This is a genomic window from Rhodosalinus sp. K401 (genome assembly GCF_041365735.1).
In the GTDB taxonomy this organism is placed as follows: Bacteria; Pseudomonadota; Alphaproteobacteria; order Rhodobacterales; family Rhodobacteraceae; genus Rhodosalinus.
In genome coordinates this window covers 1-56,331 of sequence record NZ_JBGFSI010000013.1, presented here as the reverse complement: position 1 = coordinate 56,331, position 56,331 = coordinate 1, and the positions used below count along the sequence as shown (strand labels likewise).

Genomic DNA, 56,331 nt, shown 5'->3' with positions numbered 1-56,331 from the left:
GCCGCCTCGCGCCCGTCGATGCGGATGGAGACCTCCGGCCCGAAATACCCCTCCTCGTAGAGCGCCGACATGATGCGGCGGTAATCCGCCTGCGCTGCGGCGATGATGTCTTGCGGCGCGGCGTCCGGGTCCTCGGCGGCGGTCGCGGACAGCATCGCGCCGCGGATCGAGCCCCTCAGATCTTCGGCGTTGGGGGGCAGGGCCAGCCGGAAATCCAGCGCCTGCGCCGCGGACGCGAAGGCGAGCGCGGCCCCGAGGACGAGGACGCGCAAGATCGTCAGGCGGATCAGGGGCAGAGCCATCGACTCTCCGGCGTTTGGGCGGCTCGCGGCAGTGTTGCCGCCGCGCCGGGGTTTCGCAAGGTCGCAGAAGGGACGAAGCCTGCCGCGCGTGGTCTCCGGCGCCCGGTCAGGAAAGGCGGGCGACGACGTAGTCCGAAATTTCGCCCAGAATGTCGCGGAATTCGTGCGGCGGCACTGCACCCAGCGCCTCCCGGGCACGCGCGGCCCATGCCATCGCCTCGTCGCGGGTGGCGGCGAGCGTGCCGTGGCGGTCCATGAGCTCGAGCGCGTGGTCGAGATCGCCGTCGCGCTGGTCGCCCGTCTCGATCACGCGGGTCCAGAAGGCGCGCTCCTCGGCGTCGGCCCGGGCGACGGCCTTGATGATCGGCAGCGTCAGCTTCCGCTCGCGGAAGTCGTCGCCCACGTTCTTGCCGGTCGCCGTGGCGTCGCCGCGAAAATCGAGAAGATCGTCGGCGATCTGGAAGGCGATGCCCAGCGCGTCTCCGTAGGCGAAAAGCGCGCGCCGCACGTCCTCGGGTGCGTCCGCGATCACCCCGCCCGCCTCGGTCGCCGCCGAGAAGAGCGCGGCGGTCTTGCCGCGGACGACCTGGAGATAGGTCTCCTCGGTGGTGGCCAGGTTCCGCGCCGCCTGAAGCTGCAGCACCTCGCCCTCGGCGATGGTGGCCGCGGCGTTTGACAGGATGTCGAGCACCTCGAGCGAGCCGGTTTCCACCATCAGCTGGAACGCCCGCGCGAACAGGTAATCGCCCACCAGCACAGAGGACTTGTTGTCCCAGAGCAGGTTGGCGGTGGGCCGGCCGCGGCGCTGGCGGCTTTCGTCGACCACGTCGTCGTGCAGCAGCGTCGCGGTGTGGATGAACTCCACCGTGGCAGCAAGCCGCAGGTGGTGCGCGCCCGTGTAGCCGCACAGCCGCGCGGCGGCGAGCACCAGCATCGGGCGCAGCCGCTTGCCGCCGGCTTCCACCAGGTGGGCTGTCACCTCCGGGATGCGCGGCGCGTGGCGCGAGGCCATCCGCTCGCGGATCAGCGTGTTGACCCGGTCGAGATCTTCCGCAAGCAGGGCGGCGAGCCGGTCCTGAGGCTTTCGCGCGGTGCTGTCCAGGCTCATCACACCCCCGTAACAAGGCTCGACATCGGCGCGGCCCCGTCCTTATCTGCGTCCCATGAGAGAGCTTATCCGCACCAACGACCTGGCGCTCATCGCTTACGTGCAGGCGCTTCTCAGGGGCGAGGATATAGAGTTCTTCGAGTTGGACGTAAACATGAGCGTGCTCGAAGGCTCCATCGGCATCCTGCCGCGCCGGATCATGGTGCGACAGGAGGATCTTTTCGTCGCGCGCGCGCTCCTGCGGGATGCGGACGTGCCGCTGGATGGCTGAGGCCGACGCGCAGACGACGCAGGACGCGTTCCTGGGCGGCCGGCTCACGATCCGGCAACCCGCGCGGGGCTATCGCGCCGGGCTGGATCCGGTGCTTCTGGCCGCCGCCGTCCCGGCCCGTGCGGGCGAACATGTGCTCGAGCTCGGGTGCGGGGTGGGCGTGGCCTCCCTCTGCCTCGGGACGCGGGTCGCGGGGCTGTCGCTGACGGGGCTGGAGCTTCAGCCGGCCTATGCCGCGCTCGCCCTCGAGAATGGCGCGCAGAACGGCATTCCGTTCGAGGTGATCGGGGGCGACGTCGCGGCGGTGCCCGCGACGCTTCGGGCCCGGCTCTTCGATCACGTCATCGCCAACCCGCCATGGTTCCCGCGGGGCGCGTCGGTTCCGGCGGCCGACACCGGCCGCGAGACCGCGCTGGGCGAGGGCGTGCCGCTCGAGGCATGGATCGCGGCCGCGGCGCGGCGGCTGCGTCCGCGCGGCCGCCTCACGCTGATCCACCGCGCGGAGCGGCTGCCCGATATCCTGTCCGCCCTGGCCGGCCGCCTGGGAAGCGTCGAGGTCCTGCCGCTCGCGCCGCGCGCGGGACGGCCCGCGCAGCTGGTCCTGCTACGGGCGCGCAAGGGCGGGCGCGCGCCCTTCCGCCTGCACGCGCCGGTGGCCCTGCACGAGGGCGACCGTCACCCGGGCGACGGGGAGCATTACACGCCCCCGATCCGTGCCGTGCTGCGCGACGGCGCGGCGCTGCCTTTTCCGGCGGACGATGGAAAAGGTTGACGTAACGGCAACCTATTTCGCAGCTGCGGCGTGACAGGTCGCGCGATTCGTGGTGCACTCAATCTCCAACCAAGCGTGAAGGAGGATCTCATGAGCTTGTCGGCGCATGTTCAGGAACTGAAGAGAAAGCACCAGGCCCTTTCCGACGCGGTAGAGCAGGCTCAACGCGCCCCCAGCACGTCCGGCGAACAGATCGCGGAGCTGAAAAAGAAGAAGCTGCGCCTGAAAGAAGAGATCACCCGCCTGTCGGGCCAGCCCGCCGAGTGAAGGCGGGTCCGGGGCGGGCACGATGCGCCGCCCCGTGAAGCCCGCCCCGTAGAGCGCCACGAAGCCCGCGGAGAATGCGGGGACGATGCATGCGACCGATCTGAAGGTTCTCCGCAAGCCGGCCAGCCTGCGGACGAAAACGGGGGTTCTGACGACGGATGGGCCGGTGACGCGCGGATCGCCATCCGGCGCATGACAGAGGCCCGAAGGTCATCCCGTGCGCCATCTCGTTGGGCGTCGCCGTCTCCTTCCGGCCTCGACCGTTACAGAGGTCCGGATCCGGTTTCGGCGGTTCTCCGCCAAGCGGGACTGAAAGCTCCCGAAGATGCGAGAAAGGGATGATCGCGCCGAACTGCCGGCGCGATCATAAACCTTCTGTAAGGGCGCATGGAGGATAGGCCCATGGCTGATTTGCGCGGCGGCGCGCGTCAGACGAGGTACTGCGCGCCGTTCGCCGTAATCGTGGACCCGTTGATGAAGGAGGCGTCTTCCGAGACGAGGAAGCCCACGCAGCGGGCGATCTCCTCGGGCTCGCCAAGGCGCCCGGCCGGGATCATGCCGATGATCGCCTCGCGCACCTTGTCGGGCACCGCCATCACCATCTCGGTCGCGATATAGCCCGGGCAGATCGCGTTGGCGGTGATGCCCTTGGCCGCCCCTTCCTGGGCGAGGCTCTTGATGATCCCGAGATCGCCCGCCTTGGTCGCCGCGTAGTTCACCTGCCCGAACTGGCCCTTCTGGCCGTTGATCGAACTGATGACCACGATGCGCCCGAAGCCGCGCTCGCGCATGCCGGGCCAGACCGGGTGGATGGTGTTGAAGACGCCGCTGAGGTTGGTGTCGATCACCTCTTTCCACTGTTCGGGCGTCATCTTGTGGAAGGGGGCGTCGCGGGTGATGCCCGCGTTGGCCACGATGATGTCCACCGGCCCATGCGCGGACTCCACCCGGGCGATGCCCTCTTTCGAGGCCTCGTAATCGGCGACGTTCCACTTGTAAGTCTTGATGCCCGTTTCCTCGGTGAACCTGGCGGCCGCGTCGTCGTTGCCGGCGTAGCTTGCCGCGACGTCGTAGCCCGCGGCCTTCAGGTCCTTGCTGATCGCCGCGCCGATGCCGCGCGTTCCGCCGGTGACGAGTGCAACTCTTGCCATGATGTCCCTCCAGTTCTGGCAGTCGTTTCGGTAACTTGGTTATCCATTCGCCGGCACTGACGCAACATTGTTGCGCCCCTGATTGGCCTCGCGCCACGAAAAAGGGGCGCCGGAGCGCCCCTTTCCGTTGGATTTCCGGCCGGTTATCCGCGCTCCACGCACATCGCGACGCCCATGCCGCCACCGATGCAGAGCGTGGCGAGACCTTTCTTCGCGTCCCGCCGCTGCATCTCGTGGAGCAGCGTGTTCAGGATGCGCGCGCCCGAGGCGCCGATCGGGTGGCCGATGGCGATGGCGCCGCCGTTCACGTTCACGATCTCGGGATCCCAGCCCATGTCCTTGTTCACCGCGCAGGCCTGCGCGGCGAAGGCCTCGTTCGCCTCCACGAGGTCGAGGTCGTCGACCTTCCAGCCGGCCTTCTCGAGCGCCCGGCGCGAGGCGGGGATCGGGCCCGATCCCATGATGCTCGGGTCCACGCCGGCGGTCGCGTAGGAGACGATGCGCGCCAGCGGCTCGATGCCGCGACGCTCGGCCTCCTCCGCGCTCATCAGAAGCACCGCAGCCGCGCCGTCGTTGATCCCGCTGGCGTTGGCCGCCGTCACGCTGCCGTCCTTGGTGAAGGCGGGGCGCAGCTTCTGCATGCCCTCGATCGTGGCGCCGTGGCGGATGTATTCGTCCTTGTCCACCACCGTCTCGCCCTTGCGGTGGGTGACGGTGACCGGCACCACCTCGTCGTCGAACTTGCCCGCCTTCTGCGCGGCCTCGGCCTTGTTCTGGGAGGCGAGGGCGAACTCGTCCTGCATCTCGCGGCTGATCTGCCATTTCTGGGCGACGTTCTCGGCGGTCTGGCCCATGTGGTAGCCGTTGAAGGCGTCCCAGAGGCCGTCGCGGATCATCGTGTCGATGTAGCTCATGTCGCCCATCTTGTGGCCGTTGCGCAGATGTGCGGCGTGGGTCGACAGCGACATGCTCTCCTGTCCGCCGGCAAGCACGATCCCGGCATCGCCGAGCTGGATATGCTGCGCGCCGAGCGCGACCGCGCGCAGGCCCGAGCCGCAGACCTGGTTGATGCCCCAGGCCGGGGCCTCGATCGGGAAGCCCGCGTTCACATGCGCCTGGCGCGCGGGGTTCTGACCCTGTGCGGCGGTCAGCACCTGCCCGAGGATGGTTTCCGAGACCTCGTCCTTCGCGACGCCGGCGCGCTCGGCCACCGCCTCCAGAACGATCCGGCCGAGTTCGTGCGCGGGCAGGGTGGAGAGGGAGCCGTTGAAACTGCCCACTGGGGTTCGTGCGGCAGATGCGATTACGACGTTGGTCATGCGTGTCCTCCTGGATCGGGCGTTGAGAGGGGCGCCGTGCGCGCGAGCGAGTCGCGCGACCGTCACTCCCGGTCTTACCGGAGGTCAATAAAGCATCCGTCCCCACGCCTCAACGGGCGGGTGCGGCGCTCAGCCGGCGCGGCGCGTTCCCTTGCGCGCCGCCCAGGGCGGCTGTGCCGTCGGTGCCGCGAAGAAGTGCCCCTGCAGGCAATCGACACCGATCTCGGCCAGGACGCGGGCGTCGGCGGCCTGTTCCACGCGCTCTGCCACGGTGAACATGTCGAGCTGGCGGGCCAGTTCCACGATGCCCCGCGTCAGCACCTGGTTGTCGGCATCGCGGTGGATGTCGCGGACATACTGCCCGTCGATCTTCAGGATATCGAAGGTGAAGGCCCGGAAATGCCGCAGCACGATGCTGCCGGAGCCGAACCCGTCCAGCGCGAAGGACACGCCGCGGCGCTGCATCGCGCCCATGAAGGCGATGACGACCTCCGGCATGAGCATCGCGCCGGCCTCGGCGATCTCGAGGATGAGGCGTTCCGCGATGCCGCGGTCGCGCGTCAGCCCGCGCTCGAGCGTGCGCGTCCAGCGCCGGTAGCCGATGGAGCGTGCGGACATGTTGATCGACAGGCGAAGCTCCGGCTGCTGTGCAAGGGTGCGCAACCCCCGCTCCAGCGCGAGGCAGTCGAGTTCGCGGCCCGTTTCGGTCTCTTCGACCGCGGCGATGAAGTCCTTGGCGGGGATCACGCGCCCGGTCTCGTCGAGCACGCGCACGAGACCCTCCCAGAAGGCCGTGCGCGACTGGTCCGCGGCGGTCACGACCGGCTGGAACGCCAGGAGGACGTTGCGGTGACGCACGGCCTCGGCCACCATGTCGAGCGCGCGGGCGTCGCGCGCGGCCACCGCCTCGGCGAGCGGGTTGGAGGCCGCGCCCTCGGCGCCGCGCTCGTTCTCTGCGATCCGGGTCCCGCCTCGACGCGCCATCGGCACCTCCGTTCGTTGCAGTGCTGGGGTCGTCCGGGCATCCTGCACGCGGATGGCTTAACGGTTCGTCTATGGCGGCGGCGCAGGCATGCCTTTCCGGCGGTGCGGGGCGGGGCGCGCAGCCCCGTTGACACGGCCTTTTCAGCGTGTATACCCGCGCCCTCATTGGTGTTGGTGGCCCCCGCAAGGGGATGCCTGTCGGGCAGCCGGACACTCCGGCGCAGATCCAGAGGACAACGCCCTTCGCAACCGCGCCCCGAGGGGCGCATCGGAAGGAGATCAGACGGTGACCAAACGCACCTCTGCCAAGTACAAGATCGACCGCCGCATGGGCGAAAACATCTGGGGCCGCCCGAAAAGCCCCGTGAACCGCCGCGAATACGGACCCGGCCAGCACGGCCAGCGCCGCAAGGGCAAGATGTCCGACTTCGGCCTCCAGCTGCGCGCGAAGCAGAAGCTCAAGGGCTATTACGGCGACATGACCGAAAAGCAGTTCCGCCGCATCTACGGCGAGGCGGAGCGCGTTCGCGGCGATACCGGCGAGATCCTGATCGGCCTGCTGGAGCGTCGCCTCGACGCCGTGGTCTACCGCGCCAAGTTCGTGGCCACCGTTTTCGCCGCGCGCCAGTTCGTGAACCACGGCCATGTGATGGTGAACGGCAAGCGGGTGAACATCCCCTCCTTCCGCGTGAACGAGGGCGACGTGATCGAGGTGCGCGAGAAGTCCAAGCAGCTGGCCTCCGTGCTCGAGGCGATCCAGCTGCCCGAGCGCGACGTGCCCGACTATCTCGACGTCGACACCAGCAAGATGACCGCGACCTTCGTGCGAACGCCGGGCCTGTCGGACGTGCCCTACCCGGTGCAGATGGAGCCGAACCTCGTCATCGAATACTACGCCCAGAACTGATCGGCGGCCACGGTACGGAAGATGTGCGGGACCGTCCTTCGGGGCGGTCCCTTGCGTGTCCGGCGCCCCTTCGCCACGGCGCGGTTTCGCGGCTTTCGCAGGCCCGGCGTGGCGTATATAGGGGACTTCCGAGGAGCCATGCCATGAGCCAGATCACGCCGCAGCCCGGAATTCTGGAGATCGCGCCCTACAAGGGCGGCGAGTCGCGCATCGAGGGCGTGGCCGACGCGATCAAGCTCAGCTCGAACGAGAACCCCTTCGGTCCGCCGCCCGCGGCGGTCGAGGCGGCGCGCGCGGCGGCGGCGCGGATGCACCGCTACCCGCCGACCGACCACGCCGCCCTGCGCGAGGCCATCGCCGAGACACACGGCCTCGAGGCGGCCCGGATCACCTGCGGCGTGGGCAGCGACGAGATCATCTCGCTCCTCTGCCAGTGCTATGCCGGGCCCGGGACGGAGGTGATCCACACCGAGCACGGCTTTTCCATGTACCGGATCTCGGCGCTCGCCGCGGGGGCCACGCCGGTCGAGGTGCCCGAGCGCGCGCGGCACACCGACGTCGACGCGATTCTCGCGGCGGTGACGCCCGCCACGCGCCTCGTCTTCGTCGCCAACCCCAACAATCCCACCGGCACGATGATCCCCGAGGCCGAGATGACCCGCCTCGCCGAAGGCCTGCCCGGCCACGTGCTTCTGGTGCTCGACGGGGCCTACGCCGAATACGTGGACGGTTTCGACGGCGGCGCGGCGCTCGTGGACGCGCGCGAGAACGTGGTGATGACGCGCACCTTCTCGAAACTCTATGGCCTCGGCGGGCTGCGTGTGGGCTGGGGCTATGCGCCCGAGGCCATCACAGAGGTGCTGAACCGCGTGCGCGGCCCGTTCAACCTGTCCACGATCGCCCTCGCCGCGGCGCAGGCCGCGGTGCGCGACCGCCCCTTCGTGGAGCGCTGCGCGGCCGACAACGCGCGGCTGCGCGACTGGCTTCGCGGCGCGCTCGAGGCGCACGGCGTGGCCTGCGACCCGAGCCACGCCAATTTCGTGCTCGCGCGGTTCGCCGACGCGGCCGAGGCGGACGCCTGCGATGCCTTCCTCCGCCAGGAGGGTCTGATCGTGCGCAGGGTGGCGGGTTACGGGCTTCCCGAGTGCCTGCGCATCACCGTGGGCGACGAGAGTGCCTGCCGGCGCGTGGCCCACGCCATCGGCCGTTTCAAGGCGGAGGCGGCATGAGCCGACCGCCGGTCTATGACCGGGTCGCGCTGATCGGCCTGGGGCTCATCGCCTCGTCCATGTTCTGGGCGATGCGGCGCGAGGGTCTGGCGCGGGAGGTCGTGGGAACCGCGCGCTCCGCCGCCACGCGGGAGACCGCCCGCGAGATCGGGCTCTGCGACCGTGTCGTGGACTCGATCCCCGAGGCCGTGGCGGGCGCCGACCTCGTCGTTCTCGCCGTGCCGGTGGGCGCCATGGGCGCGGTCGCTGCGGAGATGGCGCCGCATCTGAAGGCGGGCAGCACCGTCACCGACGTGGGCTCGGTCAAGCGCGCGGTGATCGAGGCCGTCGCGCCCCATCTGCCCGAGGGCGTGCATTTCGTGCCCGCCCATCCGCTCGCCGGCACCGAGCATTCCGGCCCGCGCTCCGGCTTCGCGGCGCTCTTCCGCAACCGGTGGTGCCTGCTGGTGCCGCCGCCCGGGACGGACCCGGAAGCGGTCGCGCGGCTCAGGGCGCTCTGGGAGGGGATGGGATCGAGCGTCGAGGAAATGGACGCCGATCACCACGATCTCGTCCTCGCCGTCACGAGCCACGCGCCGCACCTCATCGCCTACACGATGGTGGGCGTGGCCGACGACCTGCGCCGGGTGACCGACAGCGAGGTGATCAAGTATTCCGCGGCCGGCTTCCGGGACTTCACCCGGATCGCCGCCTCGGACCCGACCATGTGGCGGGACGTGTTCCTCACCAACAAGGACGCGACGCTCGAGATCCTCGGACGTTTCACCGAGGAGCTCTTCGCGCTCCAGCGCGCGATCCGCACGGGCGACGGGGCGCATCTGCACGACTACTTCAGCCGCACCCGCGCGATCCGGCGCGGCATCATCGAGGCCGGGCAGGACACCGACGCGCCGGATTTCGGCCGGGTGCAGACCGAGACGTGAGGGGCTGGGCGGCATCGCTCGCCGTCGCTTTGGCCCTCGCGGGGGCTTCGTCCCTCGCCGCTCCCGAAACCTCGCCGCGCCCCGAGGCGCGGACCGCGCCGCTGGCCGAGGCCGGCACGGCGCGGGCGCTCCCGCGCGGCGTCGCAGCACCCGGCGCGCCCCGCCTGTCGTTGCGTCCCGCGGCGCGGCCCGACCTGGTGACGCGCCGCGCCGTCGCCCGGCGCGCGGCGCTCGCTCGCGGCGCCGTCTGCGGCGACCCGGCGCTGCAGGGAGAGCCGGCGGGACGGATCGCGGGGCGCATCGCGGGATGCGGGCTCGACGGCGCGGTGCAGGTCCGCGCGGTATCCGGCGTCCGGCTCAGCCAGCCCTCGATCATGGATTGCACGACGGCGCGGATGCTGAAGCAGTGGGTGGAGCGCGGCATGAAACCCGCGCTCGGCAGCCGCGGCGGCGGCGTCACCGAGATCGTGGTCCTCGCCCATTACGCCTGCCGGACCCGCAACAACCGCCCCGGCGCTCGGCTTTCGGAACACGCCAAGGGCCGGGCCATCGACATCGCGGGCTTCCGCCTGCGCGACGGCGGCATGGTCACCGTGCTCGAGGGCTGGGGGCGCGGACGCGACGGCCGGGCGCTCGCCGCCATGCATCGCGCCGCCTGCGGGCCGTTCGGCACCGTGCTCGGCCCGAACTCGGATCGCTACCACCGCAACCATTTCCACTTCGACACGGCGCGGCACCGGGGCGGAGCCTACTGCCGTTAGGGGTTGTCGCAAGGCCCAAGCGCGGTCAGGGTGCGTGCGTGCGCCCATATCGCGCATATCCTTGGGAGGAGTGACCCATGACCAACTGGATTCTCTGGCTCATCATCGGGCTGATCGTTCTCGTCGGGGGCATCGCCGCGCTCATGAACCCCTTCGCGGCGACCTTCACGGCAGAGCAGATCGCGGCCTGGGTCTTCATCTTCGGCGGCGTCCTGCAACTCGTCGCGATCTTCCAGGTCGAGGGCTGGGGCCGGCGGATCTGGGCGATCCTGCTCGGCGCCGCGTTCCTCTGGCTCGGGATTTCGCTTCTGACGAACCCGCTCGCGGGCATCCTGTCGCTCACCATCGTGGCGGCGATCATGTTCCTCGTCAGCGGTGTGGCGAAGCTCTTCCTGGCCTTCTCGGCGCGGGGGTCGGGCTATTTCTGGGCGATCCTGCTCTCCGGCGCGATCTCCGTCGTGCTGGCGCTGATGATCTTCTCGAACTTCCCGCAATCCGCGGCCGTGGTGCTGGGCGTGCTGCTCGCGGTGGAGCTCATCACCACCGGCGCGACGCTCGTGGCCTTCGCCTTCTTCCTGCGGAACAACAAGGACGCGCTGCTGTCCGGCGACTGGGGCGAGGGCGGCGACGCCACCTGAGCCCGGTCCGCAACCGCGCGCCCGTCCGCGACGGGCCGCGCGACGCGACGCTCAGCCGTCCTGCTGCTTGCGCTCGCGCAGTTGCTTGAAGACGTAGATCGGCAGCAGGATCGTGGCGATCAGGCTTCCGAGCCAGACCAGAAGCGTGGCCGCCAGCCAGTTCGCGATCCCGCCGATCTCCATCCCCGGCATGATCGAGGCGGTGATGAAGAGAACGATGAAGATCGTGACCAGCGCGATGCCCCCCATGAGTTGGGGGAAGTTCTTGAACGTGATCTTGGTGATGAGCGGGCTCAGCACCGCCTGCACGGCCGAGAAGAGCGCCACCGCCACAACGAAGGACAGCGGGTCGATGCGAAACCCGTCCAGCAGGAGCGTCGCGACGAAAAGGCCGACGGCGTTGGCGACGAGGTAGGCCGCGGTGGAAATCAGCAAACGGATCATTGGGTCCTCTCGGCTTTTGGGTGGCCCGATTGGATGACGCTAGCGCAGTTGCGCTGGGCCGTGAACCCTGCAAGGCCGCGCTCCGGCACGGCCAGGAGCTTTTTCTTGACGCAAGGGCACCGCTGTCATACGCGGCCGTGACCGCCACGCCCTGACGGAGACCCCGATGTGCCGACGTATCGCCGCGCTCGCCCTTTCCATGATGATCGCGGCGCCGGTCGCGGCACAGCAGTCCGCGCCACCGCCGGCCGTCGTGGTGGCGCCGGCCGCGATGACGGAACTCGCCGAAACCGTGCGATTCAACGGCCGCCTCGACGCGGCGCAGCGGGTGGGGCTCGTGCCGCGCGTCTCGGGCGTGCTGCTCGACGTGGCCTTCGGGCCCGGCGACCGCGTGCAGGACGGGCAACTCCTCTTCCGCATCGAGCCGGACCTCTACCAAACGGCCGTGAGGGAGGCCGAGGGCGCGCTGCTTGCCGCCGAGGCACAGCGCGAGCTCGCCCGCATAGAGCGTGACCGCCAGACCGAGCTCGTGGGGCGGCAGTCGGCGGCGCAGTCGGCGCTCGACAACGCCGAGGCGGCGCTCGGCCGCGCAGAGGGCGACGTGCTGCGCCTCGAGGCGGCGCTGGAGCGCGCGCGGCTCAACCTCTCCTACACCGAGATGCGCGCGCCCTTCTCCGGACGGATCGGATCCTCGGCGATGGATGAAGGGGCGCTCGTCGGCCCCGAGACCGGGCCGCTCGCCACGCTGACGCGGCTCGATCCGATCCATGCCGAGTTCGCGGTGCCGACCGCGACGCTCCGCGACTATCTGGAGCGCGTCGAGGCGGGACAGGCCGCACGCGAGGCCGCCGTGACGCTGGAACTCGCCAATGGTAGCACCTACCCCGAACCGGGCGACATCACCTTCGTGGACAGCGCGGTGAACGCGGGCACCGACAGCGTGACGCTCCGGGCGCGCTTCGCCAATCCCCGGGGCCGGCTTCTCGACGATGAACTCGTGCGGGTGACGCTTTCGGCCACGGCGCCCGAGGGCGTTCTGGCCGTGCCGCAGCAGGCGGTGCAGCGCGACGTTCAGGGCGCCTTCGTCCTCGTCGTGGGCGAGGGCGAGACGGTGGAGCAGCGCCGGGTGGAGGCCGGCCGCACGGCCCAGGGCCTCACGGTGATCGAGGCCGGGCTCGAGCCGGGCGAGCGCGTCGTCACCGAGGGCGTCAACAAGGTGCGCCCGGGCATGGTGGTGGACGCCGCGCCGGCCGGGGACGGCTGAGATGATCGCCGACACCTTCATCCGCCGCCCGCGCCTTGCCGGGGTGATCTCGATCGTCTTGTTCCTCGCCGGGCTCCTCGCCCTTCAGCGGATGCCGGTGGAGCAGTTTCCCGACATCGTGCCGCCGCAGGTGGCGGTGGTCGCTGCCTATCCGGGCGCGGGGGCCGAGGTGGTGGAGCAGACCGTCGCGCAGGTGATCGAGGACCAGGTCATCGGCGTGGACGACATGATCTACATGAAGTCCACGTCCGGCGCGGACGGCAGCTATATCCTCAGCATAAGCTTCGAGGTGGGCACCGATGCCGATCTCGCAACCATCAACGTGCAGAACCGCGTCGCGCTGGCCGAGCCCCTCCTGCCACCCGAGGTGCGCCAGACCGGCGTTCGCGTGGCCAAGAAGTCCTCCTCGCTCCTGATGGGCGTGGCGCTCTACGCGGAGAGCGAGGCGGTCACCGGCGGCGACCTGACGAACTACGCCCGGATCAACCTGCTCGACCGGCTGAAGCGTGTGCCCGGCGTGGGCGATGCCTCGGTCTTCGCGGCCAACCAGTTCGCCATGCGGATCGACCTCGACGTCGATCGCCTCGCCGCGCTGGGGCTTGCGCCGTCGGACGTGACCGCCGCACTCAGAAGCCAGAACGTGCAGGCCGCCATCGGCCGCGTCGGCGGCCAGCCCGTGACGGAGGATCCCGGCCTGCAGCTCAACGTTTCGGCGCGCGGCCGGCTGGAAAGCCCCGAGGCGTTCGGCGAGATCATCCTGCGCAGCGGCGCGGACGGAAGCGTCGTGCGCGTGCGCGACGTGGCCGAGGTCACGCTGGGCGAGCGCAGCTCCGACGTGGGCACGAGCTTCAACGGTGTGCCGGCCACGCTCGTCGGCATCTACCTCGCCCCGGGGGCGAACGCCATCGCCGCGGCGGACGGCGTCAAGGCGGCGCTCGAGGACGCGGCGCCGACCCTGCCCCAGGGCATGGGGATCGAGGTGGTCTCGGACACGTCCACCTTCGTCAAGGAAAGCATCACGGAGGTCGAGCACACCCTGGTCGAGGCCTTCGTGCTCGTGGTGCTCGTCGTCTTCGTCTTCCTCGGCTCGCTGCGCGCCACCATCGTGCCGGTCGTCGCCGTGCCCGTGGCGCTCGTGGGCACCTTCGCGGTGATGCTCGCCATGGGCTTCACCATCAACACCGTCTCGCTTCTGGCGCTCGTCCTCGCCATCGGGATCGTGGTGGACGACGCGATCGTGGTGGTGGAGGCGGTGGAGGCCAAGATGGCCGAGAACCCGGGCATGACGCCGGCCGAGGCGGCCTCCGCCGCCATGGGCGAGATCACCGGCGCCATCGTGGCCATCACGCTCGTGCTGCTGTCGGTCTTCGTGCCGGTGGCCTTCATCCCCGGCATCTCGGGCCAGCTCTTCCAGCAGTTCGCGGTGGCGGTTTCCGTCTCGATGGTGATTTCGGCGATCAACGCGCTCACGCTCTCGCCCGCGCTCTGCGCCATCGTTCTGAAGCCGCATCACGGGCCGCGCAAGGGTGTGATGGGCTGGATCTCCAGCCGTATCGACGGCGCGCGGGACGGCTACACGCGCGTCGCGGGCGCGCTCGCGCGGCGCGCGATCCTCGGGGTCGCGCTCCTCGTCCTCGCGGCGGTGGCGACCGGCGGGCTCTTCCGCGCGGTGCCCACCGGCTTCCTGCCCTCCGAGGACCAGGGCTCCTTCATCGTCGAGACGCGCCTGCCCGAGGCGGCGTCCCTCAATCGCACGGTCGCCGCGCAAAGCGGGGTCGAGGAGATGCTGATGGGGCTGCCCGGCGTCGAGAGCGTGACCTCGGTCACCGGTTTCTCGATCCTCGACGGCATCTCGAAATCCAACGCGGCCTTCGCCCTGGTGACGATGCTGCCCTTCGAGGAACGCACCACCGCGGAGACATCGGTCTTCAACGCCATCCGCGAGGCCACGAGGCGCGGCGCGGCGATCCGCGAGGCGCAGGTGATCGCGTTCAACCTGCCGCCCATCGCCGGGCTCGGCAGCGGGGCGGGCTTCGAGTTCCAGCTTCTCGACACACAGGGGCAGAGCGCGGAAGACCTCGCCGCCACGGCCCGCGGGCTCGCCTTCGCCGCCAACCAGGACCCGCGGCTCGCCGGCGTCTACACCACCTTCTCGGCGGACAGCCCGCAGCTCTTCCTCGACATCGACCGCGAGCGGCTCTACGCGCTCGGCGTGCCGCTCTCGGAGGTGTTCGCGGCGCTGCAGCCGACGCTCGGCTCGGCCTACATCAACGACTTCAACCTCTTCGGCCGGTCCTGGCAGGTGCGGATGAGCGCGCGGCCCGAGGACCGCAACGCGGTTTCCGACATCGCGCGAATCCACGTGCGCTCCGCGACCGGCGAGATGGTGCCCGTGGGCGCCTTCGCCGAGGTCGATTACATCGTCGGCCCCATGTCGCTGCAGCGCTACAACAACCAGCGCTCGGCGACGATCAGCGGCAACCCGGCGTCCGGCGTCTCCTCGGGCGAGGCGCTCGCCGCGATCGAGGAGGTGGCCCTGGCGTCGATGCCGGCCGGGTACGACTATGAATGGACCGGCACCGCGCTGCAGGAGAAGCAGGCCGCCGGCCAGACCACGGCGATCCTCGCGATGGCGTTGCTTTTCGCCTATCTCTTCCTTGTCGCGCTTTACGAAAGCTGGACGATCCCGGTGCCGGTCCTTCTGTCCGTCACCTTCGGCGTGGCGGGCGCGATGCTGGCGCTCCTGCTCACCGGCTTGCCCTTCAACATCTACGCGCAGATCGGCCTCGTCGTGCTGATCGCGCTCGCCGCGAAGAACGCGATCCTGATCGTGGAGTTCGCCAAGGCGCGGCGCGAGCAGGGCGACAGCATCGTCGACGCCGCGATCGGCGGCGCCCATGCCCGCTTCCGCGCGGTGATGATGACGAGCTTCGCCTTCATCGCGGGCCTGATCCCTCTCGTCACGGCGGAAGGCGCCTCGATGCTGAGCCGCCGCGCGGTGGGCACGGGGGTCGCGGGCGGGATGCTCGCGGCGGCGGTTGTCGGCATCTTCGCGATCCCGGCGCTTTACGTCGTGTTCCAGTCGCTCCGGGAACGGCTGAAGGGGCGGGCCGGGGCCGGGCCGGACCTCGTCCATTCCGCCGCCGGGGACGACGACGGCGCGACGAAGACCTAGCGGCCCATGGCGGCGTCGAGGAAGGCGCCGCCGCGGGCGAGCGCGTCCGCGGTCGCCTCCGCGTCGTAGCCGAGCGTGCTGAGCGGCGCCTTCTCCTGCTGGTCGAAGCCGTGGGTGACGCCGGAATAGACGTGCGTTTCCACCGGCAATCCGCGCCGCGCCTCGCGCCGGGCCACGGTCAGGCAGTCCTCCTCGTTGGCGATGGCATCGTTCTTCGCGAGCAGGAACAGCGCCGGGACCTCGCTCCGCCAGCCGCGCCGGCTCGCGCGGCTCAGCTGCCCGCAATAGGGATAGAGCAGGAGCGCCGCCCCGATGCCGTCGAGCGGGTCGGCGGCAAGGCTTTCCGGCCACTCCGTCAGGATGTGCGGCACCTCGCCGTGGTCCGCCATGGAGAGGAACTCCAGGATCGCCCAGCCGCCATGGGAAGCGCCGACGAGCGCGATCCGGTCCCCGTCCACGAAGGGCATGGCGCGCACGTCGTCGATGGCCACCGCGATGTCCCCCGCGCGCTCCGCGCCGTTGAGGAGCTGGCCCGCGCAGATCAGTCGCCAGAGCTGGAACTCGGTGAAGCCCCGCGGCGTGTGGCTGTCCACCACGACCGAGGCCCAGCCGCGCGCCTTGAGCGCCTCCGCCCAGCGCGGAAGATTGTCGCGCGGCCCGTCGCAGCCTGACAGAAGAAGCGCGGTGGGGAACGGCCCTTCGCCCTCGGGGCGTGTCACCGTGTAATGCGGCTTGAGAAGCGCCGACAGCGTCTCCGGCGTGTCGCGCGGAACGGTCAGCCCCGTGTAGCGTCCCACCGTGTTCCCCGCGACCACCACAAGGACCAGGGCCACCGTGCCACCGATCACCATCCACCACATCGCACGCCGCCCCGGCCAGCCGAACCTCATGGCCGGACCTTGCCACAGCACGGCGCCCGCGTCTTGATGAAAGGCGACACGAAAAAACGGGAGGAGACATGGCACGGCAAAGGCCGCTGATATGGCTTGCAGGCGGCGTCGCCGGCGCGTTCGCCGACGCGCGCGTGCGGGCGCTTCTGGCGCTTACCGGGACGCTGATCGCCCTGGCGGCGCTGTTCTACCGCTGGGTCGAAGGCTGGGGATGGCTCGACGCGCTCTTCTTCTCGGTGGTGACGATCTCCACCGTGGGCTACGGCGAACTCGTGCCCGCGACCGCGGCGGGGAAGGTCTTCACCATGATCTACATCTTCCTCGGGATCGGGCTCTTCGTGGCGGCGGCCGGCGCGCTTGGCGATCACCTGATTCGGAAATCCCGCGCAGAGACGGGCGAGGCCGCCGATCCGCCCGGGGAGGCGTCGCAGGATTGACACGTCGGGCCGCTACGCCTTCAGTCGGAGGCTGAGACCTGGCGGGAGCGGATCCATGAGCGAGACGGTGGACGCGGGCGAAGCGCCCGACTGGCGACGGCGTCACTGGGTGCCGACGGGCCTCGGCATCCTCTTCGCCGCGATCTTCTTCGTCGCCTCGCTGACGCCCTCGCTCATCCCGCGCGACCCGGTGATGCAGGGTGCGCTCAGCGGTATTTCAGCGGCGGTCGGCTATGGCGTCGGCAGCCTTCTCGTCTGGGTCTGGCGGATCATGCTCCTGCCGCTTCCGGGCCCGTCCGGCGAGCGGGCGGTGCGGAGCCTCCTCGTGCTCGTGGCGCTCGGCCTCTGCGGCTGGGGCCTCTGGAACGCGGCGGAGTGGCAGAACGCCACGCGCGCCGTGATGCAGCTCGAGCCGGTCTCGACGGCGCATCCGATCCTCGTCGGGGGGATCGCCCTCGCGATCTTCCTCGTCCTCTGGGCCGCGGGCAGCGGGTTCATGTTGCTCGCGCGGCGGACGGGCGGAGCGCTCGGCCGCGTCCTGCCGGGGCGCGTCGGGCCCGTGCTCGGCGTGCTGGTGGCCGTCTTCGTCTCCTGGACGGTCGTGAACGGGGTGCTGGTGCGCAAGGGGCTCGCGCTGGCCGACGATGCGTTCGCCGCGGGCGAGCAGGTTTTCGACCCGGCCACGGAGCAGCCCATGGACCCGATGATGACGGGCAGCGCGGCGTCGCTGATCGGCTGGGACGAGCTCGGCAACCGGGGCCGCGACTTCATCTCGCGCACGCCTTCGGCCGAGGAGATCGCGGACTATTGGGGAGAGGGTGCCAAGCGCCCCGTGCGCGTCTACGTGGGCCGCGTCTCGGCGGACACCGCGCGGGAGCGCGCGGAACTGGCGCTTGAGGAGCTCATCCGCACCGGCGGCTTCGAGCGCGAGCTTCTGATCATCACGACGCCCGTCGGCACGGGCTGGATGGATCCGGGCGCCCACGACACGATCGACTTCATGTGGGGCGGCGACACCGCGCAGGTCGGCGCGCAGTATTCCTACCTGACCTCGGTGCTCTCGATCCTGACGAACGTCGAATACGGGCTCGACCAGGCGCGGGCCCTCTTCGACGTGATCTACGGCCACTGGCTGACGCTGCCCGAGGAGGAGCGGCCGCATCTCTACATCCACGGGCTGAGCCAGGGCGCGCTCAACAGCCAGGCGGAGTTCCCGCTCTTCGACGTGCTCGACGCGCCGCCCAAGGGCGCGATGTGGGCCGGCTCCCCCTTCGTGAGCCCGCTCTGGAGCTACGTCCGCAGCAACCGCAACCCGGACAGCCCGGCCTGGCGGCCGACCTTCGGCAACGGCTCCATGATCCGCGTCACCAACCAGGCGAACACGCTGGACAGCGCGCCCGCGCCCTGGGGGCCGATCCGCTTCGTGTTCCTGAGCTACGGCAGCGATCCCATCGTCAACTTCGATTTCGCCACGCTCTGGCGCCGGCCCGCCTGGCTCGAGGAGCCGCGCGCGCCCGACGTCTCCCCCGAGATGCGGTGGTTCCCGCTCGTCACGGCGTTCCAGGTCGGCCTCGACATGACGATCGCGCTTGCGATCGAGGGCTACGGGCATTTCTACGTGGCCGAGGACTACATCGACGCCTGGGCCGCGCTCACCGATCCGCCGGGGTGGAGCGAGGCGCGGGCCGAGGAGCTGAAGGCGATCTTCGAGGCGCGCCCGCCGCCCTGGTGAGCGGGTGCGGGGCTCATGCGCGCTCCAGCCGGTCGAGGGTGCCGCGGATGTCCTCGGGCGTCGTGAGCGGGTTGATCGTGCAGAGCCGGAGCACGCTGCGCCCGCCGAGCGTCGTCGTCGTGACGCAGGCGAACCCCTCCTCCGAGACCGCCCGCGCCCGGCGCTCGTGCTCGGCGCCGTCGGCGCCCCGGAGCGCGAAGCAGGTGATGCCGAGTTCGGCCGGCGTCACCACCTCCCAGCGGTCCGCGCGGGCGCGCAACTCGGCCTCGGCGATTTCGGCAAGGCGCAGCCCGTCCGTCACCGCCGCGCGGAAGCGCGCCGCGCCGTAGGTGCGCAGCGACATCCAGAGCTTGAGCGCGCGGGAGCGGCGGCTGAGCTCGAGGCTGCGATTGCCGAAGTTCACGGCGCCCGTGCCCTGCTGCACGTCGCGCAGGTATTCCGGGCTCATCGCGAAGGCGCGTTCGAGCGCGCCGGGGCGGGTGACGAGGCAGGCGCCCACGTCGTAGGGCTGGAAGAGCCATTTGTGCGGGTCGAGCACGAGGGAATCCGCGCGCTCCATCCCCGCGAGCGCGGCGCGGCCCTCGGGCGTGAGCGCGGCAGGCGCGCCGTAGGCGCCGTCCACATGCAGCCAGAGCCCCTCTTGCGCCGCGATGTCGGCGATCTTGTCCAGCGGGTCCGCCGCGCCGGTGTTCGTGGATCCCGCCGTGGCGATCACCATGGCGGGACGCCGGCCCTCGGCGCGGTCCGAGGCCAGGGCGGCGGCCAGCCGCGCAGGGTCCATGCGCCAGCGCGCATCGGCCGGAAGCGTGCGGATGTCGTCCTCCGCCCAGCCCAGGGCGCGCAGGTCACGCGGCAGGGAGGCGTGGGTCTGGTCGGTGAGGTAGGCCACGCCCGGCCCCGTTTCCGCGCGCGCCGCCCCGAAGGCCGTGAGATTGGCGAGCGAGCCGCCCGAAAGCAGCACGCCTTCCGTCCGACGCGGCATGCCCAGGAGCTCCGCCAGCCAGTCCACCACCACGAGTTCCACGGTGGCCGGGCCCGATCCCCCGCCCCAGCTTGCCGCGATGGTGTTGAACCCGGTGCCCATCCATTCGCCCAGGATGGCCGCGAAGGAGGCGGGCCCGGGCACGCGCGCAAAATAGCGCGGGTGATCGCCATGCTGCTGATGCGCGAGAGCCACCTCTGCCATGAGGTCGAGCGAGGCGTCGGGGTCCATCGGCGCTTCCGGCAGCGGCCCGCCAAGTGCTGCGCGCAGCTCGTCCGGCGCGCCCGTGCGGATCGCGGGCTCCGCGTTGCGGCGCATGGCCCGATCGACGACCATGTCCACGACCTTGTAGCCGAGCCGGCGCATCTCGTCGGCGTCGAGGCCGAGCGTGTCGGGCGGGACGGCGAAGGGGTCTTCGGCGCGGTCTTTCATCGGGTGTCCTCCTGGCGCCTTGATCCCCCGGATCGGGCGCGCGTGCAATGGCTCAGCGCCGGCCGAGGAGGCGCGGCAGAACCAGCGGTGTGAGATACATCGGCACCTGGTAGCAGCCCACGAAAAGCAGGATCTGCCCCGTGGTCTCCGGCGGCAGCGCGGCCAGGAAGAGCGCGAGATTGCGGCAGGAGGCCGCGATGGCGAGCGCCGCGGCCTCCCCGCGCGGAAGCGCCGCGCCGCCGAGGACGAAAACGCCGCGCGCAAGCCCGAGGTTGAGCGCGAAGGCGAGCGCGAGGTTCCCGGCCAGCGCGGCCGTGGCGCCCAGGATGGCGGGCCCGACCGCCGACATGAGGGCGATCACCACCACCGCCATGGCGATCGCCATGGCCCCGTCGAGCGCGGGTATCGCCTCGGGGCGCGCGAGGGCCGGGATGAGCCGCCGCGCCAGGGCCGCCGCCCCGACCGCGGCGCCGATCACCGCAAGAAGCCGCAGCGCCCCGGCCGCGACAGCGAGCGGATCGGGAAACACCGGGAGAAGCGCGAAGACCGGTGCCGCCGTGAACGGCAGGAGCGCGGTGCCGAGGGCGAGCTGGCGCAGCGCCGCGCCGGGCTCCGCGCCGCTCATCACCGCAAGGCCCGGCACGCCGGTGATGGGCGCGGCGGCCAGCACCAGCACCGCGCCGATCGCGGCCGGCCTGTCCAGCCATCCCAGCGCGGCCAGGACGGCCCCGGCGGCGAGCGGCAGGGCCGTCTGCAGCACCAGCGTACGCAGGACCGCCCGCCGCAGCCCCGCCCGCGGGGGCAGCGCCGCCGCCGGCCCGGTGCGCAGCGCGGCGACGAAGAGCGTGGCCGCGATCAGGGGCACGATGGCGGGGATCATCGCCCCGGCGAGGTCCGGCAGGGCGATGCCCGCCGCCAGCCCCGCGAGCAAAAGCCAGCGCCCCTGCCGCCCGGCCCGCGCCAGCAGGCCCGTCAAAGCGTGGTGGCGGCCCGGGCGGCCTGATCGTAGCTGCCCGAGATCGCGCGCAGGAGCGCGGCGAGCCGCGACATCTCCGCCGGATCGAGGCCCGAGGCGGCGATGCCCTCGACGAGAAGTGCCTCGCGCACCTCGGCGTAGCGCGTGCAGAGCGCCGTGCCCGCCTCGGTGATCCGGACGGTCTTCTCCTTGCCCTCGCGCCCAGTTTCGACGACCCCGCGCTCGTTCAGCTTGCGCACGGCGTAGGAGACGAGATGCGTGTCCTCCAAATGCAGGACGAGGCGGATGTCGGCGAGCGTCTTGGCGCGGTCGCGGTGGTTGACGAGATGCAGGATCAGCACCTCGAGCGGCGCCATGCCGGGCGCGCCGGCCGCCGTCATGCAGCGCGTGATCCAGCGCTGGAAGGCGTGGTTCGCCATGGTCAGGGCGAACTCCACCTCCGAAAGCTCCGGCACCTTCGAGTTGGCCAGGTGGGCCGAGCTCACCACCGGCCCGACCATCGGTCTGTCGCCCGGGCCGGTCATCGCGACAGCATCGTGCCCGGCAGCCAGAGCGCGATCTCGGGGAAGACCGCGAGGATGGCCACGGCGAGCACCAGAAGCAGGAAGAAGGGCAGCGCGTAGCGCGCCACGGTGAAGATGTCCCGCCCCGTGATCGTCTGGATGACGAAGAGGTTGAAGCCCACGGGCGGGGTGATCTGGCTCATCTCGACGACGAGGACGAGGAAGATGCCGAACCAGATCGGGTCGATCCCCGCGGCCGTCACCATGGGCAGGATGATCGAGACGGTCAGGACCACGATGGAGATGCCGTCGAGGAACATGCCCATGACGATGAAGAACAGGGTGAGGATGGCGAGGAGCGCGAAGGGCGAAAGACCCATCTCGCCGATCCAGGCGGCGAGCTGGCGCGGGATGCCCGTGTAGCCCATCGCCACCGTGAGGAAGGCCGCGCCCGCGAGGATGAACGAGATCATGCAGGTCGTGACCGTGGCGGCGCGAAGCGAGTCGCCGAGCCCGGTCAGCGACAAAGCGCCCGTCGCCCAGGAGAGGATCAGCGCGCCGGCCACGCCGATCACAGCGGCCTCCGTGGGGCTTGCGATGCCGGCGTAGATGGACCCGATCACCGCCACGATGAGCCCGATCACCGGCAGAAGCCGGGCGGCGGCGCGCATCGCCTCGCGCCGGTCGGTGGGCGGCTCCTCGGCGGGCATCCGCGCGCGGTTCAGGAGCGACCAGAGCATGATGTAGCCGCCGAAGAGCCCGGCCAGCATCAGCCCCGGCAGCACGCCCGCGAGAAAGAGCCGCGCGATGGACTGCTCGGTCGCCGCGCCATAGACGATCAGGATGATAGAGGGCGGGATCAGGAAGCCGAAGGTGCCCGAGCCCGCGAGCGTGCCGATCGCCATCCGGTCGTCGTAGCCGCGCGCCCTGAGTTCGGGCAGCGACATGCGCCCGATGGTGGCGGTGGTCGCGGCCGAGGAGCCGGAGACCGCCGCGAAGAGCGCGCAGCCCAGCACGTTGACGTGCAGCAGACGCCCGGGCAGCCGCGCGGTGAAGGGCGCGAGGCCGGAGAACATGTCCGAGGAGAGCCGCGATCGCACCAGGATCTCGCCCATCCAGATGAACATCGGCAGCGCCGTGAGATCCCAGACGGACAGCCCGCCCCAGACCTTGGTGGCGAAGACAAGCTCCGGAGGCGCCGGCGCGGCCGCGACCATGGCGACCAGCCCCACGAGGATGAGCGCGAACCCCACCCAGAGCCCGGCGGCCAGCGCGCCGAAGAGCACCGCCACGAGGAGCGGCGAGAGAAGCGCGATCTCCATCAGCGCGCCTCCTCGGTGCGCAGCTCGGCCGCGTCATGGGCGGGCGTGCCGCCGCGCAGCAGGGTGGCCATCGCATCGAGAAGCGCGACCGTGAAAAGCGCGAGGCCCAGCGTCATCACTGCCTGCGGAATGGCCAGGGGAATGGCGATGACGCCATAGCTGACGGAGTCGAAGCGGAGGCTGTCCAGCGTCTGAAGAAGGCTCGACCAGCTGGCGAAAGCCCCGAGTGCCACGGCGAGCCCGGCCACCGCCGCGCCGAGCCAGCGCGCCGCAGCGAGCGGCAGGGACCGGATCACCAGCTTCACCCGCACATGCCCGCCCGCCTGCAGCGTTCCGGCGAGCCCGAGGAAGACGGCCGCCACGAAGAGGTAGGCGCCGAACTCCGCGAGCGAGGGAATGGTGAAGCCGGGCGGCGGCATTTCCAGCGCGCGCGCCGCGCGGTCGACGAGCCGCCCGAGGATCTGCAGCAGGACGAGCGCCGCGATCAGCGCGAAAGAGAGGGCGGCGAGCCACAGCGCCCCGTCGTAAAGGCGGTCGAGCATCCGGCGCATCCGGCGTCTCCGGCTGAAAGGGGGAAAGGGCGGCGGGGCCGGGATCCCGGCCCCGCCGATAGGCGGATCACATGCCCGACTGGTAGGCCTCGATGACCTGCCGGCCCTCGTCGCCGGCCTCGTCCAGCCATTCGGCCGTCATCGTCTCGCCGACCTCGGCGAGCTCTGCGGCCAGCTCGTCGGAGGGCGGGGAGACCGTCATGCCGTTCTCCTCCAGCGTGGCGATCTTCTCCTCGGTTTCGGCGGCCGACATCTCCCAGCCGCGGCTCTCGGCGGTGGCGGCGGCGTCGAGAAGCGCCGCGCGCTGGTCCTCGGGCAGGGCCTCGAACGCGCGGGTGTTCACGATCACCATGTTCTTGGGCAGCCAGGCCTGCGTGTCGGTGTAATGCGAGGTGAAATCCCACGCCTGGCTCGAGACGCCGGTGGAGGGCGAGGTGATCATCGCGTCGACCCGGCCGGTGGCGAAAGCGGTGGGGATGTCGCCGGCCTCCACCTGGGTGGGCACCGCGCCCATGAGTTGCGCCAGCCGCTCGGTCGCGGCGTTGTAGGCGCGGAACGACGCGCCCTCGAGATCCGCGGCGGATGCCAGCGGTTCCTGGCTGTAAAGGCTCTGGCCCGGCCACGGCACCGCGAAGAGCAGCGTAAGCCCCTGCGCCGCGAGCTTCTCCTCGACGAGCGGGCGGGACGCCTCCCAGAGCGCCTCGGCCTCCTCGTAGCTCGAGGCCAGGAAGGGGATCGAATCGACCGCGAAGACCGGGTCCTCGTTGGCCAGCCGCGACATCAGCACCTCGCCGATGGGCGCAAGGCCCCGGCGCACCGAGTCCTTGATCTCCGGGTGGGCGTAGAGCGAGCCCGCCGAGTGCACGGTGATCTCCACCGCGCCGTCGGTGGCCGCGGCCACGTCCTCGGCGAACTGCGTGATGTTCTGGGTGTGGAACACGCTGTCGCCGTAGGGCGTGGGCATGTCCCAGTTGGCGGCGGCGGCGGGCAACGCGAAGGCCGCGCCCGCGACGGCGCCGGTCAGGCTGCGGAAGGCGAGAAAGGTCATTGCGGTCATCCCTGTCTGGATCGGTTTCTTTTCTGCGCGGGCCCGGCGCGCGGCCGGCCCCGACTGCCATGAAGGTTGACTAGACGTTATCAATTTGTCAACGATTTGTCATCGAATGATCGATGACGGGAGTGACGGTGATGGCGGACGCGGCGAACGGGCGGTGGGATTTCTGGATCGACCGCGGCGGCACCTTCACCGACGTGATCGGCCGCGCGCCGGACGGCAGGCTCACGGCCCTGAAGCTTCTGTCGGAGAACCCCGGCGTCTACGCCGACGCGGCGATCGAGGGTATCCGCCGGCTGCTCGGCGCGGAGCCCGGCGCGATCCCGCCCGAGCGCGTCGGCACGGTGCGGATGGGCACGACGGTCGCCACCAACGCGCTTCTCGAGCGCAAGGGCGACCGGACGCTCCTTCTGGTGACCGAGGGATTCCGCGACGCGCTTCGAATCGCCTACCAGGACCGGCCGGACATCTTCGCCAAGGAGATCGTCCTGCCCGAGATGCTCTACGAGCGCGTGGTGGAGGTGCCGGAACGCGTGCGCGCCGACGGCACGGTGGAGCGCGCCCTCGATCTGCCCGCCGCCCGCGCCGCGCTGGAGGCCGCGAAGGCCGACGGCATCGACGCCGTGGCCATCGTCCTCATGCATGCCTGGACCGCGCCCGACCACGAACTCGCGCTGGCCGAGGCGGCGCGGGAGGCCGGATTCGGGCAGGTCTCCGTCAGCCACGAGGTCTCGCCGCTCATCAAGTTCGTGGGCCGGGGCGACACGACGGTCGTGGACGCCTACCTGACGCCGATCCTCTCGCGCTACGTCGAGAAGGTGGCCGCCGCGCTGGGCGCCACGCCCCCCGACGCCGAAGGGCCGACGCTCCAGTTCATGATGTCCTCGGGCGGGCTCACGGCCGCGGACCGCTTCAAGGGGCGCGACGCGATCCTCTCCGGCCCCGCGGGCGGCGTCGTCGGCATGGCGCGCACCGGCCAGATCGCCGGCGAGGACCGTGTGATCGGCTTCGACATGGGCGGCACCTCCACCGACGTCGCCCATTTCGACGGCGCCTTCGAGCGCGCCTTCGAGACGCAGGTGGCCGGCGTCCGGATGCGGGCGCCCATGCTCCGCGTGCACACGGTGGCCGCCGGGGGCGGCTCGATCCTGCACGCCGACCCTGGGCGTTTCCGCGTCGGGCCGGATTCGGCAGGCGCCGACCCGGGCCCCGCCTGCTACCGCCGCGGCGGGCCGCTCACCGTCACGGACGCCAACGTGATGCTCGGCAAGCTGAACCCGGACTACTTCCCGGCGATCTTCGGGCCCGACCAGGACCAGCCGCTCGACCGCGCGACCGTGGCGGAAAAATTCGCCGAGATCGCCGAGGCCGAGGGCAAGACGGCGGAAGAGGTCGCGGAAGGCTTCCTGCGCATCGCGGTGGAGAACATGGCGGGGGCCATCAAGAAGATCAGCGTGCAGCGGGGCTACGACGTCACGCGCTATCTTCTGAACGCCTTCGGCGGCGCGGGCGGGCAGCACGCCTGCCTCGTGGCCGACGCGCTGGGGATGACGAAGGTGCTCGTCCATCCGCTGTCGGGGCTTCTCTCGGCCTACGGCATCGGGCTCGCCCGCGTGACCGAGGCGCGCCAGCGGGGCCTCGAGACGGAGCTCGGGGACGCCCGGAAGAGCGAGGTGGAAACGGCCCTCGCCGAGCTTTCCGAAGAGGTGCGGGAGGCGCTCGCCGCGCAGGGCGTGCCGGGCGACGGGATCGAACTCGTGCCGCGGCTGCATCTGCGCTATGCGGGCACCGACACCGCCTTGCCCGTGGGGTGGACGGGCGACGTCGCCGCGGCGCGACAGGCCTTCGAGGCCGCGCACGAGGCCGAGTTCGGCTTCACCGACCCCGACGCGGCGCTCGTGATAGAGGCGGCCGAGATAGAGGGCCTTGCCGCCGAGCCCGCCGCCGACCCCGAGCCACGCGGCGAGACGGTCGAGGGAGAGGCCGATGCCGAGGACGAGGTGGAGCTCTTCACCGGGGGGCAGGCGCACGGCGCGCGTGTCGTCCGCCGCGAGGCGCTGGCCCCCGGCCGCACCGTGACCGGCCCCGCGCTCATCATCGAACCGAACCAGACCGTGGTGGTCGAGCCCGGCTGGCGCGCCGAGGTGACGGCGCGCGATCACATCCTGATGCGCCGCGTGGAGGCCGCGGCACGGACGCGCGCGATCGGCACGGAGGCCGACCCGGTGTTGCTGGAGGTCTTCAACAACCTCTTCATGAACATCGCAGAGCAGATGGGCGTCGCGCTTCAGAAGACGGCGCGCTCCGTCAACATCAAGGAGCGGCTGGATTTCTCCTGCGCGGTGTTCGACGCCGACGGCGCGCTGGTGGCCAACGCCCCGCACATGCCGGTGCATCTCGGCTCCATGGACCGCTCAGTGGAGACGGTGATCCGCCTCAACGCGGGCGAGGTTCGGCCGGGCGATGTCTTCGCGCTGAACGCGCCCTACAACGGCGGGACTCATCTGCCGGATATCACGGTGGTCACGCCCGTCTTCGACGACGAGGAGCAGGAGATCCTCTTCTGGGTTGCCTCGCGCGGGCATCACGCGGATGTGGGCGGCGTGGCGCCGGGATCGATGACGCCACTGGCCACCACGGTGGACGAGGAGGGCGTGCTCATCGACAATTTCCGGCTCGTGGAGGCCGGCCGCTTCCGCGATGCGGAGGTCCGCGAGGTGCTGACCGATCACGCCTGGCCCGCGCGCAACCCCGATCAGAACGTCGCCGACCTGAAGGCGCAGGTCGCCGCGAACGCCCGCGGCGCGGCGGAGCTGCGGCACATGATCGACCAGTTCGGGCTGGAGGTCGTGCAGGCCTACATGGACCATGTGCAAGACAACGCGGCGGCCGAGGTGGCCCGCGTGATCGGGCGGCTTTCGGACGGCGAATACGAGTATCCCACCGACACCGGCCAGGTGATCCGCGTGAAGATCACCGTCGATCGCGACCGGGGGGAGGCGACGGTGGACTTCACCGGAACCTCGGAGGCGCAGGCCAACAACTTCAACGCGCCCGAGCCGGTGACGCGGGCCGCGGTGCTCTATGTCTTCCGCGTGATGGTCGAGGCGCCGATCCCAATGAACGCGGGCTGCCTGCGCCCCGTGAAGATCGTCATCCCCGAGGGCTCCATGCTCTCGCCCCGCTATCCGGCCGCGGTGGTCGCCGGCAATGTCGAGACCAGTCAGCATGTCACCAACGCGCTCTTCGGCGCGCTCGGCGCGATGGCCAACAGCCAGGGGACGATGAACAACCTCACCTTCGGCAACGACCGGCACCAGTATTACGAGACCATCTGCTCGGGCAGCCCGGCGGGCTTGCGCAACGACGGCACGGGTTTCGCGGGCACCTCGGGGGTGCATGTCCACATGACGAACTCGCGCCTGACCGACCCCGAGATCCTCGAACTGCGCTATCCCGTGCTGCTGGAGCGGTTCGAAATCGACGAAGCCTCCGGCGGGGACGGGCGCTGGCGCGCGGGCGACGGCACCACCCGGCGTATCCGCTTCCTCGAGGCGATGGAACTCGCGATCCTGTCCTCGCACCGGGACCGCCCGCCGCAAGGCCTCGAAGGCGGCGCGGCCGGCCGGGTCGGACGCACCGAGATCCATCGCGCCGACGGAGGGACGGACGCGTTGCGCGCCGCCGACCAGACCGAGGTGGCCGAAGGCGACGCGGTGGTGATCGTCACGCCCACCGCCGGCGGATACGGCGCGGCCTGATCCGGAACGGCGTGCGCGGCCCCGGTGGCCGCGCCGTCGCGCCCCGCCCTCAGCGCCCCGTGATGCCGTAGACGAAAAGGCCCACGCGCTCGTGCACCGCGCGCCCGAGAAGATCGAGCTGGCGCGTGAAATCCCATGACAGCAGTCGCGGGCGCGGCGATGCGCGCTGATCGACGGGCCAAGCGGTCATCTCGGGCCAGCCCGCGCGCTCGAAACTGCGCATCGCGCGGGGCATGTGCCAGGCCGATGTCACCAGCACCCAGCGCGCGTCCGGCGCGGGCGCGGCGAGCGCGAGGCTCATCCCGGCGTTCTCGGCGGTGTTGCGAGAGGCGGTCTCGAGCAGGATCCGGCCGGGCTCGATTCCGTGGCGCAGGAAGAAGGCGCGCGCGACGCCGGCCTGCGCGTCGCTCAGCTCGCCGAGGTCGCGCAGCGCGCCGCTGCCGCCCGTGAACATCAGCCGCGCCTCGGGGAAGCGCCGGGCCAGCACGACCGCCTCGGCGAAACGCTCGCCGCCCTCGTTCGTCTGGGGCAATCCGGTGAGCCGGGTCAGATGGGCCAGCTCGGCCCCGCCCAGCACGACGATCCCGTCCACCCCGGCCAGCGTGGGCGCGGGCGGGTAGCGGGCCTCGAGCGGGCGCAGTGTCCAGTGCCCCACCGGCAGCACCGCGATGGCAAGCGCGAAGGCCAGCGTGAACGCACCCCAGATCCGCGCGGCCCCGGTTCGCCCCAGAGCCGCGGCCCCGAAGGTCAGCGCGATGCCGAGGATCAGGATCGTGTCGGGCCGGATGAGCGCCCAGCCGATCTTCGAGACGACGAAGAAGAGGGTACCCACCGGATCGCCCGCTCAGACGTCGTAATACGCGCGATACCACGCGACGAAACGCGCGAGACCGTCGGCGAGATCGGTCCGGGGGGCATAGCCGGTCAGGCTTCGCAGCAGCGACGCGTCCGCCCAGGTGGCCGGCACGTCGCCGGGCTGCATGTCCATGAAGTTGCGCTCGGCCGTCACGCCGAGCGCGAATTCCAGCGCGTCGATCATGTCGGTGAGCTTCACGCTGGTGGAGTTGCCGATGTTCACGATGCGATGGGGCGCCACCGGAGAGAGGCTGTCGCCCGGCGCGATGGCCGCCGGGCTCGGGGGCCTTTCGGGTGGCACGTCCATCAGCAGCCGGATGCCGCGCACGAGATCGTCCACATAGGTGAAGTCGCGCCACATCTCGCCATGATTGTAGACGTCGATCGGGCAGCCCTCGAGCATGGCGCGGGTGAACTTGAAATAGGCCATGTCCGGCCGGCCCCACGGCCCGTAGACGGTGAAGAAGCGGAACATGGTGGTTGGGATGTTCCACAGATGGGCATAGGCGTGGCCCATGCTTTCCGTGGCCTTCTTCGTCGCCGCGTAGAGCGTGAGCTGGGTGTCGGCCTTCTGCGTCTCGGCATAGGGCACCTCGGTGCTCGCGCCGTAGACCGACGAGGTGGAGGCCATCATCAGGTGGCGCACCCCATGCCGCCGCGCGGCCTCCATCACGTTGAAGGTGCCGGTAAGGTTCGCGTCCACGTAGGCGCGGGGGTTCTCGAGGCTGTAGCGCACGCCTGCCTGCGCGGCGAGATGCACGATGATATCCGGCGCGAAGGCGTCCACCGCGGCATCGAGCGCGGCGCGGTCCTCAAGCATCGTCTCGGTGGCGGTGAAGCCCTCCATGGCCGAGAGGATCTCGTGGCGCCGGCGCTTCAGCGCGACGTCGTAGTAATCGGTCATCCCGTCCAGCCCGTGGACGATCACCCCTTCTTCCAGCAGCAGCCGGGCGAGATGGAAGCCGATGAAGCCGGCGGTGCCGGTGACGAGGACGCGCATCGCCGAAATTCCCTGCCCGTTGACCGTTGCGGGCTTAGCCCAGAGGACGGGATGCGGCAACAGGTGCGTTCAGCCCTCGACCCCGGCCATGAGCGCCGCGCCGAAGGTGCCGGCCACGCAGGCGCCGCTGTGCGGGGCCTGCGCCGCGAGCCGCGCGAAGCGGCGCTGCGCGGGCGCGGCGCTCTGCGCCTCCATCGTCACGGCGGCGCGTCGCAGCATCTCGGCGAAGGGGTCGTGGCCGTCGCGGGCGGGGCGGTAGCGCAGCCGCGTCTCGTCGGCGGTGGCCTCGTAGATCGTCTCGCCCTCCTTGATCGTCGCGGCGACGGTGAGCCGGTCCAGCGTTTCGGGATCGACGGCGGTGGGATCCTCCGAAAGGATGACGAGATCGGCCAGCTTGCCCGGCGCGATGGAGCCTTTCCGGTCCTCCTCGAAATGCTTGTAGGCTGGCCAGATCGTGATCGCCTTGAGCGCCGTCGTCACGTCCACCCGATGGTCCGGGCCGATGATGTCGCCCGAACGCGAGCGGCGCGTCACCGTGGCGTCGAGGATGCGCATGGAATCCGGGAAGGCCACCGGCGCGTCGTGGTGCGAGGAGAACATCATCCCGCGCTGGCGCACCCAGCCCGTGGGCGAGATGTTGTCGGCCGCGGCCGGGCCGACCGTGTGCTCGCGGTGCCAGTCCCCCCAGTAGAAGGGGTGCATCGGGAAGAGCGAGGGGAACACGCCGAGGCGGTTGAAGGAATCCACCTGGTCCTCGCGCAGGAACTGGCCGTGGATCAGCACCGGCCGGCGGTCGCCCGTCCCGTACGCCTCGGTCGCGATCTCGATCGCGGCGATGAGGATGTCGCTCGCGCCCTCGCCGTTGGAGTGGGTGAGGATCTGGATCCCGTTCGCGAAGGCCCAGTCGATCGCGTCGAACACCTGGTCGTCGCTGGGCGCCGTGTCGCCGCGGTATCCCGCCCGCAGATGCGAGGGCGGGCGGTAGCAGGGCCTGTCGCGGCAGGCGGTGAAGCCCTGGGGCGAGCCGTCGATGGTCAGCTTCGCGCCGCCCACCCGCACGCGGTCGGTGTAGTCCGCCGAGGCGGTCCGGGCGATGAAATCGCGGTCCATCAGCACGTCGGGATAGACCACCACGTCGATGTCGATCCCCTCTTCGGTCGCCACATGCCGGATCATGCGCGTGGTGGACGGGCTCGCCCGGCCCTCCTGCGCGGTGGTGTCGCCGTGGCTCGCCGAGAGCTCCGCGCCCGCCCGGAAAATCGCGCGGCCGCTGTCCTCGTCGAGATCGCGCACGAGCGAGAGCAGCACGCCGAAGAAGGCGACCTCCTCCAGCACGCCGTTCGGGTCCTCGCCGCCCTCGTGGCGCCGGATCACGCCGCCCGCCGGGTCCGGGCGTGTCGGCGATGATGCCGGCGATTCCCAGCGCGGCGGAGTTCACGGTGGCGCTGTGCCCGGACTGGTGGATCACGATCCCCGGCAGCTCGGTCGAGACGGCGTCGAGCTCGTCGCGGGTGGGGTGGCGCTGTTGGGCGAACTGCGCGTCGTCGTAGCCGAAACCGATGATTAGGCCGGCGCGATCCACCCGACCCGGGTTTCTCCCCGCCCATTCCGCCAGCACCGCCTGCATCGCGGCGATGTCGTTCACCTCCCCGTCGGGCGCGGGCAGCATGTTGGCGGACAGCGCCTGGACCCCGACCATGAAGACATGGCCGTGGGCGTCCACGAAGCCCGGGGATGAGCGCGCCCGGCGAGATCGACCATATCGGTTTCCGGGCCACGGTGGCGCATCACCTCCGCCTCCGTCCCCACGGCGAGGATATCGCCGTCGCGCACCGCGATGGCCTCGGCGCGGGGCCGGTCGTCCTGCATGGTGAGAACGGGGCCGCCGTGGAAGATTCGATCCGCCGCCTCTTGGGCGAAGGCGGGGGTAGCAATCATGAGCGGGGCGGAGAAAAGGAGCGGCGCGCGGTGGATCATGGTGGCCTCGTTCCGTTTGTGGCACGAGCCCCCGCGGCTACCGCGCTTAGTTTACCTAACGGCATGTATCCTGCAATTGAATCTCTCGCGCCGACGTCCCAAAGAGGTCGCGCCGCCGGGCGGCCCGGCACGAGGGCCGCCAACGACAACCCGAAGGAGCCTTGCCGCATGTCCGCCTTTCCGCCCGAACTGCTTTCAGAGGTCCGCGCGCGCTTCGCCCATGTGGAGGAATGCCCCTTCACCGGACCGCGCGTCTTTTTCGAGAACGCGGGCGGCGCGCTCACGTTGAAATCGGTGGCCGAGACCTCCGCGCGGTTCGCCGCGATCCCGGACAACCAGGGGCGCGACAACCCGGCCTCGGCGGAACTCATGCGCGTGATCGCGACGGCGCGGGCGGACATGATGCGGCTTCTGAACGCGCCCGGGGGGCAGATCGTCGTCGGCGAAAGCGGGACGGAGATGCTGTTCCGCATGATCCGCACCGCCTGCATGGCCGCGCCCGGCGGCGGGCAGGTGCTGGGCAGCACGCTCGAGCACCCGGCCTCGCGGAGCGCGGCGGCGCACTGGGCCGGGCACGCCGGGCTGGCACATGTTCTCGTGCCGCACGACGACGCCACGGGGACCGTGGGGCCCGAGGCCTACCGCGCCGCGCTCACGCCGGAAACGCATGTGGCGACGATCGTGCATACCTCGCCCGTCACCGGCATGGGCGTGGACATCGCGGGCGTCGCCGCCGCGATCAGGCAGGTCGCGCCGGACTGCGTGATCGTGGTCGACGGCATCCAGCACGCCGCCCATGGCGCCATCGACCTCTCCGAGGCGGGCGTCGACGGGTATGCGATCTCGCCCTACAAGATGTTCTCGCGGCACGGCTACGGCGTGGCGTGGCTCTCCGACCGGCTGGCGGCGCTGCCGCATGAATGCCTCGTCGGCGGCCCGGCGGAGCAGTGGGAGCTCGGCACCCGCGACACCGGCGCCTACGCCACGTTGTCGGACGTGGTCGGCTATCTCGACTGGCTGGGCGGGCAGGTGTCGGGCGAAACCGGGCCGCGCGCCCGGCTGGAAGCGGCCGCGGGGGCGATCCACGCCCATGAGCGCGCGCTCACCGACGCGATGCTCTTCGGCGCGGACAACCTGCCGGGCCTCGACGCGATGGAGCAGGTGCGGATCGTGGGCGGCGCGCAGAACCCGGCGCGGGAGGGGCTCGTCTGCTTCTGGGTGGAGGGCAAGCCCTCGGCCGAGGTCGTCTCGGCGCTGGGCGCGGAAGGCATCCGCGTGCACATCCGCAAGGACGACCATTATTCCGGCAACATCCTCGGTCCGCTCGGCCAGGCCGACTGCATCCGCGTCTCGATGTGTCACTACAACAGCGTGGCCGAGGTGGCGCGCTTCCTGTCGGCGATGCAGTCCATCGCCGCCTGAGGCCGGAACGGAAAACGCCCGGCGGTGCTGGCCGCCGGGCGTGGTTTCGGATCGGTCGGAACCGGTCTCAGGCGATCAGGCCATCCACCAGCGCTGGCTCGCCTTGCCGCCGTCGAGCTCCCAGTTCGCCGCGACCGCCTCGCCATAGGCCAGATCGTTCGAGACGCCCATGATGTAGTTGGCGAACATCGGCACCAGCGCGCCGCCGTCGTCGTGGATCAGGCGCTGCGCCTCGAAATAGAGCTCGGCGCGCTTCTGCTGGTCGAGCTCGGCGCGGGCCTCGTCCACGATGCCGTTGAAGGTCTGCGCGGCCTCGGTGGTGCGCCAGTCGGTGTCGTTCCACTCGGTGTCTTCGACGTAGGCCGAGGAGAACATCCAGTCCGCCGTCGGCCGGCCGCCCCAGTAGCAGGCGCACCATGCCTTCTTGTTCCAGACGTTCGACCAGTAGCCGTCCGAGGGTTCGCGCACGACCTCGACGGTGATCCCCGCCTCCGCGGCCGAGGCGGCAACGAGCTGCGCCGCGTCCACCGCGCCGGCGAAGGCCGCGTCCGAGGCCGAGAGCTGGATCGGCCCGCTGTGGCCCGACTTCTTGTAGTGGAAGGCCGCCTGATCGGGATCGAACTCGCGCTGGTTCAGCCCCTCGGCGTGGAAGGGCACCGCCGGCGACAGCGGGTGGTCGTTGCCCACCCTGCCGTAGCCCATCAGGATCTTGTCGACCAGTTCCTGCCGCTTCACCGACAGCTTCAGAGCCATCCGCAGGTCGTAGTTGTCGAAGGGCGCCATGGTGACCCGCATCGGGAAGGTGTAGTGCAGGTAGCCCGTCTTCTCGAGGATCGAGATGTTGGGCGCGCGGCCCAGGAGGTTCGCCGTCTTCGGGTCGACCCGGTCGATCAGGTGGACCGAGCCGTTCATGAGCGCGTTCTGGCGCGCGGTGGGATCGACGATCGACAGGATCTCGACCGTGTCGAACCAGGCCGCGTCCTCGACGTGATAGTCGTCGTTGCGCCGGCCGATCACGCGCACGCCGGGCTCGAAAGTCTCGATCTTGTAGGGCCCGGTGCCGATGGCCGCGGTGGGATCGATCGCGCCGTCCTGCGACGGCATGATCAGCAGGTGGTAGTCCGACAGGATGAACGGGAAGTCCGCGTTGCCCGACGCCAGGGTGACGACGAGCGTGTCGCCCTCGGACGTCATTTCGATCACGTCCGCCAGCAGGCCCTTGGCGGCCGACTTCGTGTCTTCGCCGCGGTGGTGGTTGAGCGAGGCGATCACGTCCTCGACCGTCAGCGTCTTGCCGTTGTGGAAGGTCACGCCCTGCTTGATCGGGAAGCGCCAGGTCGCGGCGTCGGGCGTGGCTTCCCACCCTTCGACGAGATCGCCGCGCAGCGTGCCGTCCGGCGCCACCTCGGTCAGCGAGTTGCCCCAGAGATAGCCAAGGTTCAGCATGAACCCGTTCTCGTAGGTCGCCGGGTCGAGGCTGTCGGTGGTCGAGCCGTGGCCCATCCCGATCTTGAGGTCGCCGCCGCGCTTGGGCGTCATCGCCATCGCCGTGTCGGCCATGCCGACAGCGGCGGGCAGCACCACGCCGGCGGCCATCAGCGACGAGATGAACTCCCGCCGCGAAAGGCGTCCCCGGCGCAGGCGCGCGCGTTGCAGTTCGATGAAACGGTCCTTCATGTGTCGTCTCCCTGGATATTGTCTTTAGAAATATTCTTCGCGGATGCCGAGGTTGGCAGGGACGCGTTGCTCGGATAGCATAGCAAGGCCCCGCAGCCGAGAGAACCCGTTTCGAAGCGGCGCGGCGCGGGGCGCGGGTTGGCAGACAGGGGAATATCGGCCCATGCATCCGGTCTTGCGGACGGTCCTTCAGCGCCTTGCGCTGGGCCTGCTCACGCTCTTCATCGTGTCGATCGTCATCTTCGCGTCGGTGCAGATGCTGCCCGGGGACTTCGCCGAGGCGGTGCTCGGCCAGGCGGCGACCTCGGAGACCGTGGCGGCCTTCCGCCGGGAACTCGGCCTCGACCAGCCGCCGGTGATCCGGTATTTCGACTGGGTCGGCGCGCTCGCGCAGGGCGATCTCGGCACGTCGTTCTCGGGGCGCGCGTCCTCTGGCGTCGACCGCTCCCGCGACGTGGCCGATCTGGTGGGTCCGCGGCTGGCCAACACGCTTTTCCTGGCGGGCATGACGGCGCTGATCGCGGTGCCGCTCGCGCTCTTTCTCGGCATCACCGCGGCGCTCAAGCGCAACAGCCTCTACGACAAGACGGTAAGCACCGCGACGCTGACCACGATCTCCTTTCCGGAGTTCTTCGTGGCCTACATCCTCATCCTGCTGCTCAGCACGCTCTGGCCCGTCTTCCCGAGCCTCGCCGACGTGGGCCGCGACATGCCGCTCTGGGACCGCGTCTACACCGCCGCGCTGCCCGCGCTGACGCTGACGCTGGTGATCGTGGCGCACATGATGCGCATGACGCGGGCGGCGATCATCAACCTGCTCGCCAGCCCCTACATCGAGATGGCGCGCCTCAAGGGGGAGCCGCCGCGCCGCGTCATCCTGCGCCACGCGCTGCCCAACGCCTGGGCGCCCATCGCCGCGGTGATCGCGTTCAACCTCGCCTATCTCGTGGTCGGCGTGGTCGTGGTGGAGGTGGTCTTCGTCTACCCGGGCATCGGCCAGCTCATGGTGGATGCGGTGAGCTCGCGCGACATCCCGGTGGTGCAGGCCTGCGCGCTGATCTTCGCGGCGACCTACATCCTTCTCAATCTCATCGCCGACATCATCGGCATCGTCACCAACCCGAGGCTCCTGCACGCCAAATGACCGACCAGACCGAAAGCTACTCGGCGGCAGGCGAGGTCGCTCAGCTCCGCACCCGCCGCTCGCGCCGGGAACGGATGTGGATCGAGCTCCGCAAGGCCCCCCCGACGGCCCTTCTGGGCCTCGGCATCATCCTGATCTACGCGTTCGTGGCGATCTTCGCGCCGTGGCTCGCCCCTTATGGCGAGGCGGAAGTTCTGGCACAGTCCTACGCGCCCTGGAGCGCGGAGCATCCGCTGGGCACGGACCAGATCGGGCGCGACATCCTCACCCGGCTGATCTACGGGGCGCGCAACACCATCGGCATCGCCTTCATCACGACGCTTCTGGCGTTCGCGATCGGCGTGTCGCTGGGTCTGATCGCCGCGATCAACCGCTCCTGGCTCGACCAGGTCATCAGCCGCGGCGTGGACGTGCTCATGGCGATTCCGTCGCTCATCTTCGCGCTGATGCTGCTGTCGATCTTCGGCTCCTCGGCGCTGTCGCTCATCCTCATCATCGCGGTGCTCGATTCCACCCGCGTCTTCCGGCTGGCGCGCTCGGTCGCCGTGGGCGTGGCGGTCATGGACTACGTGGAGGCGGCGCGGCTCCGGGGCGAGGGCCTCGCCTGGGTGATGCGCCGCGAGATCCTGCCCAACATCATGCCGCCGCTGGTGGCCGAGTTCGGGTTGCGGTTCTGCTTCGTGTTCCTGACCATCGCGGCGCTCTCCTTCCTCGGCGTCGGCATTCAGCCGCCCACCGCCGACTGGGGCACGATGGTGCGCGAGACGGCGAACCTCATCCAGTTCGCGCGCTTCGATCTGAAGGCTGGGCTCACCCCGCTGATGCCGGCGGCGGCGATCGCGCTGCTGACGGTGGCGGTCAACTTCGTGGTGGACTGGTTCCTTCACAAGACAAGCGGGTTGCGCGATGAACACTGAGCTTTCCGACACGACGTACGCCAAGGCCACGCCCGCGCCCGACCGGGATGGCGCGCCGCTGCTGGAGATCCGCGGCCTGAAGATCGAGGGCTTCGCGGACGAGAAATGGAACCCGATCATCAAGGGCGTGGACCTGACGCTGCATCGCGGCGAGGTGCTTGGCCTCATCGGCGAATCGGGTGCGGGCAAGTCCACCCTCGGCCTCGCCGCCATGGGGTTCGCGCGCTCCGGCGTGCGCTTCGCGGGTGGCTCGGTGCGCTTCGACGGCATGGACCTGCTGGCGATGCCGGAACGCAGGCGCCGCAAGCTCTGGGGCACGCGGATCACCTATGTCGCGCAGTCCGCCGCCGCCTCCTTCAACCCCGCGCACCGGCTGATCGAGCAGACCGTGGCGGCAGCGGTGCGCGAGGGCCTCAAGACCGAAGCCGAGGCCATCGCCGACGCCAAGGCGCTTTATGCCCAGCTTCAGCTTCCCGAGCCCGACAGGATCGGGGACCGCTACCCGCACCAGGTGTCGGGGGGGCAGCTTCAGCGGGTGATGACGGCCATGGCGATGTCGGGCCGTCCCGACCTCATCGTGTTCGACGAGCCGACCACCGCGCTCGACGTGACGACGCAGGTCGAGGTGCTGATGTCCATGCGCAGGATCGTGGACGAGTTCGACACCGCCGCGATCTACATCACCCACGACCTCGCCGTCGTCGCGCAGATGGCCGACCGCATCAAGGTGCTGCGCTACGGCGAGGAGGTGGAGGAGGCGCCCACCCGCGAGATGCTGGAGCACCCGAAGGAAGCTTACACCCGAAGCCTCTGGTCGGTGCGGAGCCTTCGGAAGCCCGCCGAACCGTCCGAGGACGTGGTCCTGTCGATCCAGGGCGTGGACGCGGCCTACGGCAACATGGTGCAGGTGCTGCACGACATCAGCGTCGACCTGCCGCGCGGCCGCACCGTGGCGCTGGTGGGCGAATCGGGCTCGGGCAAGTCCACCACGGCGAAGGTCGTCACCGGGCTGCTGCCGCCCTCGAAGGGCGAGATCCTGTTCGAGGGCGAGGCGCTGCCGCCGGAACTCAAGCAGCGCAACAAGGAGCAGCTGCGCCGCATCCAGATGATCTACCAGATGGCCGACACCGCGATGAACCCGCGCCAGACCGTGGGCGAGATCATCGGCCGGCCGCTGACCTTCTACCACGGGCTGAAGGGCCAGGCCCTCGAGCGTCGCGTGGTGGAGCTGCTCGAGCAGATCGAACTCGACGCGGGGTTCTACGACCGGCTTCCCGGCGAACTCTCCGGCGGGCAGAAGCAACGCATCTGCATCGCCCGCGCGCTGGCCGCCGAGCCGGAGATCATCATCTGCGACGAGGTTACCTCGGCGCTCGACCAGATCGTGCAGGAGGGGATCCTGAAGCTCTTGATGCGGCTTCAGAAGGAGCGGGGCATCTCGTATCTGTTCATCACGCACGATATCGCGACCGTGGAGGCGATATCGGACGAGATCGTCGTGATGTATCAGGGCCGCGTGGTCGAGCAGGGCCTGAAGGACCGCATCCTGTCGCCCCCGCATGCCGAGTACACCGAACTCCTGCTCTCGTCGGTGCCCGAGATGGATCCGGACTGGCTCACCCATCTCCTCGAAGAGCGCGGGCAGGACGAGACGGCGGCGGGCGCCTGACCCGCCGCAACGCTATTCGGCCGGCGCGGGTTGCGGGGCGGGCCGCGGCCTTGCGGTGTTCCCGGCGCCGGGCGTCGCGGGGCGGACCCTTTTGAGCCGCAGGGCGTTCATCAGAACGAAGACAGACGACAGCGCCATGGCCCCCGCCGCGAGCGCGGGCGACAGCAGAAGGCCGGTGGCGGGATAGAGCACCCCTGCCGCGACCGGAATGAGCGCGGTGTTGTAGCCGAACGCCCAGAAGAGGTTCTGGGCGATGTTGCGCATCGTCCGCCGGGACATGTCGAAGGCGGTGGCGACACCGCCCAGGTCGCCCGACATCAGCACGACGTCGGCGCTTTCGATGGCGACGTCGGTGCCGGTGCCGATGGCGATGCCCACGTCGGCATGGGCCAGCGCGGGCGCGTCGTTGATCCCGTCGCCCACGAAGGCCACGCGGCGCCCGCCGGCGCGCAGCCCGTCGATCGCGTCGATCTTGCCGCCGGGCAGCACGCCGGCCACGATCCGGTCGATGCCGGTTTCGCGGGCGATGGCCTCGGCGGTCTCCTGCTTGTCCCCGGTGATCATGGCGACCTCGAGGCCCTGCGCGCGCAGCGCGGCGATGGCCGCGGCGCTCGTCGGCTTCACCGGGTCGGCCACGGCCAGAACGCCGGCGAGCCGTCCGTCGACGGCCGCGAAGAGAGCGGTCCGCCCGCGTTCGGCCAGCCTTTTCTCCTCCGCTTCGAGGGGGCGGGTGTCGATGCCGTCCCGCGCCATCAGCCGGTCGGCGCCCACCAGAACGTCGCGGCCGTCGACCCGGGCGCGGATGCCGTGGCCCGCGATGGCCTCGAAACCCTCGGCGTCGGCGAGGCGCAGCCCCTCGGCCCGCGCGGCCCTGAGGATCGCGTCGGCCACCGGATGCTCCGACCCGGCCTCCGCCGCCGCCACGAGGGCCAGCACCTCCGCGCGCATCGCGCCCTCGGCCGGGATCAGGTCGGTCAGCTCGGGCCGCCCCTCGGTGATGGTTCCGGTCTTGTCGAGGGCGACCACCTTCGCGCCGCCCAGCGTCTCGAGCGCGTCGCCCTTGCGGAAGAAGACGCCGAGTTCCGCCGAGCGGCCGGTGGCGACCATGATCGAGGTCGGCGTGGCCAGCCCCATGGCGCAGGGGCAGGCGATGATGAGGACCGAGACCCCCGCCACCAACGCCATCGTGACCGCCGGCGCGGGGCCGAAGATCAGCCACGCGGCGACCGTGACCGCCGCCGCCGCCATCACGGCCGGGACGAACCAGAGCGTGACGCGGTCCACGAGGCGCTGTACCGGAAGGCGGGCGGATTGCGCCTCTTCCACCATGCGGACGATCTGCGACAGCGTCGTGTCGTCGCCCACCCGCGTCGCGCGGAAACGGAAGCTGCCGGTGCCGTTCACCGTACCGCCGGTGACGGTGTCGCCCGGGCCCTTGCCGACGGGCTCCGGCTCGCCGGTGATCATGCTTTCGTCGACGCGCGCCCCGCCCTCCGTCACCTCGCCATCGGTGGCGATGCGCTCGCCGGGGCGCACCACCAGGATCTCGCCCGCGCGGATCCGTTCGACGGGCACTTCCTCCACCTCGCCGTCGCGCAAGACGCGGGCGGTGCGCGGCTGAAGCCCCAGAAGCCGCTCGATCGCCGCGCCGGCGCGGCCCTTGGCGCGCGCCTCGAGGTAGCGGCCCGCCAGGATGAGAGTGACGATGACCGCCGCCGCCTCGTAATAGACCGCGCGCACGCCTTCGGGCAGAAGCCCGGGTGCGAAGGTGGCGACGACGGAATAGAGGTAGGCCGCCGACGTGCCCAGCGCGACGAGGCTGTCCATGTCGGGCGCCCCGCGCATGAGGGCGGGAAAGCCGCGCCGGTAGAAGCCGCGCCCCGGCCCTGCGAGCACGAGCGTCACGAGCGCGAACTGCAAAAGCCAGCTGGCCTGGTGGCCGATCGTCTGGCCGATGAAATGGTGGATCGCGGGGATCGCGTGGCCGCCCATCTCGATCAGGAAGACCGGCAGCGTGAGCGCCGCGGCCAGGATCGCACGGCGCCCGGTCTGGTACGCCTCCGCGTCGCGGCGGGCGCCCCGGCTTTCGCGCGCCTCGGCGTCCTCGGGCGTGGCGTCGTATCCCGCCTCGGCCACCGCGCGCACGAGATCGTCGGCGGATGCCGCGCCCTCGAGCATCGTGACGGTCGCGGTCCCGGCGGCAAGGTTCACGCGCGCCTCCAGCACGGCGGGCACGGCCGCGAGCGCGCGTTCCACCCGCCCCACGCAGGACGCGCAGGACATGTCGTCCACGGTGAGAGTCCGCGTCTCGGTGCGGGCGGGATAGCCCGCGGCTTCGAGCGCGTCGGCCGCGGCCGCAGCGGTGGCCGGATCGGCGACCGACAGCCGTGCCTGACCGGTGGCGAAATTCACGTTGACGTCCGACAGGCCCGGCACGGCCTCGAGCGCGCGCTGCGCCCGGCCCGCGCAGGAGGCGCAGTTCATGCCATCGATCGACAGTGTCAGCGCTTCGGTGCTCGTCATGGTGCCCTCTTCCGGCTTCGTCTTCGAGCCATAGATGGGGCTTCCAGTGACTGGAATGTCAACGGGCCCGCGGTGGGCGCGGACGACACGGGAAGGACGGCAGGCGCCTGGCGGACCGCGCGGGCCCCGGCTCAGAGCACCGTGTCGAGGGCGCGGCCGAGCTTTTTCACGATCTCGCCCACGTGGTCGTCCTCGATGATGAAGGGCGGGGCGAGCAGGACGTGGTCCCCGCGGCGGCCGTCGATGGTGCCGCCCATCGGGTAGCAGATCAGACCGGCATCGAAGGCCGCCGCCTTGAGCTTGCGGTGAAGGCCGAAGTCGGGGTCGAACGGTTCCTTCGTCTCGCGGTCCCGCACGAACTCCATCCCCAGGAAAAGCCCGCGGCCCCGGATATCGCCCACGTTCGGATGCTGGCCGAAGGCGGCCTCGAGCGCATCGCGCAGCCTGCCGCCCATCGTGCCCGCGCGCTCGGCCAGCCCGCCTTCGGTGAGTTTCGTCACCACCACGTCGGCCGCGGCGCAGGCGGTGGGGTGGCCGTTGTAGGTGTGACCGTGCTGGAAGAAGCCGGAGCCCGCGACGATCGCGTCGTAGATCGCGCCGGTGCAGAGCGCCGCCCCGATCGGCTGGTAGCCCGCGCCGAGCCCCTTCGCGATGGTCACGATATCGGGCGCGATCCCTTCCTGCGCGCAGGCGAAGAGGCTGCCCGTGCGGCCCATGCCGCACATCACCTCGTCGAGGATCAGCAGAACGCCGTGGCGGTCGCAGATCTCCCGGATGCGGGCGAAATAGCCCGGCACAGGGGGCACCGCGCCGGCCGTGGCGCCCACCACGGGCTCGGCGACGAAGGCCGCCACCGTCTCGGGGCCGAGGCGCAGGATTTCCGCCTCGAGCTCGTCGGCCACGCGCAGGCCGTAGGCCTCCAGGCTCTCGTCGTCGCGCCGGTCGCGGTAGGCGTAGCAGGGCGCGATATGGCTCGTTTCCACCAGCATCGGCGCGAAGGGCGCGCGCCGCCATGCGTTGCCGCCCGTGGCGAGCGCGCCGAGCGTGTTGCCGTGATAGCTTTGCCGGCGCGCGATGACGCGGTGGCGTTCGGGCTGGCCGATCTCGAGGAAATACTGTCGCGCGAGTTTCAGCGCCGCCTCCACGGCCTCGGAGCCGCCGGAGACGAGATACACCCGATCGAGACCCGGCGGCGCATGGGCCGCGAGCCGGTCCGCGAGTGCCTCGGCGGGCTCGGAGGTGAAGAAGCCGGTATGGGCGAAGGCCAGCGTCTCGGACTGGCGGCGGATCGCCTCGGCCACGTCACGGTCGCCGTGGCCAAGGCAGGAGACCGCCGCGCCGCCCGAGCCGTCGAGATAGGCCTTGCCCGTGCTGTCGTAGATGTAGACGCCCTCGCCGCGGACGGCGGTGGGCGGCAGGGAGCGGGGCGCGCGCGGAAAGATGTGGGACACTGGATCGGGCCGCTTTTGACTATGCCATGCAAGGGAGAAGCGAAACACATGCGTCACATGTTGACAAGACGTGAAACGAAATGGAACAAATCCGGGCGTGACGGTTTGCAGGGGGAGCGGACGCGTGCAGGAGCCTCTCGATGCGCGGCTTGCCGGATCCTACGCCGCGCTCAGCGCGACGCTGAAACAGGCGGCGGACTACGTCATCGACAATCCCGTGGCGGCGACCTCGCGGAGCCTGCGCGCGGTCGCGCAGGACAGCGGCGTGTCGCCCGCCGCCTTCTCGCGCATGGCGCGCGCGGTGGGCTACGACAGCTTCGAGGCGCTGCGCGAGGAGATGCGCGGCACGCTCGACCGCCGGATGAGCCGTTTCTCGGAACGCGCGGGCCTCATGTGCGACGCCCGCGCCGGTGGCGCCGCGGCGTTCTTCGAAAGCCACATGGAGGCCTGTTCCGCCAATATCCGCAGGCTCGGCGAGACGCTCGCGCCCGCCCGGCTCGAAGCCGCGGCGGAGGTGCTGCACGGCGCGCGCCGCGTCGTCCTGGTGGGCGCGCTGGGCTCCTCGGGCGTCGTCGAGCATGTCGCCTACATGGCGCAGTTCCTGTCGCCCGGCTGGACGCTCGCGGCGCGGGCGGGCGGGTCGATGGGCGCGGCGCTTGCCGGGCTGGGGCCGCAGGACGCGGTGCTCGTCGTGACCAAGCCGCCTTGCGCCACGGCCTCGCTGCGCGCCGCCGCGCTCGCCCGCGAGCAGGGCGCGGCGGTCATCGTCGTGACCGACACCCACGCCTGTCCGGCCTTGCCGCACGCCACGCATTCGTTCATCGTGCCGGGGCAGGGGCCGAATTTCTTCACCTCCTACACGTCGACGCTTTTCTTGCTGGAGGCGATCATGGGGCTCGTGGCCCGACGGGGCGGCGCGGAGGCGCGTCGCCGGATCGAGGAGGTCGAAGCGCGCAACCGCCGTCTGGACGAAGTCCAAGACGGCTGAGCGCACCCCGAAAGACGACATCAACCAAGAGGGAGACTGTGATGTTCCACAAAGCCAGACTCACCATCGCCGGGGCGGTCGCCGCGGCACTGATGGCCCCCGCGGCCTTCGCGCAGGATTTCATCACCATCGGCACCGGCGGCGTGACCGGCGTCTACTACCCGACCGGGGGCGCCATCTGCCGGCTCGTGAACAAGGACCGGCGCGAGCACGGCATCCGCTGCTCGGTGGAGTCCACCGGCGGCTCGATCTACAACATCAACACGATCCGCGCGGGCGAGCTGGAATTCGGCGTCGCGCAGTCGGACTGGCAGTATCACGCCTACAACGGCTCCTCCCGCTTCGAGGAGCAGGGCCCGTTCGAGGACCTGCGCGCGGTCTTCTCCGTGCACCCCGAACCCTTCACCGTGGTGGCGCGCGCCGACGCGGGCGTCACGACCTTCGAGGACCTCAAGGGCAAGCGCGTCAACATCGGCAACCCGGGCTCCGGCCAGCGCGGCACCATGGAAGTCGTGATGGAGGCGATGGGCTGGACCACCGATGATTTCGAGCTCGCCACCGAACTGAAGGCGGCCGAACAGTCCGCCGCGCTCTGCGACAACCAGATCGACGCGATGGTCTACACCGTGGGTCACCCCTCGGGGTCTATCCAGGAAGCCACCACGGCCTGCGACTCGGTGCTGGTGCAGGTCGACAACGAGACGATCCGCGAGCTCGTCGCCGAGCGTCCCTACTACCGCATGGCGACCATCCCGGGCGGCATGTATCGCGGCAATGACGCGGACGTCACGACCTTCGGCGTCGGCGCCACCTTCGTGACCTCCGCCGACGTGTCGGAAGAGGCCGTCTATACCGTAGTCAAGGCCGTGTTCGAGAACTTCGGCGACTTCACCGGCCTGCATCCCGCCTTCTCCGTGCTCAAGAAGGAGGAGATGGTGAAGGACGGTCTGTCGGCGCCCCTTCATGCCGGGGCCGAGAAGTACTACCGCGAGGCCGGCCTGATCGAGTGACGGCGCTGCGGCAGGGCGCGGGCCCGTCCCGCGCCCTGCCGATCCGAACGACAAGAGCGGGGCACGCGCGCCCGCCAGCAGGGGGATGCACGGATGAGCCAGAGGGAAGAGGCCCGCGGCCCGCTCACCGAGGAGGAACTTCAGGACCTCGTGGCCTCCAGCGACGCGGGCGCCCGGAACCCGGGTGGCGCCGTGGCGCTGCTGATCGCCGCGGTCGCGCTCAGCTGGTCCGTCTTCCAGGTGCTGCTGGCCTCGCCGCTCGCCAACTACGTCCTTCCGGGCGACATCATCAACAATTCGCGCCAGATCCACCTGGCCTTCGCGATCTTCCTCGCCTTCCTGGCCTATCCCGCCTTCCGCTCCAGTCCGCGCCGTTACGTGCCGATCCACGACTGGATCATGGCCTCCGTCGGCGCCTTCACGGCGCTTTACGGGTATTTCTTCTACGAGAAGGTGGTGCAGTCCGGCGGGCTTGCCGACGACACGGACAAGTGGTTCGCGCTCGTCGGGCTTCTGCTGCTCTTCGAGGGCGCGCGGCGCGCCCTGGGCCCCGCGATGGCGATCATCGCCACGATCTTCCTGGCCTATGTCTTCTTCGGGGCCTCCGCCTGGGTGCCCGAGGTGATCCGCTGGAAGGGCGCGTCGCTGCAGAAGGCGATGAGCCACATGTGGATCACGTCGGAAGGCGTGTTCGGCATCGCGCTCGGCGTCTCCACGAAGTTCGTGTTCCTCTTCGTGCTCTTCGGCGCGCTGCTGGAGAAGGCGGGCGCGGGCAACTACTTCATCAAGATGGCCTTCGGCGCGCTGGGCCACCTGCGCGGCGGGCCGGCCAAGGCCGCGGTCGTGGGATCTGCGGCCACCGGGCTCATCTCCGGCTCGTCCATCGCCAACGTGGTCACCACCGGCACCTTCACCATCCCGCTGATGAAGCGCGTGGGCTTCACCAGCGAGAAGGCCGGCGCGGTCGAGGTCGCGAGTTCCGTGAACGGCCAGATCATGCCGCCCGTCATGGGCGCCGCGGCCTTCCTGATGGTGGAATATGTGGGCATCTCCTACGTGGAGGTGATCACCCACGCCTTCCTGCCCGCGGCGATCAGCTACATCGCGCTCGTCTACATCGTGCATCTGGAGGCGGTGAAGCAGAACATGCCCACGCTCGGCGACCGGGTGGTCTCGCTCGGGCGCACGATCGGCGGCATGGCCGCGTTCTTCGCCGGGTTCGCGGCGCTCTGCTACGGCGTGCAATTCCCGGTGCGCTGGATCACCGCTCTCGTGCCCGAGGGCGCGGGCTGGGTCCTGTCGGCCCTTCTGTTCCTCGCCTACCTGGCGCTTCTGTGGCTCGCCGCCCAGAGCCCCGACCTCGAGCCCGACGATCCGAATTCGGAGGACGTGCGGCTGCCGGTCGTGGGCGAGATCTACAAGTCGGGCCTCTATTACCTGCTGCCCATCGTCGTGCTCGTCTATTTCCTGATGATCGAGCAGAAATCGCCGGGGCTTTCGGCCTTCTGGGCGACCATGCTCCTCTTCGTCATCCTGCTGACGCAGCGCCCTCTCAAGGCGGTGTTCCGCGGTGAAAGCGATCTGGCCGACCGCCTGAAGTGGGGCGTGCTGGACCTTCTCCAGGGGCTCATCGACGGCGCGCGCAACATGATCGGCATCGGCCTCGCCACCGCGACGGCGGGCGTCATCGTGGGGACCGTGACGCTCACCGGCGTGGGGCAGGTGATGTCCGAGCTGGTGGAGTTCCTTTCGGGCGGCAATCTCGTGCTGATGCTGGTGATGGTGGCGCTTCTGTCGCTCGTGCTCGGCATGGGGCTGCCCACCACCGCCAACTACATCGTGGTAAGCTCGCTCATGGCGGGCGTGGTGGTCGAGCTTGGCGCGCAGTCGGGGCTCATCGTGCCGCTGATCGCGGTGCATCTCTTCGTCTTCTACTTCGGGATCATGGCGGACGTAACGCCGCCCGTGGGGCTGGCGAGCTTCGCGGCGGCCGCCGTGTCGGGCGGGGACGCGATCCGCACCGGCTTCACCGCTTTCTTCTACTCGCTCCGCACCGTGGCGTTGCCCTTCTTCTTCATCTTCAACACCGATCTTCTGCTGATCGACGTGACCCTCGTGCAGGGGATCGTGACGGCGATCGTCGCCACGGTCGCCATCCTCGTCTTCACGGCGGGCACCATGGGCTGGTTCCTCACGAAGAACCGCATCTATGAAAGCGTGGCGCTGATCCTCATCGCCTTCGCGCTCTTCCGGCCGGATTTCTTCATGGACCGCATCCAGCCGCCCTTCCGCATGCTGGATCCCGCCAATCTCGCGCAGGCGGTCGAGGAGGCCGATCCGGGCGAAGAACTCCGCATCGTCGTTTCGGGCCCGGACTTCGACACCGGCGAGATCACCGAGACGACGCTTGTCCTGCCGGTGGCGCGCGACGCGCCGGGCGAGGACCTCCTCGCCGAGGCGGGCCTCGCGCTCGTGCCGCTGGAGGACGGCCGCGTGAGCTTCGAGGAGCCGATGTTCGGCACGCCCTACGCGCAGACCTTCCTGGACTTCGATTTCTACGCCGATCGGCCGATGACGATCGACAGCGTCAAGGCGCCGGCCGACCAGATGCCCAAGGAACTCATGTTCATCCCCGCGCTCGTGCTGCTCGCCTTCCTGGCGCTTCTGCAGCGCGCGCGCATGACCCGCCAGGAGGTCCCCGCATGACCGGCCCCGTTCTCTGCGCCGTCGACATCAGCAACGAAAACCGCGACCGCCACGTGCTGGAGGTGGCGGCGCGCCTCGCGGAGATGGAGGGCGCGCAGCTCGACGTCATCACGGTGGTGCCCGATTACGGCATGAGCGTGGTCGGCAGCTATTTCGACAAGTCGCATCACGACAAGGCGGTGCAGGAAGCGCGCCGCAGGCTCGACGCGCTTGCCGAGGCCGCGCTCGGCGCGGAGGCCAACAAGAAGGTCCGCCACATCGTGGCCACCGGGAACGCCTACCAGGAAATCCTTCACGTGGCGGAGACCGACGGCGCCAGCCTGATCGTGGTGGGCGCACACAAGCCGGATTTCCGGGATTACCTTCTGGGCCCCCACGCGGCGCGCATCGTCCGCCACGCAGGCTGCTCGGTGCACGTGGTGCGGTGATGCCGTCCGCGTTCCGCCCGCCTGCGCGCGCGGCGGGAGGTCCGATGCGGCCATGCCGTCGCGCGCGACGTTACCCCGAACGCGCCGGGCGCGCGGCCTCCGGGACGATCTCGCCGCCATCCGCCAGAGCATGACGAGGCGCGCGCGGGCCGGTGCGCGGCGTCACGATCAGGCGGGCAGGGTCCGAGAGTTTCACGACATCAAGCGGGCAGCCGTAGACCTGCTCCAGAAGTTCGGGCCGGAGAACCTCGCCGGCCGCCCCTTCGCCCGCGACGCGGCCCTCCTGAAGCAGCGTGACGCGATCGGCGAACATGGCCGTCAGCGTCAGGTCGTGCATCACCGCGATCACGCCGCCGCCCGCGCGGGCGTAATCGCGGGCCAGCTCCATCACCTGGAGCTGGTGCGCGATGTCGAGGCTCGCCACCGGCTCGTCGAGGAACAGCCAACGGGGGCCCTCGGGGCCCACCGGCTCCCAGACCTGGGCGAGCACGCGGGCGAGCTGGGCGCGGGCCTGCTCGCCGCCCGAGAGTTCCTGGTAGTGCCGGCCCTCGTAGCCTGCAAGGTCCACCCGCGCGAGCGCCGCGCGGGCGCGCGCGGTGGCGCCCGCGCCCGCCTGGCCGCCCGCCTCGGCGCCGAGGCGCACCACCTCGAGCACCGTGAAGGGAAAGGCCAGCCGCGTGAACTGCGCGAGGACCCCGCGCCGCCGGGCGATCTGCCAGGGGCGGAGCTTTCGCGGGTCCTCGCCTTCGAGCAAGAGCCGCCCCTCCGCGGCGATCTCGCCGGTGAGCGCGCGCATCAGGGTGGTCTTGCCCGAGCCGTTCGGCCCGACGATCGCGGTCAGCGCGCCGGGCATGGCGCGGAAGTCGAGGCCGTCGAGAACCCGGCGGCGGCCCAGCGTGACCGTGAGGCGGGAGGCGTCGATCATGCGCGCCTCACAGGTCCAGCACGCCGCGCCGGCGCAGGAGGATCCAGAGGAAGACCGGCGCGCCCAGAAGCGCGGTGATGATCCCGATCGGCAGTTCGGCCGGCGCGATGACCGTGCGCGACAGCATGTCGGCGCCCACCAGCAGGCTCGCGCCCAGAAGCGCCGCGTTGGGCAGAAGGCGGCGGTGGTCCGGCCCCGTGGCGAGGCGCAGGAGATGCGGCACGACGATGCCCACGAACCCGATCCCGCCCGAGACGGCCACCGCCGCGCCCGTCGCCGCGGCGACCGAGAGGATGGCGAGGTTCTTCATCCGCTGCACCGGCACGCCCATGTGCGCCGCGGCCGCCTCGCCGAGCGCGAGACCGTTGAGCCCGCGCGCGAGCCAGAGCGTCCCGGCCATCGCGGCCAGCATGATCGGTGCGGCCACGGCCAGCTTCGGCCAGGCCGCGCCGGCGAGGGAGCCGAGGCCCCAGAAGGTGAGATCGCGCAACTGCTGGTCGTTGGCGACGTAGACCAGAAGGCCCGTCGCCGCGCCGGCGAGCGCGCCGAGCGCGATCCCCGCCAGCAGCATCGTGGCCACCGAGGTCTGCCCCGCGCGGGTGGAGACGCGGTAAAGGACCATGGTCGCGGCCCATCCGCCGAGGAACGCGGCGACCGGCACGGTATAGATGCCGGTGGCCGCGGCGATCGCCGGCGGCAGCACGCCCCCCAGCACGATGGCCGAGACCGCCCCCAGCCCGGCGCCGGCGCCCACGCCGACGAGCCCCGGATCGGCCAGCGGGTTGCGGAAGAGCCCCTGCATCACCGCGCCGGAGACCGCGAGCGCCGCGCCCACCAGGAGCCCCGTGATGAGGCGCGGCAGGCGGATCTCGAAGATCACGATCCTTTCCTGCAGCGTCAGGCCCTCGCCCGAGAGGGTGCGGGCCAGGGCGTCGGTCAGCGACACGCCCGCCGCCCCCGTGGCGAGCGACGCCCAGCTCGTCAGAAGGGCCAGCGCGACGAGCCCCCATGTGGCGCGCCGCGCGAGCAGGCTGCGGTCGCCCGCGGCAGGAGGCGCGCCCTCGGCGATGGCGACCATGGCTCAGCTCTCGTTCGGGTAGAGCGCGGCGTGGAGATCGGCGACGGCCTCGGCCGTGCGCGGGCCGAACCCGAGGAGATAGAGCCCGTCCATCTCGACCAGCCGGCCGTCGCGTCCGGCGGGCGTGGCGGCGAGGGCCGGGTGCGACAGAACCCCGGCGCCGCCATGGCCCGCGCGGCCCTCCATCATCAGCACCACGTCGGGCGCCGCGGCGAGCACCGCCTCGTCGGTGAGCGGCTTGTAGCCCTCGAAGCCCGTGACCGCGTTCTCGCCCCCCGCGAGGCGGATCATGGACTCGGCCGCCGTGCCGCTGCCCGACGCCATGAGCCGTCCGCCCTCGGCCGACAGCAGGAAGAGCACGCGTGCCGGCTCGCCGATGTCTTCCGAGCGTTCTCGGATCGCGCGCATGTCCGCGCGGATCGCCGCGGCGAGCGCCGCCGCCCTGTCGTCAAGGCCGAGGGCCGCACCCACCGCCTCGACCTTCCGGGCGACGCCCTCCGCGTCGGTGGCGTCGGGGATCGTGACGAACGGGATTTCAGCCGCGGCCAGAAGATCGACCGTCTCGGGCGGGCCGGCGCCTTCCTCCGCGAGGATGAGGTCCGGCGCGACCGACAGCACGCCCTCCGGCGAGAGCCGCCGGACATAGCCAACGTCGGGCAGGGCTTCGGCGTCGGGCGGCCAGGTCGACGTCGTGTCGCGCGCGACCAGGCGGTCGCCCGCGCCGAGGGCAAAGACAGTCTCGGTGACCGAGCCGCCCACCGCGACGACGCGCTCCGCCGCGGCGGCGCCGAGCTGGAGGCAGAGGAGGGCGAACGCGGCGGCGAGGCCGGTGGGTCGGATGGTCATGCCGTCGCCTCCGCGGTCTCGGCCGGGGCGAGCTCGGCGGCCATGGCGTTCCAGGCCACGGGCTCGGCTTCCTTGCGCTTGCCGAAGCATTGCAGGATGAGCCGCCCCTCCTCGTCGAAGGCTTCGACCGAGATCGCGGGCCCGCGCTGCGTGGGTTTCCACACGCGCCAGACCTCGGCGACGTGATCCGCCCGCAGATGCAGGTTGAAGCGCGGGTCCATGACGTTCTGCCACGGCCCCATCGGGGTCAGCGTGTGGATCGTTCCGGCGTGGATCTGGATGCAGCCCGGATTGCCCACGAAGAGCATGATCTCGATGCCCTCGGCGGCAGAGCGCTCCAGCATCGCGGTGACGGCCTCGGCGGCGAGCGGCTCGGCATAGGGTGCGCCGGCCGCGCGGTAGGCGCCCAGGCGGTTCATCTTGAGCTTGGAGACGAGGCGCAGGAACTGGTGGGTATCGGTCATCCGCTCCCACTCCTTGCGCAGGATGTCGATCCTGTCCTCGCGGATCCACGCGCCCTCCGGCGGCGTGCGCGGCGCGGCGTCGAACTCGCGGCTTTCGTCGCCCGTGGCGAGCGTGGCGACGAGGCGATCGAAGGCCGCGACGTCCGAGGCGGGTTTCAGGTGCACCTTGTGGACCGCGTCGCCGGCGGCGTCGAAGACCTGCAGGCTGCGCCGGAGGCCGGCCTCCGTCTCCTCGGTCACCGCGAAGGCGTGGGCCCAGTGCTTGGGGAACGTGCGCAGGTCGATCTCGGGGCCGAGCACCATCGTCGCGTGCTCGCCGGGATGATACTCCAGATAGCTGCCCACCCGCTCATGCACCGCGCTCTCGTTGCGGGTGAGCGCCATGACCTCGCCAAGCTCCGTCACGGCGGGCATCAGCGCGTTCGGGTGCGCCGCGATCCGGGTCGCCGCGCGGCCGGTCTCGGCCGCGACGAGGGCGGCCTCGGGCACGCCGAGCGCCGCCGCGAGATCGCGGGCGCGCAGTTTCGGCCGCTCGGCGCGCGCCGCGAGGATGGCATCGGGGGAAATACGGGATGTTTCGCTCATGGGTCCGCCCTTTCTCGTCGTCCGGGCCTGCTCTGGCGGCGGCTCGAGGGCGCGGACTTCTCTTGACTGTTTCTGTCGGGATTCGTAAAGCTGCATTCCCGACACATCAAGTCAGAATTGCACGACGCGGTCACGCCAGCCCGACGCCAGCCCGACCCGCACCTGGAAAAAGGAAGGGAAAGGATGAGAACGGGCAAAGTGCGCCTGCTCTGGGGCGCCGCCGCGACGGCGCTGGCCGCGGGGCTCGGGGGGCAGGTCTCGGCGCAGGAGACGGAGGGCGGTTTCACGCCGCTCGGGCGACTGGTTCTCGGCGCCGGCACGGAGAAGGTGGCGATCGATACGCCGCAGGCGGTGACGGTGCTGGAACAGGAGGACATCGACCGCGAACAGGCGACGACCGTGGGCGAGCTCTTCGACACGGTGCCGGGGGTCGAGACCGGCGGCTCCGGCCGCCTTCTGGGCGAGGCGTTCAACATCCGGGGCATCGGCAACACCGAACAGACCGCGAGCCAGTCACGAATCATCGTCACCGTGGACGGTGCGCCGAAGTTCTTCGAGCAGTATCGCACCGGGTCCTTCTTCGGCGACCCGGCGCTCTACAAGCGGGTGGAGATCCTGCGCGGGCCCGCCTCCTCCACGCTCTACGGCTCCGGGGCCATCGGGGGCGTGATCAACTTCACCACCAAGGATGCTTCGGACTTCCTCGCGCCGGGGGAGACGGGGGCGCTCAGGTTCCGGGCGGGCTACGGCTCGAACGGGAACGCCTGGCGGGGCGGGCTGATCTACGCCGCGCGGCCCGACGAGAACGCCGAGTTGCTCTTCGCGCTCAACCGCGGCACGTCGGACGACGTGGAAGACGGCGACGGCACCACGCTGGACGGCACCGCCTATGAACGCTGGTCCGGGCTGGTGAAGGGCACCTTCCACTTCGGGCAGAACGACGACCAGTCGCTGCGCCTGTCGTGGTCGCGCACCGACGGCGATCTGGCCGACACGGTTGTGGCGCAGACGGGCGGCCCCGCCGTGGCGGGCTTCGGCACGGCCGACATCCGCAGCCTCGACGACACGGTGACGCTGTCGTGGGATCACCAAGGTGCAGGCAACCCATGGCTCGACCTCGACGTGACGTTGTCGTGGTCGAACACCGAGGTGGAGAAGCGCGACTTCTCCGCTGGTTTCCTCTGCGCGCCGGGCATCTTCCTTGTCCTTTGCGATAACGACGCCGCCTACGAGACCCTTTCGCTCAAGGCCGAGAACACCATCGAGTTCGGCAGCGGCGCGTGGGAGAACTACCTGACCTTCGGCACGCAGCTCTCGCAGCAGGAGCGCACGGCGTCTTCTTCCCTGGGCGCATTGCCCTTCCATCCCCAGGGAACGGACAGCCGCGCCGCGATCTACGCGCAGGGCGAATTCATCTGGAACGACCGGCTGACCCTCATCCCGGGGGTTCGGCTGGAAAAGGCGTTCCAGGATCCCGGCGCCGCCGCCGAGGCGGCGGGCGCGCGCGCGACGGAGGAGCTCGCCGTCTCGCCGAAGCTCGCCGTCATGTACGAGCTGAACGACGCGTGGTCCGTCTTCGGATCGCTCGCGCGCACCGAGCGGCTGCCGACGCTGGACGAGCTCTATTCAAGCGAAGGAGAAGTGCAGCGCGGGCCCCTCTTCTTCGGCCCGCGCACGCCGAGCCTCAACCTCGACCCCGAGATCGCCACCACGGTCGAGATCGGCCTCGCATACGAAGGCTTCGACGTGCTGAGCGAGGGCGACAGCCTGCAGCTCAAGGCGACGGCCTTCAACAATTCGATCCGCGACCTGATCGCCTCGACGCCCCGCGCAACGGGGCCGACGCCCGGACAGGCGGCGGTGCCCTATTTCTCGAACATCGACAGCGCGCGGATCTGGGGCCTCGAACTCGAGGGCGCCTACGATGCCGAGGGCTGGTTCGCGAACGCCGCCTATTCGCTGGTCCGTTCGGAGGACGAGAGCACCGGCGAGACGCTGACCGACACGCCCGCGGACACCCTCTCGCTTACGCTGGGCACCAGGCTGCCGGAACGCGACCTGCGCCTCGGGTGGCGGGGCAACTGGGCGAACAGCATCACGACCGCCTCGGCCGAGACGAACGGCGACAGCTATGTCACCCATGACCTCTTCCTCGACTGGACGCCCGACTCCGGGCCGCTCGAGGGCATGACGGTGAACCTCGCCGTCGAGAACGTCACGGACGCCACTTACCGGCCCAACCTGCAGCTCGACAACGCGCCGGGCCGGACCTTCAAGATCGCGCTCACGAAGGAGTTCGACTGGTGATACGACAGTTTGTCCCGACCCTGCTTGTTTCCCTGGCCATTGCAGGCGCCGCGGCCGCGAGCGAAGGGGAGACCGACCGATCGCTCCGGCTGGAGCTCAACACAATGACGCAGACGGAGAGCGCCTGCCGTCTGACCTTCGTGGTGGACAACGCGCTGGGCGCCGATCTCGACGCCCTCGTCCTCGAGACCGTGGTCTTCGACGCCGGAGGCGTGGTGGAGCGGCTGTCCCTCTTCGATTTTCAGTCGGTGCCGGAGGGGCGGACCCGGGTGCGCCAGTTCGACCTGCCGGGCGCCGAGTGCGCGGCGCTCGGGCGGGTTCTCGTGAACGCGGCGGAGGACTGTTCGGGCGCGGGCCTCGAGGCGGGCGCCTGCATGGAGCACCTGCGGCTGGAAAGCCGCGCGGATCTCGAGGTGTCGGGATGAGCGAGCTGGCTGAACTCTTGGCCGGTCTGCGCGAGGCCGTGGCGCTCGGCGGGCCGGTGGTGGCGCTCCTTGGCGCCGTGTCGATCGTGGCGCTCGCCGTGGTGCTGGCCAAGCTCTGGCAGTTCCGCGGCCTCGGCGTGGGCCGGCACGAGGCCGTCCGCCGCGCGCTCCGCGAGGCGGACGCAGGCGCGGAAGCCGCCGCGCGGGCCGCCCTGGCGCGAAGCCCGAGCCACCTTTCTCCCGTGCTCGCCCGCGCCCTCGGCGCGGGGGCCGGGCAAGCCCGCTCCCGCCTTTTGGCCGAGATCGACGCCGGGCTCGCGCGCCTGGAGTCCGGGTTCCGCCTGCTCGATTCCGTCGTTCAGCTCGCCCCGCTTCTCGGCCTTTTCGGCACGGTGCTCGGGATGATCGAAGCGTTCCAGGCCCTGCAGGCGGCCGGGGCGGCCGTCGATCCCTCGGCGCTTGCCGGGGGGATCTGGGTGGCGCTGCTGACCACCGCGGTGGGCCTCGGCGTGGCGATGCCCACGGCGCTCTGCCTCACCTATCTCGAGTCCCGCGTGGCCGCGGAGCGCGCTCTCGCGGACGAGGCGCTGGAGGTGCTGCTGCGCCCGGGGTTCGGCCCGGGCCCCGCGCCGGAGGCCGCGGCTCACGTCGCGGGGCTGGCCCATGCGTAGCGCGCCCGGCTTCCGCCGCCGTCGGCTGTCGCTCACGCCACTCATCGACGTGATCTTCCTGCTGCTGCTCTTCTTCATGCTCTCCTCCACCTTCACGCGCTTCGGGGAGCTGCCGCTCGCGGCCGCGGCGGGCGGCGCGATGCCGGGAGACGCGCCTCCGGTCTTCGTGCGGCTCGCGCCCGACGCGATCAGCGTGAACGGCGAGGCCACGGCGCTCGAACACGCGGCGGCGGCGGTCAGGGATCGTCTGGGGGAGGACGGCCGCGCCGTTCTGGTCAGCCTGCAAGGGGAGGTCACGGCGCAGCGGCTGACCGATCTGCTGGTCGCGCTCCGATCCGTCCCGTCCGCCGACGTCCGGGTGCTCGGCTGACCGTGGCGGCGAGGCGGACATATCGCCGCGCGCGGGGGGAGCCCACGATCGCGCTCATCAACGTGGTCTTCCTGATGCTCGTCTTCTTCCTGGTCGCCGGATCGCTCGCGCCTCCGCTCGACGGCGACGTGCAGCTCGTCCGGGCGGCGGAGCTCGACCGGAGCGCCCCGCCGGACGCGCTGGTGATCCGCGCCGACGGCACGACGCTGCATCGCGGCCAGCCGGTGTCGCCCGCAGACTACCTCGCCCGGCGCGTCGATGACACGGGCGCACCCGCCCCGGCCGCCCGCCTCGTGCCCGACCGCGCGCTCCCCGCCCGCCGCCTGGCGGACATCGCGGGCGCGCTGCGCGCGGCCGGGGCGGGGGAGGTGATCCTCGTGACCGAGAGGGCGCTGCCGTGACGCCACGGGCGCTCGTCCTCGCCGGGGCCGTCTCGGCCGCGCTTCATCTCGCCGCGCTGGGCCTCGTCCTGCGCCCCGAGCCCGACGCGGCGATGGCAGGGGGCGGCGCGCCGGTCGCGGTCGCGCGCCTGGGCGACAGCTTCGCCGATCTCGCCGCAGGCGGCGCGGCCTCTCCGCCCCCGCCCGCCGAACAGACGCCGGCCGAGGCGGCACCGGCGCCGCAGGCCACGGAGGCGGATCGCTCCGAAGCCGTCGCACCCGCAGGCAGGGCGCCTGTCGCCCGCCAGCTCGCCGCCGCCCCGGCCGAGCCCGAGCAGGCGCCCGCGCCTGCGCGACG

Annotated in this window: 48 protein-coding genes and 3 pseudogenes (1 of these 51 only partly in view); 27 read left to right on the top strand and 24 right to left on the bottom strand. The window is 70.7% G+C overall.

Translation table 11 applies throughout. The features are described 5' to 3' along the window. On the bottom strand, positions 1-302 hold the 5' end (the start) of the coding sequence (locus tag AB6A66_RS13745; RefSeq protein ID WP_371056328.1) for an autotransporter assembly complex family protein. It extends 1,513 nt beyond the left edge of the window; 302 of the gene's 1,815 nt are visible here — the first part of the coding sequence; it begins with the start codon at positions 300-302; the stop codon falls past the left edge of the window. Positions 303-408: 106 nt separating this feature from the next. Then, entirely contained in the window at positions 409-1,410 is a 1,002-nt protein-coding gene (locus tag AB6A66_RS13740) for a polyprenyl synthetase family protein (RefSeq protein WP_371056327.1), read from the bottom strand. Between the two features lie 55 nt (positions 1,411-1,465). Between AB6A66_RS13740 and AB6A66_RS13735 the strand changes: the two genes are divergently transcribed. The 3 genes from AB6A66_RS13735 to AB6A66_RS13725 all read left to right on the top strand — a co-directional run bounded on the left by AB6A66_RS13735 (position 1,466) and on the right by AB6A66_RS13725 (position 2,720). Next, the gene (locus tag AB6A66_RS13735) at positions 1,466-1,681 is read left to right on the top strand and encodes a DUF2007 domain-containing protein (protein WP_371037193.1); all 216 of its coding nucleotides are present in this window, start codon (positions 1,466-1,468) and stop codon (positions 1,679-1,681) included. Beyond that, on the top strand, positions 1,674-2,453 hold the full coding sequence (locus AB6A66_RS13730; protein WP_371037192.1) for a tRNA1(Val) (adenine(37)-N6)-methyltransferase: 780 nt from the start codon (positions 1,674-1,676) through the stop codon (positions 2,451-2,453). The genes AB6A66_RS13735 and AB6A66_RS13730 overlap by 8 nt, the downstream gene beginning before the upstream one ends. A 90-nt stretch (positions 2,454-2,543) precedes the next feature. Further along, the gene (locus tag AB6A66_RS13725; protein WP_371037191.1) at positions 2,544-2,720 is read left to right on the top strand and encodes a YdcH family protein; all 177 of its coding nucleotides are present in this window, start codon (positions 2,544-2,546) and stop codon (positions 2,718-2,720) included. 428 nt (positions 2,721-3,148) lie between these two features. On the opposite strand, the gene phbB is transcribed toward AB6A66_RS13725, so the two are convergent. From phbB to AB6A66_RS13710, 3 genes are all read right to left on the bottom strand, one after another. Then, on the bottom strand, positions 3,149-3,871 hold the full coding sequence (gene phbB / locus AB6A66_RS13720; RefSeq protein WP_371056326.1) for an acetoacetyl-CoA reductase: 723 nt from the start codon (positions 3,869-3,871) through the stop codon (positions 3,149-3,151). A 143-nt stretch (positions 3,872-4,014) separates the two neighbouring features. Continuing rightward, on the bottom strand, positions 4,015-5,190 hold the full coding sequence (locus AB6A66_RS13715) for an acetyl-CoA C-acetyltransferase (protein ID WP_371056325.1): 1,176 nt from the start codon (positions 5,188-5,190) through the stop codon (positions 4,015-4,017). 129 nt (positions 5,191-5,319) lie between these two features. Beyond that, a complete protein-coding gene (locus AB6A66_RS13710; RefSeq protein WP_371056324.1) occupies positions 5,320-6,174 on the bottom strand; it encodes an EAL domain-containing protein in 855 nt (284 codons plus the stop codon). A gap of 286 nt (positions 6,175-6,460) precedes the next feature. Between AB6A66_RS13710 and rpsD the strand changes: the two genes are divergently transcribed. The 5 genes from rpsD (at position 6,461) to AB6A66_RS13685 (ending at position 10,632) form a co-directional block, all read left to right on the top strand. Next, a complete protein-coding gene (gene rpsD / locus AB6A66_RS13705) occupies positions 6,461-7,081 on the top strand; it encodes a 30S ribosomal protein S4 (protein WP_371037187.1) in 621 nt (206 codons plus the stop codon). A 143-nt stretch (positions 7,082-7,224) separates the two neighbouring features. Beyond that, a complete protein-coding gene (gene hisC, locus AB6A66_RS13700) occupies positions 7,225-8,310 on the top strand; it encodes a histidinol-phosphate transaminase (RefSeq protein WP_371056323.1) in 1,086 nt (361 codons plus the stop codon). Next, positions 8,307-9,233 carry a prephenate/arogenate dehydrogenase family protein gene (locus tag AB6A66_RS13695; protein WP_371056322.1) on the top strand — a complete coding sequence of 309 codons (927 nt, stop codon included), beginning with the start codon at positions 8,307-8,309 and terminating at the stop codon, positions 9,231-9,233. The genes hisC and AB6A66_RS13695 overlap by 4 nt, the downstream gene beginning before the upstream one ends. Continuing rightward, positions 9,230-9,994 (top strand): extensin family protein, encoded by a 765-nt coding sequence (locus tag AB6A66_RS13690; protein WP_371037184.1) that lies wholly within the window; start codon positions 9,230-9,232, stop codon positions 9,992-9,994. Before AB6A66_RS13695 ends, AB6A66_RS13690 begins: the two co-directional genes overlap by 4 nt. Before the next feature lie 77 nt (positions 9,995-10,071). Next, a complete protein-coding gene (locus tag AB6A66_RS13685) occupies positions 10,072-10,632 on the top strand; it encodes an HdeD family acid-resistance protein (RefSeq protein WP_371037183.1) in 561 nt (186 codons plus the stop codon). 51 nt (positions 10,633-10,683) lie between these two features. On the opposite strand, the gene AB6A66_RS13680 is transcribed toward AB6A66_RS13685, so the two are convergent. Then, positions 10,684-11,076, bottom strand: coding sequence for a phage holin family protein (locus AB6A66_RS13680; RefSeq protein ID WP_371037182.1), 393 nt, complete (start codon positions 11,074-11,076; stop codon positions 10,684-10,686). A gap of 166 nt (positions 11,077-11,242) precedes the next feature. Here AB6A66_RS13680 and AB6A66_RS13675 point away from each other — a divergent pair, with 166 nt between their 5' ends. Then, the gene (locus tag AB6A66_RS13675; RefSeq protein WP_371056321.1) at positions 11,243-12,340 is read left to right on the top strand and encodes an efflux RND transporter periplasmic adaptor subunit; all 1,098 of its coding nucleotides are present in this window, start codon (positions 11,243-11,245) and stop codon (positions 12,338-12,340) included. A 1-nt stretch (position 12,341) separates the two neighbouring features. Continuing rightward, positions 12,342-15,515 carry an efflux RND transporter permease subunit gene (locus AB6A66_RS13670; RefSeq protein ID WP_371056320.1) on the top strand — a complete coding sequence of 1,058 codons (3,174 nt, stop codon included), beginning with the start codon at positions 12,342-12,344 and terminating at the stop codon, positions 15,513-15,515. Here AB6A66_RS13670 and AB6A66_RS13665 read toward each other — a convergent pair. After that, entirely contained in the window at positions 15,512-16,405 is an 894-nt protein-coding gene (locus AB6A66_RS13665) for a dienelactone hydrolase family protein (protein ID WP_371037179.1), read from the bottom strand. The two genes, AB6A66_RS13670 and AB6A66_RS13665, sit on opposite strands and share 4 nt — an antisense overlap. 68 nt (positions 16,406-16,473) lie before the next feature. Between AB6A66_RS13665 and AB6A66_RS13660 the strand changes: the two genes are divergently transcribed. Further along, on the top strand, positions 16,474-16,842 hold the full coding sequence (locus AB6A66_RS13660; RefSeq protein ID WP_371056319.1) for a potassium channel family protein: 369 nt from the start codon (positions 16,474-16,476) through the stop codon (positions 16,840-16,842). A 55-nt stretch (positions 16,843-16,897) separates the two neighbouring features. Then, positions 16,898-18,574 (top strand): alpha/beta hydrolase, encoded by a 1,677-nt coding sequence (locus AB6A66_RS13655; protein WP_371056318.1) that lies wholly within the window; start codon positions 16,898-16,900, stop codon positions 18,572-18,574. 13 nt (positions 18,575-18,587) lie between these two features. Here the strand turns inward: AB6A66_RS13655 and AB6A66_RS13650 are convergent, their stop codons facing one another. The 6 genes from AB6A66_RS13650 to AB6A66_RS13625 form a co-directional block, all read right to left on the bottom strand. Beyond that, entirely contained in the window at positions 18,588-19,988 is a 1,401-nt protein-coding gene (locus tag AB6A66_RS13650) for an aspartate aminotransferase family protein (protein ID WP_371056317.1), read from the bottom strand. Positions 19,989-20,040: 52 nt separating this feature from the next. Next, a complete protein-coding gene (locus tag AB6A66_RS13645) occupies positions 20,041-20,964 on the bottom strand; it encodes a hypothetical protein (RefSeq protein ID WP_371056316.1) in 924 nt (307 codons plus the stop codon). Next, entirely contained in the window at positions 20,961-21,488 is a 528-nt protein-coding gene (locus tag AB6A66_RS13640) for a winged helix DNA-binding protein (RefSeq protein WP_371056315.1), read from the bottom strand. Before AB6A66_RS13640 ends, AB6A66_RS13645 begins: the two co-directional genes overlap by 4 nt. After that, the gene (locus tag AB6A66_RS13635) at positions 21,485-22,789 is read right to left on the bottom strand and encodes a TRAP transporter large permease (protein WP_371056314.1); all 1,305 of its coding nucleotides are present in this window, start codon (positions 22,787-22,789) and stop codon (positions 21,485-21,487) included. Before AB6A66_RS13635 ends, AB6A66_RS13640 begins: the two co-directional genes overlap by 4 nt. Further along, positions 22,789-23,340 (bottom strand): TRAP transporter small permease, encoded by a 552-nt coding sequence (locus AB6A66_RS13630; protein WP_371056313.1) that lies wholly within the window; start codon positions 23,338-23,340, stop codon positions 22,789-22,791. Before AB6A66_RS13630 ends, AB6A66_RS13635 begins: the two co-directional genes overlap by 1 nt. Before the next feature lie 67 nt (positions 23,341-23,407). Next, positions 23,408-24,388: a TRAP transporter substrate-binding protein gene (locus AB6A66_RS13625; protein ID WP_371056312.1), complete on the bottom strand. Its 981-nt coding sequence runs from the start codon at positions 24,386-24,388 to the stop codon at positions 23,408-23,410. 122 nt (positions 24,389-24,510) lie between these two features. On the opposite strand from AB6A66_RS13625, the gene AB6A66_RS13620 reads away from it, so the two are divergent. After that, on the top strand, positions 24,511-28,155 hold the full coding sequence (locus AB6A66_RS13620; RefSeq protein ID WP_371056311.1) for a hydantoinase B/oxoprolinase family protein: 3,645 nt from the start codon (positions 24,511-24,513) through the stop codon (positions 28,153-28,155). Positions 28,156-28,204: 49 nt separating this feature from the next. On the opposite strand, the gene AB6A66_RS13615 is transcribed toward AB6A66_RS13620, so the two are convergent. The 4 genes and pseudogenes from AB6A66_RS13615 to AB6A66_RS13600 all read right to left on the bottom strand — a co-directional run. Next, entirely contained in the window at positions 28,205-28,987 is a 783-nt protein-coding gene (locus tag AB6A66_RS13615) for a YdcF family protein (protein WP_371056310.1), read from the bottom strand. 12 nt (positions 28,988-28,999) lie between these two features. After that, on the bottom strand, positions 29,000-30,010 hold the full coding sequence (locus AB6A66_RS13610) for an SDR family NAD(P)-dependent oxidoreductase (RefSeq protein WP_371056309.1): 1,011 nt from the start codon (positions 30,008-30,010) through the stop codon (positions 29,000-29,002). A gap of 69 nt (positions 30,011-30,079) precedes the next feature. Further along, positions 30,080-31,399, bottom strand: a pseudogene (locus AB6A66_RS13605) (amidohydrolase); the annotation flags it as partial. Between the two features lie 73 nt (positions 31,400-31,472). Continuing rightward, positions 31,473-31,709, bottom strand: a pseudogene (locus AB6A66_RS13600) (amidohydrolase family protein); the annotation flags it as partial. A gap of 446 nt (positions 31,710-32,155) precedes the next feature. Between AB6A66_RS13600 and AB6A66_RS13595 the strand changes: the two are divergent. Next, complete coding sequence (locus tag AB6A66_RS13595) at positions 32,156-33,409, top strand: aminotransferase class V-fold PLP-dependent enzyme (protein WP_371056308.1); 1,254 nt, start codon at positions 32,156-32,158, stop codon at positions 33,407-33,409. 75 nt (positions 33,410-33,484) lie between these two features. Here AB6A66_RS13595 and AB6A66_RS13590 read toward each other — a convergent pair whose 3' ends face one another. Further along, positions 33,485-35,086, bottom strand: coding sequence for an ABC transporter substrate-binding protein (locus tag AB6A66_RS13590; RefSeq protein ID WP_371056307.1), 1,602 nt, complete (start codon positions 35,084-35,086; stop codon positions 33,485-33,487). A gap of 163 nt (positions 35,087-35,249) precedes the next feature. Between AB6A66_RS13590 and AB6A66_RS13585 the strand changes: the two genes are divergently transcribed. From AB6A66_RS13585 to AB6A66_RS13575, 3 genes are read left to right on the top strand one after another with little or no spacing between them, the layout of a single operon-like run. Continuing rightward, positions 35,250-36,230 (top strand): ABC transporter permease, encoded by a 981-nt coding sequence (locus AB6A66_RS13585; RefSeq protein ID WP_371056306.1) that lies wholly within the window; start codon positions 35,250-35,252, stop codon positions 36,228-36,230. Then, a complete protein-coding gene (locus AB6A66_RS13580; RefSeq protein ID WP_371037163.1) occupies positions 36,227-37,147 on the top strand; it encodes an ABC transporter permease in 921 nt (306 codons plus the stop codon). The genes AB6A66_RS13585 and AB6A66_RS13580 overlap by 4 nt, the downstream gene beginning before the upstream one ends. Next, positions 37,137-38,816 carry an ABC transporter ATP-binding protein gene (locus AB6A66_RS13575; protein ID WP_371056305.1) on the top strand — a complete coding sequence of 560 codons (1,680 nt, stop codon included), beginning with the start codon at positions 37,137-37,139 and terminating at the stop codon, positions 38,814-38,816. Before AB6A66_RS13580 ends, AB6A66_RS13575 begins: the two co-directional genes overlap by 11 nt. A 12-nt stretch (positions 38,817-38,828) precedes the next feature. On the opposite strand, the gene AB6A66_RS13570 is transcribed toward AB6A66_RS13575, so the two are convergent. Continuing rightward, positions 38,829-41,339, bottom strand: coding sequence for a copper-translocating P-type ATPase (locus tag AB6A66_RS13570; RefSeq protein ID WP_371056304.1), 2,511 nt, complete (start codon positions 41,337-41,339; stop codon positions 38,829-38,831). Between the two features lie 131 nt (positions 41,340-41,470). Continuing rightward, the gene (locus tag AB6A66_RS13565; protein ID WP_371056303.1) at positions 41,471-42,790 is read right to left on the bottom strand and encodes an aspartate aminotransferase family protein; all 1,320 of its coding nucleotides are present in this window, start codon (positions 42,788-42,790) and stop codon (positions 41,471-41,473) included. 124 nt (positions 42,791-42,914) lie between these two features. Between AB6A66_RS13565 and AB6A66_RS13560 the strand changes: the two genes are divergently transcribed. From AB6A66_RS13560 to AB6A66_RS13545, 4 genes are all read left to right on the top strand, one after another. Further along, a complete protein-coding gene (locus AB6A66_RS13560) occupies positions 42,915-43,778 on the top strand; it encodes a MurR/RpiR family transcriptional regulator (protein WP_371056302.1) in 864 nt (287 codons plus the stop codon). Between the two features lie 41 nt (positions 43,779-43,819). After that, positions 43,820-44,788 carry a TAXI family TRAP transporter solute-binding subunit gene (locus tag AB6A66_RS13555; protein WP_371037158.1) on the top strand — a complete coding sequence of 323 codons (969 nt, stop codon included), beginning with the start codon at positions 43,820-43,822 and terminating at the stop codon, positions 44,786-44,788. 93 nt (positions 44,789-44,881) lie between these two features. Further along, a complete protein-coding gene (locus AB6A66_RS13550) occupies positions 44,882-47,494 on the top strand; it encodes a TRAP transporter permease (protein ID WP_371056301.1) in 2,613 nt (870 codons plus the stop codon). Then, positions 47,491-47,922 carry a universal stress protein gene (locus tag AB6A66_RS13545; protein ID WP_371056300.1) on the top strand — a complete coding sequence of 144 codons (432 nt, stop codon included), beginning with the start codon at positions 47,491-47,493 and terminating at the stop codon, positions 47,920-47,922. Before AB6A66_RS13550 ends, AB6A66_RS13545 begins: the two co-directional genes overlap by 4 nt. Positions 47,923-47,992: 70 nt before the next feature. Here the strand turns inward: AB6A66_RS13545 and AB6A66_RS13540 are convergent, their stop codons facing one another. The 4 genes from AB6A66_RS13540 to AB6A66_RS13525 are packed head-to-tail and all read right to left on the bottom strand — an operon-like array spanning position 47,993 to position 51,820. After that, positions 47,993-48,847, bottom strand: coding sequence for a heme ABC transporter ATP-binding protein (locus AB6A66_RS13540; protein ID WP_371056299.1), 855 nt, complete (start codon positions 48,845-48,847; stop codon positions 47,993-47,995). Positions 48,848-48,854: 7 nt separating this feature from the next. After that, positions 48,855-49,925, bottom strand: a complete 1,071-nt coding sequence (locus AB6A66_RS13535; protein WP_371056298.1) for a FecCD family ABC transporter permease — start codon at positions 49,923-49,925, stop codon at positions 48,855-48,857. A 3-nt stretch (positions 49,926-49,928) separates the two neighbouring features. Continuing rightward, complete coding sequence (locus tag AB6A66_RS13530; protein WP_371056297.1) at positions 49,929-50,771, bottom strand: hemin ABC transporter substrate-binding protein; 843 nt, start codon at positions 50,769-50,771, stop codon at positions 49,929-49,931. After that, complete coding sequence (locus AB6A66_RS13525) at positions 50,768-51,820, bottom strand: hemin-degrading factor (protein ID WP_371056296.1); 1,053 nt, start codon at positions 51,818-51,820, stop codon at positions 50,768-50,770. The genes AB6A66_RS13530 and AB6A66_RS13525 overlap by 4 nt, the downstream gene beginning before the upstream one ends. A 183-nt stretch (positions 51,821-52,003) precedes the next feature. Between AB6A66_RS13525 and AB6A66_RS13520 the strand changes: the two genes are divergently transcribed. The 6 genes and pseudogenes from AB6A66_RS13520 to AB6A66_RS13495 form a co-directional block, all read left to right on the top strand. Next, positions 52,004-54,127 carry a TonB-dependent receptor domain-containing protein gene (locus AB6A66_RS13520; protein ID WP_371056295.1) on the top strand — a complete coding sequence of 708 codons (2,124 nt, stop codon included), beginning with the start codon at positions 52,004-52,006 and terminating at the stop codon, positions 54,125-54,127. Further along, complete coding sequence (locus AB6A66_RS13515; RefSeq protein WP_371056294.1) at positions 54,124-54,552, top strand: hypothetical protein; 429 nt, start codon at positions 54,124-54,126, stop codon at positions 54,550-54,552. Before AB6A66_RS13520 ends, AB6A66_RS13515 begins: the two co-directional genes overlap by 4 nt. Beyond that, positions 54,549-55,223: a MotA/TolQ/ExbB proton channel family protein gene (locus AB6A66_RS13510; RefSeq protein ID WP_371056293.1), complete on the top strand. Its 675-nt coding sequence runs from the start codon at positions 54,549-54,551 to the stop codon at positions 55,221-55,223. The genes AB6A66_RS13515 and AB6A66_RS13510 overlap by 4 nt, the downstream gene beginning before the upstream one ends. Next, a complete protein-coding gene (locus tag AB6A66_RS13505) occupies positions 55,216-55,593 on the top strand; it encodes a biopolymer transporter ExbD (protein WP_371037148.1) in 378 nt (125 codons plus the stop codon). The genes AB6A66_RS13510 and AB6A66_RS13505 overlap by 8 nt, the downstream gene beginning before the upstream one ends. A 2-nt stretch (positions 55,594-55,595) precedes the next feature. Next, a complete protein-coding gene (locus AB6A66_RS13500) occupies positions 55,596-55,994 on the top strand; it encodes an ExbD/TolR family protein (RefSeq protein WP_371037147.1) in 399 nt (132 codons plus the stop codon). After that, positions 55,991-56,331 (top strand): annotated as a pseudogene (locus AB6A66_RS13495) (hypothetical protein); the annotation flags it as partial. The gene AB6A66_RS13500 and the pseudogene AB6A66_RS13495, both read left to right, overlap by 4 nt.

Excerpts from the sequence above, each read along its gene's own strand:
- AB6A66_RS13740 (WP_371056327.1), bottom strand. The coding sequence starts at position 1,410 with ATGAGCCTGGACAGCACCGCGCGAAAGCCTCAGGACCGGCTCGCCGCC.
- AB6A66_RS13735 (WP_371037193.1), top strand. The coding sequence starts at position 1,466 with ATGAGAGAGCTTATCCGCACCAACGACCTGGCGCTCATCGCTTACGTG.
- AB6A66_RS13730 (WP_371037192.1), top strand. The coding sequence starts at position 1,674 with ATGGCTGAGGCCGACGCGCAGACGACGCAGGACGCGTTCCTGGGCGGC.
- AB6A66_RS13725 (WP_371037191.1), top strand. The coding sequence starts at position 2,544 with ATGAGCTTGTCGGCGCATGTTCAGGAACTGAAGAGAAAGCACCAGGCC.
- phbB (WP_371056326.1), bottom strand. The coding sequence starts at position 3,871 with ATGGCAAGAGTTGCACTCGTCACCGGCGGAACGCGCGGCATCGGCGCG.
- AB6A66_RS13715 (WP_371056325.1), bottom strand. The coding sequence starts at position 5,190 with ATGACCAACGTCGTAATCGCATCTGCCGCACGAACCCCAGTGGGCAGT.
- AB6A66_RS13710 (WP_371056324.1), bottom strand. The coding sequence starts at position 6,174 with ATGGCGCGTCGAGGCGGGACCCGGATCGCAGAGAACGAGCGCGGCGCC.
- hisC (WP_371056323.1), top strand. The coding sequence starts at position 7,225 with ATGAGCCAGATCACGCCGCAGCCCGGAATTCTGGAGATCGCGCCCTAC.
- AB6A66_RS13695 (WP_371056322.1), top strand. The coding sequence starts at position 8,307 with ATGAGCCGACCGCCGGTCTATGACCGGGTCGCGCTGATCGGCCTGGGG.
- AB6A66_RS13685 (WP_371037183.1), top strand. The coding sequence starts at position 10,072 with ATGACCAACTGGATTCTCTGGCTCATCATCGGGCTGATCGTTCTCGTC.
- AB6A66_RS13680 (WP_371037182.1), bottom strand. The coding sequence starts at position 11,076 with ATGATCCGTTTGCTGATTTCCACCGCGGCCTACCTCGTCGCCAACGCC.
- AB6A66_RS13675 (WP_371056321.1), top strand. The coding sequence starts at position 11,243 with ATGTGCCGACGTATCGCCGCGCTCGCCCTTTCCATGATGATCGCGGCG.
- AB6A66_RS13670 (WP_371056320.1), top strand. The coding sequence starts at position 12,342 with ATGATCGCCGACACCTTCATCCGCCGCCCGCGCCTTGCCGGGGTGATC.
- AB6A66_RS13665 (WP_371037179.1), bottom strand. The coding sequence starts at position 16,405 with ATGAGGTTCGGCTGGCCGGGGCGGCGTGCGATGTGGTGGATGGTGATC.
- AB6A66_RS13660 (WP_371056319.1), top strand. The coding sequence starts at position 16,474 with ATGGCACGGCAAAGGCCGCTGATATGGCTTGCAGGCGGCGTCGCCGGC.
- AB6A66_RS13655 (WP_371056318.1), top strand. The coding sequence starts at position 16,898 with ATGAGCGAGACGGTGGACGCGGGCGAAGCGCCCGACTGGCGACGGCGT.
- AB6A66_RS13650 (WP_371056317.1), bottom strand. The coding sequence starts at position 19,988 with ATGAAAGACCGCGCCGAAGACCCCTTCGCCGTCCCGCCCGACACGCTC.
- AB6A66_RS13640 (WP_371056315.1), bottom strand. The coding sequence starts at position 21,488 with ATGACCGGCCCGGGCGACAGACCGATGGTCGGGCCGGTGGTGAGCTCG.
- AB6A66_RS13635 (WP_371056314.1), bottom strand. The coding sequence starts at position 22,789 with ATGGAGATCGCGCTTCTCTCGCCGCTCCTCGTGGCGGTGCTCTTCGGC.
- AB6A66_RS13630 (WP_371056313.1), bottom strand. The coding sequence starts at position 23,340 with ATGCGCCGGATGCTCGACCGCCTTTACGACGGGGCGCTGTGGCTCGCC.
- AB6A66_RS13625 (WP_371056312.1), bottom strand. The coding sequence starts at position 24,388 with ATGACCTTTCTCGCCTTCCGCAGCCTGACCGGCGCCGTCGCGGGCGCG.
- AB6A66_RS13620 (WP_371056311.1), top strand. The coding sequence starts at position 24,511 with ATGACGGGAGTGACGGTGATGGCGGACGCGGCGAACGGGCGGTGGGAT.
- AB6A66_RS13610 (WP_371056309.1), bottom strand. The coding sequence starts at position 30,010 with ATGCGCGTCCTCGTCACCGGCACCGCCGGCTTCATCGGCTTCCATCTC.
- AB6A66_RS13595 (WP_371056308.1), top strand. The coding sequence starts at position 32,156 with ATGTCCGCCTTTCCGCCCGAACTGCTTTCAGAGGTCCGCGCGCGCTTC.
- AB6A66_RS13590 (WP_371056307.1), bottom strand. The coding sequence starts at position 35,086 with ATGAAGGACCGTTTCATCGAACTGCAACGCGCGCGCCTGCGCCGGGGA.
- AB6A66_RS13585 (WP_371056306.1), top strand. The coding sequence starts at position 35,250 with ATGCATCCGGTCTTGCGGACGGTCCTTCAGCGCCTTGCGCTGGGCCTG.
- AB6A66_RS13580 (WP_371037163.1), top strand. The coding sequence starts at position 36,227 with ATGACCGACCAGACCGAAAGCTACTCGGCGGCAGGCGAGGTCGCTCAG.
- AB6A66_RS13575 (WP_371056305.1), top strand. The coding sequence starts at position 37,137 with ATGAACACTGAGCTTTCCGACACGACGTACGCCAAGGCCACGCCCGCG.
- AB6A66_RS13570 (WP_371056304.1), bottom strand. The coding sequence starts at position 41,339 with ATGACGAGCACCGAAGCGCTGACACTGTCGATCGATGGCATGAACTGC.
- AB6A66_RS13555 (WP_371037158.1), top strand. The coding sequence starts at position 43,820 with ATGTTCCACAAAGCCAGACTCACCATCGCCGGGGCGGTCGCCGCGGCA.
- AB6A66_RS13550 (WP_371056301.1), top strand. The coding sequence starts at position 44,882 with ATGAGCCAGAGGGAAGAGGCCCGCGGCCCGCTCACCGAGGAGGAACTT.
- AB6A66_RS13545 (WP_371056300.1), top strand. The coding sequence starts at position 47,491 with ATGACCGGCCCCGTTCTCTGCGCCGTCGACATCAGCAACGAAAACCGC.
- AB6A66_RS13540 (WP_371056299.1), bottom strand. The coding sequence starts at position 48,847 with ATGATCGACGCCTCCCGCCTCACGGTCACGCTGGGCCGCCGCCGGGTT.
- AB6A66_RS13535 (WP_371056298.1), bottom strand. The coding sequence starts at position 49,925 with ATGGTCGCCATCGCCGAGGGCGCGCCTCCTGCCGCGGGCGACCGCAGC.
- AB6A66_RS13530 (WP_371056297.1), bottom strand. The coding sequence starts at position 50,771 with ATGACCATCCGACCCACCGGCCTCGCCGCCGCGTTCGCCCTCCTCTGC.
- AB6A66_RS13525 (WP_371056296.1), bottom strand. The coding sequence starts at position 51,820 with ATGAGCGAAACATCCCGTATTTCCCCCGATGCCATCCTCGCGGCGCGC.
- AB6A66_RS13520 (WP_371056295.1), top strand. The coding sequence starts at position 52,004 with ATGAGAACGGGCAAAGTGCGCCTGCTCTGGGGCGCCGCCGCGACGGCG.
- AB6A66_RS13510 (WP_371056293.1), top strand. The coding sequence starts at position 54,549 with ATGAGCGAGCTGGCTGAACTCTTGGCCGGTCTGCGCGAGGCCGTGGCG.
- AB6A66_RS13505 (WP_371037148.1), top strand. The coding sequence starts at position 55,216 with ATGCGTAGCGCGCCCGGCTTCCGCCGCCGTCGGCTGTCGCTCACGCCA.